The organism is Verrucomicrobiota bacterium (assembly GCA_039192515.1).
In the GTDB taxonomy this organism is placed as follows: Bacteria; Verrucomicrobiota; Verrucomicrobiia; order Methylacidiphilales; family JBCCWR01; genus JBCCWR01.
Window position 1 is genome coordinate 1 of record JBCCXA010000013.1, and the last position, 57,671, is coordinate 57,671.

General features: G+C 42.0%; 54 protein-coding genes (1 of these 54 running past the window's edge). 34 read left to right on the top strand and 20 right to left on the bottom strand.

The window, feature by feature from the left end; genetic code table 11:
- Nucleotides 1-245: TadE family protein (locus AAGA18_07365; GenBank protein MEM9445157.1), on the bottom strand; the 245-nt coding region annotated here is incomplete at its 3' end.
- Nucleotides 246-933: 688 nt separating this feature from the next.
- On the opposite strand from AAGA18_07365, the gene AAGA18_07370 reads away from it, so the two are divergent.
- Nucleotides 934-2,718 carry a SulP family inorganic anion transporter gene (locus AAGA18_07370; GenBank protein ID MEM9445158.1) on the top strand — a complete coding sequence of 595 codons (1,785 nt, stop codon included), beginning with the start codon at nt 934-936 and terminating at the stop codon, nt 2,716-2,718.
- Between the two features lie 17 nt (nt 2,719-2,735).
- On the opposite strand, the gene AAGA18_07375 is transcribed toward AAGA18_07370, so the two are convergent.
- The 3 genes from AAGA18_07375 to AAGA18_07385 form a co-directional block, all read right to left on the bottom strand.
- Entirely contained in the window at nt 2,736-3,398 is a 663-nt protein-coding gene (locus AAGA18_07375) for an ElyC/SanA/YdcF family protein (protein MEM9445159.1), read from the bottom strand.
- Nucleotides 3,399-3,460: 62 nt separating this feature from the next.
- On the bottom strand, nt 3,461-4,258 hold the full coding sequence (locus tag AAGA18_07380) for an NAD-dependent protein deacylase (GenBank protein ID MEM9445160.1): 798 nt from the start codon (nt 4,256-4,258) through the stop codon (nt 3,461-3,463).
- 8 nt (nt 4,259-4,266) lie between these two features.
- Entirely contained in the window at nt 4,267-5,835 is a 1,569-nt protein-coding gene (locus AAGA18_07385; protein ID MEM9445161.1) for an IMP dehydrogenase, read from the bottom strand.
- A 125-nt stretch (nt 5,836-5,960) separates the two neighbouring features.
- On the opposite strand from AAGA18_07385, the gene AAGA18_07390 reads away from it, so the two are divergent.
- The 5 genes from AAGA18_07390 (at nt 5,961) to nusB (ending at nt 12,066) form a co-directional block, all read left to right on the top strand.
- On the top strand, nt 5,961-8,063 hold the full coding sequence (locus AAGA18_07390; GenBank protein ID MEM9445162.1) for an adenylate/guanylate cyclase domain-containing protein: 2,103 nt from the start codon (nt 5,961-5,963) through the stop codon (nt 8,061-8,063).
- 74 nt (nt 8,064-8,137) lie between these two features.
- The gene (pgi, locus tag AAGA18_07395; protein MEM9445163.1) at nt 8,138-9,790 is read left to right on the top strand and encodes a glucose-6-phosphate isomerase; all 1,653 of its coding nucleotides are present in this window, start codon (nt 8,138-8,140) and stop codon (nt 9,788-9,790) included.
- A gap of 139 nt (nt 9,791-9,929) precedes the next feature.
- The gene (locus tag AAGA18_07400) at nt 9,930-11,159 is read left to right on the top strand and encodes a bifunctional 3,4-dihydroxy-2-butanone-4-phosphate synthase/GTP cyclohydrolase II (protein MEM9445164.1); all 1,230 of its coding nucleotides are present in this window, start codon (nt 9,930-9,932) and stop codon (nt 11,157-11,159) included.
- A 16-nt stretch (nt 11,160-11,175) separates the two neighbouring features.
- A complete protein-coding gene (gene ribH, locus AAGA18_07405) occupies nt 11,176-11,643 on the top strand; it encodes a 6,7-dimethyl-8-ribityllumazine synthase (GenBank protein ID MEM9445165.1) in 468 nt (155 codons plus the stop codon).
- 3 nt (nt 11,644-11,646) lie between these two features.
- The gene (gene nusB / locus AAGA18_07410; GenBank protein MEM9445166.1) at nt 11,647-12,066 is read left to right on the top strand and encodes a transcription antitermination factor NusB; all 420 of its coding nucleotides are present in this window, start codon (nt 11,647-11,649) and stop codon (nt 12,064-12,066) included.
- A gap of 1 nt (nt 12,067) precedes the next feature.
- On the opposite strand, the gene AAGA18_07415 is transcribed toward nusB, so the two are convergent.
- Nucleotides 12,068-13,114, bottom strand: a complete 1,047-nt coding sequence (locus AAGA18_07415) for a glycosyltransferase family protein (protein MEM9445167.1) — start codon at nt 13,112-13,114, stop codon at nt 12,068-12,070.
- A gap of 515 nt (nt 13,115-13,629) precedes the next feature.
- On the opposite strand from AAGA18_07415, the gene AAGA18_07420 reads away from it, so the two are divergent.
- Both AAGA18_07420 and AAGA18_07425 read left to right on the top strand, forming a co-directional pair.
- Nucleotides 13,630-14,997: an oligosaccharide flippase family protein gene (locus AAGA18_07420; GenBank protein MEM9445168.1), complete on the top strand. Its 1,368-nt coding sequence runs from the start codon at nt 13,630-13,632 to the stop codon at nt 14,995-14,997.
- Nucleotides 14,998-15,036: 39 nt separating this feature from the next.
- Nucleotides 15,037-15,282 (top strand): hypothetical protein, encoded by a 246-nt coding sequence (locus tag AAGA18_07425; GenBank protein MEM9445169.1) that lies wholly within the window; start codon nt 15,037-15,039, stop codon nt 15,280-15,282.
- On the opposite strand, the gene AAGA18_07430 is transcribed toward AAGA18_07425, so the two are convergent.
- Nucleotides 15,261-16,202, bottom strand: a complete 942-nt coding sequence (locus tag AAGA18_07430) for an alpha/beta fold hydrolase (GenBank protein ID MEM9445170.1) — start codon at nt 16,200-16,202, stop codon at nt 15,261-15,263. The two genes, AAGA18_07425 and AAGA18_07430, sit on opposite strands and share 22 nt — an antisense overlap.
- A 177-nt stretch (nt 16,203-16,379) precedes the next feature.
- On the opposite strand from AAGA18_07430, the gene AAGA18_07435 reads away from it, so the two are divergent.
- Both AAGA18_07435 and AAGA18_07440 read left to right on the top strand, forming a co-directional pair.
- Nucleotides 16,380-17,372: a hypothetical protein gene (locus AAGA18_07435; GenBank protein ID MEM9445171.1), complete on the top strand. Its 993-nt coding sequence runs from the start codon at nt 16,380-16,382 to the stop codon at nt 17,370-17,372.
- 64 nt (nt 17,373-17,436) lie between these two features.
- On the top strand, nt 17,437-18,393 hold the full coding sequence (locus AAGA18_07440) for a DUF6268 family outer membrane beta-barrel protein (GenBank protein ID MEM9445172.1): 957 nt from the start codon (nt 17,437-17,439) through the stop codon (nt 18,391-18,393).
- A gap of 4 nt (nt 18,394-18,397) precedes the next feature.
- Here the strand turns inward: AAGA18_07440 and AAGA18_07445 are convergent, their stop codons facing one another.
- The 4 genes from AAGA18_07445 to AAGA18_07460 all read right to left on the bottom strand — a co-directional run bounded on the left by AAGA18_07445 (nt 18,398) and on the right by AAGA18_07460 (nt 21,972).
- A complete protein-coding gene (locus AAGA18_07445; GenBank protein MEM9445173.1) occupies nt 18,398-19,186 on the bottom strand; it encodes a hypothetical protein in 789 nt (262 codons plus the stop codon).
- Nucleotides 19,187-19,359: 173 nt separating this feature from the next.
- Nucleotides 19,360-20,520, bottom strand: coding sequence for a glycosyltransferase (locus AAGA18_07450; GenBank protein ID MEM9445174.1), 1,161 nt, complete (start codon nt 20,518-20,520; stop codon nt 19,360-19,362).
- A gap of 12 nt (nt 20,521-20,532) precedes the next feature.
- Entirely contained in the window at nt 20,533-21,507 is a 975-nt protein-coding gene (locus tag AAGA18_07455) for a hypothetical protein (GenBank protein ID MEM9445175.1), read from the bottom strand.
- Between the two features lie 6 nt (nt 21,508-21,513).
- Nucleotides 21,514-21,972: a hypothetical protein gene (locus AAGA18_07460; protein ID MEM9445176.1), complete on the bottom strand. Its 459-nt coding sequence runs from the start codon at nt 21,970-21,972 to the stop codon at nt 21,514-21,516.
- Nucleotides 21,973-22,208: 236 nt separating this feature from the next.
- On the opposite strand from AAGA18_07460, the gene AAGA18_07465 reads away from it, so the two are divergent.
- Nucleotides 22,209-22,928: an outer membrane beta-barrel protein gene (locus AAGA18_07465; GenBank protein MEM9445177.1), complete on the top strand. Its 720-nt coding sequence runs from the start codon at nt 22,209-22,211 to the stop codon at nt 22,926-22,928.
- Nucleotides 22,929-23,204: 276 nt separating this feature from the next.
- Nucleotides 23,205-23,684, top strand: coding sequence for a low molecular weight protein-tyrosine-phosphatase (locus tag AAGA18_07470; protein MEM9445178.1), 480 nt, complete (start codon nt 23,205-23,207; stop codon nt 23,682-23,684).
- A gap of 6 nt (nt 23,685-23,690) precedes the next feature.
- Here the strand turns inward: AAGA18_07470 and AAGA18_07475 are convergent, their stop codons facing one another.
- Nucleotides 23,691-25,247 carry an NCS2 family permease gene (locus tag AAGA18_07475; GenBank protein ID MEM9445179.1) on the bottom strand — a complete coding sequence of 519 codons (1,557 nt, stop codon included), beginning with the start codon at nt 25,245-25,247 and terminating at the stop codon, nt 23,691-23,693.
- 84 nt (nt 25,248-25,331) lie between these two features.
- On the opposite strand from AAGA18_07475, the gene AAGA18_07480 reads away from it, so the two are divergent.
- On the top strand, nt 25,332-26,033 hold the full coding sequence (locus tag AAGA18_07480; protein ID MEM9445180.1) for an SDR family NAD(P)-dependent oxidoreductase: 702 nt from the start codon (nt 25,332-25,334) through the stop codon (nt 26,031-26,033).
- Between the two features lie 10 nt (nt 26,034-26,043).
- Here the strand turns inward: AAGA18_07480 and AAGA18_07485 are convergent, their stop codons facing one another.
- Genes AAGA18_07485 through AAGA18_07505 form a run of 5 tightly spaced genes read right to left on the bottom strand, consistent with a single transcriptional unit; the run spans nt 26,044 to nt 30,922 of the window.
- A complete protein-coding gene (locus AAGA18_07485) occupies nt 26,044-27,774 on the bottom strand; it encodes a glycosyltransferase family 39 protein (protein ID MEM9445181.1) in 1,731 nt (576 codons plus the stop codon).
- 20 nt (nt 27,775-27,794) lie between these two features.
- Nucleotides 27,795-28,229, bottom strand: a complete 435-nt coding sequence (locus tag AAGA18_07490; GenBank protein MEM9445182.1) for a DUF420 domain-containing protein — start codon at nt 28,227-28,229, stop codon at nt 27,795-27,797.
- 22 nt (nt 28,230-28,251) lie between these two features.
- Entirely contained in the window at nt 28,252-28,920 is a 669-nt protein-coding gene (locus tag AAGA18_07495; protein MEM9445183.1) for an SCO family protein, read from the bottom strand.
- A gap of 14 nt (nt 28,921-28,934) precedes the next feature.
- Nucleotides 28,935-29,852, bottom strand: coding sequence for a heme o synthase (gene cyoE / locus AAGA18_07500; protein ID MEM9445184.1), 918 nt, complete (start codon nt 29,850-29,852; stop codon nt 28,935-28,937).
- The gene (locus AAGA18_07505; protein MEM9445185.1) at nt 29,852-30,922 is read right to left on the bottom strand and encodes a COX15/CtaA family protein; all 1,071 of its coding nucleotides are present in this window, start codon (nt 30,920-30,922) and stop codon (nt 29,852-29,854) included. Before AAGA18_07505 ends, cyoE begins: the two co-directional genes overlap by 1 nt.
- Nucleotides 30,923-31,388: 466 nt before the next feature.
- Here AAGA18_07505 and AAGA18_07510 point away from each other — a divergent pair, with 466 nt between their 5' ends.
- The 18 genes from AAGA18_07510 to AAGA18_07595 all read left to right on the top strand — a co-directional run bounded on the left by AAGA18_07510 (nt 31,389) and on the right by AAGA18_07595 (nt 49,015).
- Nucleotides 31,389-32,042 (top strand): cytochrome c3 family protein, encoded by a 654-nt coding sequence (locus tag AAGA18_07510; GenBank protein ID MEM9445186.1) that lies wholly within the window; start codon nt 31,389-31,391, stop codon nt 32,040-32,042.
- On the top strand, nt 32,030-35,371 hold the full coding sequence (locus AAGA18_07515; GenBank protein ID MEM9445187.1) for a TAT-variant-translocated molybdopterin oxidoreductase: 3,342 nt from the start codon (nt 32,030-32,032) through the stop codon (nt 35,369-35,371). The genes AAGA18_07510 and AAGA18_07515 overlap by 13 nt, the downstream gene beginning before the upstream one ends.
- On the top strand, nt 35,371-36,840 hold the full coding sequence (gene nrfD, locus AAGA18_07520) for an NrfD/PsrC family molybdoenzyme membrane anchor subunit (protein MEM9445188.1): 1,470 nt from the start codon (nt 35,371-35,373) through the stop codon (nt 36,838-36,840). Before AAGA18_07515 ends, nrfD begins: the two co-directional genes overlap by 1 nt.
- Nucleotides 36,837-37,397 (top strand): DUF3341 domain-containing protein, encoded by a 561-nt coding sequence (locus tag AAGA18_07525; GenBank protein ID MEM9445189.1) that lies wholly within the window; start codon nt 36,837-36,839, stop codon nt 37,395-37,397. Before nrfD ends, AAGA18_07525 begins: the two co-directional genes overlap by 4 nt.
- A complete protein-coding gene (locus AAGA18_07530) occupies nt 37,394-38,152 on the top strand; it encodes a cytochrome c (protein ID MEM9445190.1) in 759 nt (252 codons plus the stop codon). Before AAGA18_07525 ends, AAGA18_07530 begins: the two co-directional genes overlap by 4 nt.
- Before the next feature lie 11 nt (nt 38,153-38,163).
- On the top strand, nt 38,164-39,468 hold the full coding sequence (locus tag AAGA18_07535; GenBank protein ID MEM9445191.1) for a hypothetical protein: 1,305 nt from the start codon (nt 38,164-38,166) through the stop codon (nt 39,466-39,468).
- Nucleotides 39,469-39,478: 10 nt separating this feature from the next.
- On the top strand, nt 39,479-39,811 hold the full coding sequence (locus tag AAGA18_07540) for a hypothetical protein (GenBank protein ID MEM9445192.1): 333 nt from the start codon (nt 39,479-39,481) through the stop codon (nt 39,809-39,811).
- Nucleotides 39,808-40,059: a cbb3-type cytochrome oxidase assembly protein gene (locus AAGA18_07545; protein ID MEM9445193.1), complete on the top strand. Its 252-nt coding sequence runs from the start codon at nt 39,808-39,810 to the stop codon at nt 40,057-40,059. Before AAGA18_07540 ends, AAGA18_07545 begins: the two co-directional genes overlap by 4 nt.
- Nucleotides 40,044-41,522 carry a cbb3-type cytochrome c oxidase subunit I gene (locus tag AAGA18_07550; GenBank protein ID MEM9445194.1) on the top strand — a complete coding sequence of 493 codons (1,479 nt, stop codon included), beginning with the start codon at nt 40,044-40,046 and terminating at the stop codon, nt 41,520-41,522. Before AAGA18_07545 ends, AAGA18_07550 begins: the two co-directional genes overlap by 16 nt.
- An 18-nt stretch (nt 41,523-41,540) precedes the next feature.
- Nucleotides 41,541-42,158, top strand: coding sequence for a cbb3-type cytochrome c oxidase subunit II (locus tag AAGA18_07555; protein MEM9445195.1), 618 nt, complete (start codon nt 41,541-41,543; stop codon nt 42,156-42,158).
- Nucleotides 42,151-42,972, top strand: coding sequence for a cytochrome c (locus AAGA18_07560; GenBank protein ID MEM9445196.1), 822 nt, complete (start codon nt 42,151-42,153; stop codon nt 42,970-42,972). Before AAGA18_07555 ends, AAGA18_07560 begins: the two co-directional genes overlap by 8 nt.
- 116 nt (nt 42,973-43,088) lie before the next feature.
- Nucleotides 43,089-44,921, top strand: a complete 1,833-nt coding sequence (locus AAGA18_07565; protein ID MEM9445197.1) for a cbb3-type cytochrome c oxidase subunit I — start codon at nt 43,089-43,091, stop codon at nt 44,919-44,921.
- Nucleotides 44,922-44,947: 26 nt separating this feature from the next.
- Nucleotides 44,948-46,078, top strand: coding sequence for a cytochrome c oxidase subunit 3 (locus tag AAGA18_07570; GenBank protein ID MEM9445198.1), 1,131 nt, complete (start codon nt 44,948-44,950; stop codon nt 46,076-46,078).
- Nucleotides 46,079-46,087: 9 nt separating this feature from the next.
- A complete protein-coding gene (locus AAGA18_07575; GenBank protein MEM9445199.1) occupies nt 46,088-46,435 on the top strand; it encodes a cytochrome C oxidase subunit IV family protein in 348 nt (115 codons plus the stop codon).
- A 9-nt stretch (nt 46,436-46,444) separates the two neighbouring features.
- The gene (locus AAGA18_07580) at nt 46,445-46,651 is read left to right on the top strand and encodes a hypothetical protein (GenBank protein MEM9445200.1); all 207 of its coding nucleotides are present in this window, start codon (nt 46,445-46,447) and stop codon (nt 46,649-46,651) included.
- 1 nt (nt 46,652) lies between these two features.
- On the top strand, nt 46,653-46,898 hold the full coding sequence (locus AAGA18_07585; GenBank protein MEM9445201.1) for a hypothetical protein: 246 nt from the start codon (nt 46,653-46,655) through the stop codon (nt 46,896-46,898).
- 3 nt (nt 46,899-46,901) lie between these two features.
- Entirely contained in the window at nt 46,902-47,666 is a 765-nt protein-coding gene (locus AAGA18_07590) for a cytochrome c oxidase subunit II (protein MEM9445202.1), read from the top strand.
- A gap of 296 nt (nt 47,667-47,962) precedes the next feature.
- On the top strand, nt 47,963-49,015 hold the full coding sequence (locus AAGA18_07595; protein ID MEM9445203.1) for a glycosyltransferase: 1,053 nt from the start codon (nt 47,963-47,965) through the stop codon (nt 49,013-49,015).
- A gap of 17 nt (nt 49,016-49,032) precedes the next feature.
- Here the strand turns inward: AAGA18_07595 and AAGA18_07600 are convergent, their stop codons facing one another.
- Both AAGA18_07600 and AAGA18_07605 read right to left on the bottom strand, forming a co-directional pair.
- Nucleotides 49,033-49,791: a tetratricopeptide repeat protein gene (locus AAGA18_07600; GenBank protein MEM9445204.1), complete on the bottom strand. Its 759-nt coding sequence runs from the start codon at nt 49,789-49,791 to the stop codon at nt 49,033-49,035.
- A gap of 228 nt (nt 49,792-50,019) precedes the next feature.
- The gene (locus AAGA18_07605; GenBank protein MEM9445205.1) at nt 50,020-52,221 is read right to left on the bottom strand and encodes a serine hydroxymethyltransferase; all 2,202 of its coding nucleotides are present in this window, start codon (nt 52,219-52,221) and stop codon (nt 50,020-50,022) included.
- A 155-nt stretch (nt 52,222-52,376) separates the two neighbouring features.
- Here AAGA18_07605 and AAGA18_07610 point away from each other — a divergent pair, with 155 nt between their 5' ends.
- The 3 genes from AAGA18_07610 to AAGA18_07620 all read left to right on the top strand — a co-directional run bounded on the left by AAGA18_07610 (nt 52,377) and on the right by AAGA18_07620 (nt 55,241).
- Complete coding sequence (locus AAGA18_07610; GenBank protein MEM9445206.1) at nt 52,377-53,006, top strand: peptidoglycan-binding domain-containing protein; 630 nt, start codon at nt 52,377-52,379, stop codon at nt 53,004-53,006.
- Between the two features lie 73 nt (nt 53,007-53,079).
- The gene (locus AAGA18_07615) at nt 53,080-54,153 is read left to right on the top strand and encodes an SDR family oxidoreductase (protein ID MEM9445207.1); all 1,074 of its coding nucleotides are present in this window, start codon (nt 53,080-53,082) and stop codon (nt 54,151-54,153) included.
- A gap of 32 nt (nt 54,154-54,185) precedes the next feature.
- Complete coding sequence (locus tag AAGA18_07620) at nt 54,186-55,241, top strand: hypothetical protein (protein MEM9445208.1); 1,056 nt, start codon at nt 54,186-54,188, stop codon at nt 55,239-55,241.
- A 249-nt stretch (nt 55,242-55,490) separates the two neighbouring features.
- Here the strand turns inward: AAGA18_07620 and AAGA18_07625 are convergent, their stop codons facing one another.
- Together AAGA18_07625 and AAGA18_07630 are read right to left on the bottom strand one after the other, a co-directional pair.
- Entirely contained in the window at nt 55,491-56,792 is a 1,302-nt protein-coding gene (locus tag AAGA18_07625; GenBank protein ID MEM9445209.1) for an ATP-binding protein, read from the bottom strand.
- A 144-nt stretch (nt 56,793-56,936) separates the two neighbouring features.
- Nucleotides 56,937-57,671 carry the 3' portion of an ABC transporter ATP-binding protein gene (locus AAGA18_07630; GenBank protein ID MEM9445210.1) on the bottom strand. Its footprint extends 21 nt past the window's final position, so 735 of the gene's 756 nt are visible here — the last part of the coding sequence; its start codon lies off the right edge, out of view; the stop codon is at nt 56,937-56,939.

Here is a 57,671-nt window from a genome sequence, read left to right on the forward strand (position 1 = left end):
GCGTAGCGAGCCGTAGCACGTAGGATTCGCTGCATAGTTTGCTTTTGAAAGGAATAACGATTGAAATCAATCAGTGCAAAAATTAACATCAGAAACAAAGGAAGACATAGAGCAAATTCAACAATAGTCTGTCCTTTGTAGCCCTTGCTTTTAAAAGCCATACTTACTACCCCAGCAATACATCTACAATTTTTGGCGCCATTTCCAGTGCTTTGTCTGCAGCAATATTCTCTTAAATATTTCACGTGAGCCCTTCCCTGTTACGCATTCGTATCAGAGTTTATAGCTTATAATCTTGCTTTAACTTGTAACCTTAGGAAATATGTTATTTAAGCTTAGTAATACAAAAATGCTATTTAATTCAGTAGTAATAGCAGATATCAAACTTATAAAATTCAGCCAAGAAAAATAACTAATATTATCCTAACCTTGTCGATATATTAATGTTTAATTTAAATTATAAATAAGTCCAGTCAATTTTTATTAAATATATAACAAAGAATTTTTTATTCAATTTTCTATAATTAATAATAATTAAAGCTATTTTAATTAATTGACTATATATCTTTACGTATTTTGCATAAGCACAAAAGTTTTATTTTTATGGGGTAGAGTGATTCGATTATGGTGGAGAGGCGTAAGATGTTTTTAGCCTGCTACATAGATTATCTTATTGAAGAGCTTCTCAAGATCGTCAATCAACTTTTTACCCACTTGTGGGTTTTAAAAGGACATTTTTTTGTTGATTTAACCAAGCTTATTGGGCGTGGCTTATATCTAAAAATAGTAAGGCTTATACATTGAAGCTAGATCTCGTTATTTCGTGCAAAAAGCAGTAGGAGATTCATTTTCTTAGCGAAGATAACTTTTTGATGGAGTTTCTATTGCTAATGGGTACTACTATGGATTGATGGGTTTTGCGGAGCTGACTAAATGAAGGTCTCGTGGCAAAAGTGGTGTTTTCATCTACCACTCGTGCAGCACCTTAAGAGCTACAATCTGAAAGCACTGCGCTCTGATCTCAAAGCCGGTCTGAATGTCTCTTTGTTAGATTTCCCACAGGGAATGGCTTACGCCATGATTGCCGGCTTACCTGTTCAGTTTGGAATTTATGCTTCAGCAATAGGCTCAACTATAGGTCCACTCTTTGCCAGCTCTCGTTATTTGATGTTAGGGCCAACCAATGCTTCAGCTGTCTTATTATTAAGTGCTTTCTTGGTCCTAGATGTTTCAGATGAGCAAAGGCTAGTGGTCCTACCACTGTTAATCATTATGGTAAGTGCATTTCTGTTCCTAGGTGTCTTCTTGCAAGCTCACGTCATACTACAATATGTTTCACGAAGTGTGGTTGTGGGTTATATCACAGCCGCAGCGTGCTTGATTATTGTCAATCAGCTGAGACACGTTTTAGGAATAGAAGTTCCAAGGTCAGGGACCTTTTGGGAAGCCTTAATATTAACGGGAGCTCGATTGTTGGAAGCAAATCAAGAAACTATATTTTTATCATTGTTTACCATAGGTCTCTACTTGTTGTGTAAATTTTTCTTTAAAAAATTGCCGGCTATAGCTGTAGCTTTAGTTTTGGCAGGCGTAGTTTATTATGCACTTAATGCAAAGGGCTTAGAACTACAAACGCTTCCTCCACTACCGTTAGCATCTTGGCCTGTTTCATTGCCTGAAATAGGTTTTTCTCTTATCAGTCAATTGGCGAGTCCAGCATTTGCCATTGCTTTCCTTACTTTATTAGAAAGTTCTTCAATTGCTAAAACATTGGCAGCAAAGTCTGGAGATCGATTAGATGTCAAGCAGCAGATGTTTAGTATGGGGGCTGCTAATTTTTGTAATGCCTTTGCATCAGGTATGCCGGTATCTGGATCTCTTACTCGGTCAATTGTCAATTTCGAGAGTGGAGCTAAAACACCCATAGCCAGTATGATAAGTGGCGGTATTTTGGTGGCAGGGGTCTTAACACTAGGGCCATTGATCGGCTACATACCAAAAGCTGCGCTAGCAACGTTGGTTTTAGTAGTAGGTGTTTCTCTTTTTCAGTATAAGACCATAAAGACGGTTGTCCTGACAACGCGCTCGGACATGGTTACTTTCTTGGTTACTTTTCTAGGTGGCTTATTTTTTCCACTCGACATGGCTATTTACCTAGGGGTTGGAACTTCTCTAATTTTGTTTATCAAGAAGGTTTCGAAGCCCAGCATTGTGGAATATGCTTTTGATGAACAAGGTGCTTTGGGAGAAAGAAATAAAGCCTCAAGTGATCGTCCTGCTATATCAATCGTTCATGTAGAGGGAGACTTGTTTTTTGGTGCGACCGATCTCTTTCTAGAGGAAATGAGACGAATGGTACTCGTTCCTCATTTGAAAGTGATGATTCTTCGTCTGCGCAATGCTAGGAATCTGGATGCTTCAGCTGCATTAGCGATCATAGAATTAGTTCACTTAGCAAAAGAAGAAGGTAGGTCTGTTTTAGTGAGTGGTGTTCACAAAGAAGTTGAACAAGTATTCATTCAATCTGGTTTGATGAAATTGATTGGTAGCGAAAATGTCTTTCATTACACACCTCAGAATCTGACAATGTCTACTCGTAATGCCCTGAAGCGGGCACAAGAAATTATTGGCCGTGATGATGCAGATATTATTTTATTAACACAACGTAAGGATAATAAGCGATCTAGAGTCTCTAAGAGTGATAGGGAAAGTCATTAGCCGGGTAGGTTCCACTTTTAGGGGGAGTGAATAGGAATGGGATCGCCAAGATGTCTGGGAGCTTTTCGAATAATAAATAAATCTAGAACCATTTTGATACGAGCCAACTCTTCCCGAAACATGGTAGGTGTAGCTAAAGATAAGGGCACCTCTTGTGCATTAAAAGCAATAGCTTGGATATTGTGATGATGTGCTATGAAAAGGGCACGTCGATTGTGGAAGTCTTGGGAGATGATAGTGAATTCCTCCAATTGAAACACTTCCTTAGCCCTTATAATAGAATCCAAAGTTCGCAGGCCTGCGTAATCACAGTATATTTTATTTGCAGGCACGCCCATGCTCACTAAAACTTTTTTCATTTCTTTAGGCTCGTCGTAATACTTGCTTGGATTGGCACCACTGACAAGTAGGTAGGAGATTTTACTTGCTTCAAAAAGTTCCTTAGCAGCTTTCATTCTAAAGCTGAAAAAGAGATTCTCTCTGCCGTTCGCTAGATAGCGAGAGGTTCCTAGAACGAGACCTACCTTATTTTTAGGGATGTCTTGGGCGTTTTCATAGACGTAAGATTGGGTTGAGATATAAGTGAGGGCCTTGATAGCTAAACTCAAGAAGACAGGTGAGAAGATAGTAGCTAGAGGAATGATCCAGAACATGATTCGAGAGGACAGCAATTTATTCATCCAATACTATTTCAGGGGAAGTTTTTGAGATGGCAAAGCCTGATTTTAGGTGGAATAGCACTCTAATAGTTGCATAAATTCCAGATTTTTTCTAAAGCATTAGCAGCTTTCTCAGCAATACGGTATTCAACTATCGATGAGAGCTCGGTCTCACAAGGGTTGATTTCAACAGTCGGGATGCCAGCTGCTTGTGCCATGAGTATAGGTTGAGCGATGTAGGGGAAAACGCCTGTTGTTCCAATGGAAAAAATTAAGTCACGTTGATCATGATAGACCAGATAATTGAGTTTTTCTATCGCTTCATCGGGTAAGCTTTCACCAAATAAGACAACTTCTGGTCGAACGACTCCATTGCATTTAGGGCACTTGGGAGGTAAGTCCTTAGGCTCCCCGGAATATCCGTCAATCCATTCTTCTGCACTAGCTCTTGCGCCACATTCCAAGCAAATAAGCTGGGAAGCTTTGCCATGAATTTCAATTATATTTTGTGATCCTGCTAACGAATGAAAGCCATCTATATTTTGTGTAAGAACCCATGTTTCTGGCTTTACATCTTCTATCGAAGCGAGCACCTTGTGACCCCTGTTACACTTTTTGCCGCGGCAAGAGGAAGCGATTTGCCATAAATACTTCCAGCATACTTCTGGTTTTTCGCGGAGCATACGGCCGCTTAGTGCGTCTTCAATAGCATAACCTTCGTCCGTATCATTATGATTATATAATCCTCCGAGGCCGCGATAGGTAGGCAAACCTGAATCTGCAGACATTCCCGCGCCTGTGATAAAAAGTGGGCGCTGACAAGCTCTTAAAGCATCAGCGACCGCTTGATATATTTCACTAACAGGTGCAACTGTTTTCATTGATTTGTTTACTCGACCTCTACAGTTTTGCTAGTTTTTACTTCCACGACATCATGGGGAGCTGACTCTTTCATACCGGCGGTGGAAAGCCGTATGTAGCGAGCTTTTCTTTTTAATTCTTTGAGATTCCTTGCTCCTAGGTATCCCATACCACTTTGAATACCGCCTACCAAATTACGTAAAACAGAGTCTAGTGAGCCAGAAACTTCTTTGAGTGCCTCAATTCCTTCAGCAGCGATTTTCTCCTGTTTATCTTTGTTGTTGTGACCATAGCGGGCTGCTGAGCCCGCTTTCATAGCAGCCAAGCTACCCATACCTCGATATTGCTTATAAACTTTTCCTTCTATGGCGAGGATTTCACCGGGAGCTTCCCGACATCCAGCAAGTAGGCTTCCACACATCACTGCATCAGACAAAGTCAGAGCTTTGACAAGATCTCCAGATTTGGTGATGCCTCCATCAGCAATGATTCGAACACCCTTTTTGGCAAGACTCTTGGAAGCAACGTAGAGTGCAGTGAGCTGAGGAATGCCTACGCCAGCAACAATTCGCGTCGTGCAAATTGAGCCAGGTCCTTGTCCCACCTTGACCGCATTTGCTCCAGCTTTAGCTAAGAATTCGACACCTTCAGCACTTGTGACATTGCCAGCAATGAGTGTGAGCTCTTTGAATGCACTACGCACCAGTTTAACAGTTTCTCCAACACCTTTCGAAAAACCATGAGCAGTGGATACTGCGATGGCATCTACGCCTTCTTCTACTAGGTTGGTCACATGTTCTAGGATACGGTCTTTATCTAATTCACCTGTCGAAGTTCTTGAGGCAGAAATAGCCGCACCACAGACTAGCCGGAATTTTGAATCGCGAGCTGGTTTAAGGCTAGCCCTCTCTTCTTCCCGGATACGCTCCAAGTCAGATAGTGTGAATAGACCACGTAAGACATCCTGTTTGTCTACCACGAGCAGTTTGTGGATACCTACGTGTTCATCAAAAAAATGGTCGGCTGCCTTGATCGGATTTTTCCCTAATTCTTTTTCCCGAATGGTGAAAACATTTTTCCTTGGCGCCATGGCTTCTTTGACCATCTTGGATTGATATCTTGGTCTTACAACTCTTCCCGGTAGTAGGCCTAATAGCCTTCCCTGTTCATCAACAACTGGAAAGGTGCGAAATGAAAATTGTTTGTCTTCGCAAAATTCCAGCACTTCGCCAATAGTCATTTCAGGAGAGACTTTGATAGGTTCTTGAATCAGACCGTGGATATGGTTTTTTACGCGGGCTACTTCCTTAACTTGTTTTTTTTCGGACATGTTATAATGGATAAGCCCCAGGCCTCCGTTATGGGCCATTGAGATCGCCATCTTGGACTCTGTAACGGTGTCCATGTCTGCGGATATGATAGGGATGTGTAGTTGTAACTCGCTTGATAATGCTACATCTAGATTGGTTTCTCTAGGGAGAACTTCTGAATATTGCGTCGCCAGGGTAATATCGTCGTAGGTCAAACCCTCTTCTGAATTATCAGTAAAGAAGCGATCAGAAGCTTTATAGAAGGTATGATCAACTTTGTCGGCCATAAACAGAATTAAAGGCTCTTTATTATAATGACAAGTCAAAACAGTTTTCTTTAGAGATTGAGAAAGCTCGTTAGGGAATGCTGTTTGCCTCCGGACCAACTTTAGGTTAATACATATATATCTCAATGACAGTTCCTCGTTTTGTTAAGCTAAAGGTTATATTAGCGTCAGCATCTCTGGTGATTTTAATCACCACGGCGGGCTTGATCCTCGGGATAGCAATCTATACAACTCGCTCGACCGTTATTAATTTAGCTAACGAATTGATGGAGCAAAAGACTGAAACTGTAAGTGCTCGCATTAAGCAATATTTTAGGCCAGCCATTAGAATTATCAATTATACACATCAGGCTATTATCCGTTCTCCAGATGATTTAGGTAATTGGCAGGATAAAGCATCGGAGCTGATTCCGCTTCTTAAAATACTTCCACAAATGACCTGGATTTATTATGCGGATCAAGAGCAAGGCCGCCTATTAGGGTCCACTTATTTTGAAGAAAGACACCTTTTACATTACAGCGTTGAAGCAGATAATGGAGAGAGGGTTATTCGGGAATTCACTTTAGAAAGCGATGGAAGTCTGACTCCCTATCAAAGAGACCAATTTTCGGATTCTAAAGGTTACGATCCGCGCGAACGTCCTTGGTATCGCTTGGCTGCTGAATCAAAAAGTAAGATACCTATTTGGACTCAGCCCTATAATTTTTTTACTGAGGAAATATCTGGCATTACTGCATGTTGGCCGCATCGAGATCCAGATACACAAGAGTTACTTGGTGTTTATGCAGTGGACATATTGTTAGAGGATCTATGTATGTTTATTGATAGCATTCAAATAGAAGAGGGAGGAGGGGTAAATTTATTAAAGGTCGATGGTTCAAGTTTCTTCCAAGACACTAACCCTGATGCTCGCCATTCTGGCAAAGCATTTGAAAGTTTGATTCTGACTCTGAAAGAAAAGATGGTAGATCTTGATTCCTTGATCGAAAATGAAGGAGAGAATCAAGCCTATCAACTTGATTTTCATTCCCAGGATACTTGGTATTTTGCTAATATCGTAAAATTGTCAGGGGACTTGGTCCCTGATAGCTATCTGGTGGTTATAGTGCCAGCGCTTAATTTTATAAAAGTGGCGCAAGACAATGCTATGTTGACCGTATTGCTGGCAATGGTCGCCCTATTTTTAGCAATAGCCTTGAGTCTAAAGCTAGCTCATCGTATTTCGGCACCATTGACGCGTCTTAGTCATGATATGGCTCGTATTTCTGAGTATGACATTACTTCGGATAACTTGACACCGACTAATATCGAAGAACTGAATGTGGTAAATGGTTCGCTTTCGAAGATGAAGACCAGCCTTCGTAACTTTAGTCGTTATGTTCCCAGTGACTTAGTCCGTGCTGCGCTTTCGAGTGGGCAAGAGGCTGAGGTAGGTGGAAAGGTCAAGGAGCTAACGGTTCTTTTTGCGGATCTCGCGGGTTTTACTTCACTTAGTGAGAATCTGTCACCAGATGAAGTTTTTAAAGAGCTCTCTCAGTGCTTGTTAATCTTGACCTCTCACCCGGAGAAGCTGGGCGGTTCCATGTTGACTTTTTTAGGGGATGGTATTCTAGTCGTATTTAATGCACCACAACCACTAGATGATCATCCTGCTGTAGCCTGTCGAGCAGCTTTAAATATTCATTATGAATTACTTAAACTTAATGCATCACGCGCAAAAGAAAATAAGCCGCCATTTAAGGTTCGTGTTGGTATTAATACAGGGGAAATATTGGTTGGTAATGTAGGGATACCCAATCGATTTTCTTACTCCGTTTTAGGCGATGGAGTGAATTTAGCTAGTCGCTTAGAGGGCTTAAACAAAGTTTATGGGACAAGAACATTAGTGGGCTCTAGAACCCAAGCTTTATCGAAAAATGCTTTTGAATGGCGGCAAATAGATAGTATTTCAGTGGTAGGTAGAAGGACTGCAGAAACTATATATGAGCCTTTGGATCCAGAGCTATGTGGTTGTCCCGAGATCCTTAAAGCCCGCGATCAATATGAAATAGGTTTAAAATCCTACATACAACGTGATTTTGATACTGCAGTTAAGGCTTTTAAATGTTCCCTGGAATTTCGCCCAGATGACCAGGCTGCTAAACATTTGATTGAGCGGTGTGAGATCTTTCAAAAGACTCCTCCTCCTAAGGATTGGAATGGTAGCTATCAGGCACTTAGCAAATAGTGTATCGGCTCTTGATACGGGAGGCTTTTATTTTTTGCCTAGGCAATTTATCTACGATTCTCTAAGACAAGAGCATGACCACACGTAATGAACTTTCTTCCTGGAAGGCTTTAGAGGCCCATTATCAAGAAACAAAGGCTTTGCAAATGAGAGATTTGTTTGCTGAGGACCCAGAGCGCTTTAGTCAGTTTTCAGCCAAATTTCAAGATATACTCTTGGATTACTCGAAAAACCGCATTACTAAAAAAACTAAAGAGCTTCTATTGGATTTAGCAGCAGAGGTTGATTTACAGAATTGGATCAACAAAATGTTTTCAGGAGACAAGATCAACTTCACAGAAGACCGAGCGGTTCTTCATACCGCTCTTCGCAATCGCTCTAATCGTCCAGTTTTGGTTCATGGTGAGGATGTGATGCCAGAGGTAAACAAGGTATTAGCTCATATGCGTGAGTTTACTGAGGCGGTGCGTTCTGGAGAATGGAAAGGCTACACCGGTAAGCCCATTACAAATATTGTAAATATAGGGATTGGGGGCTCTGACCTAGGCCCGGTGATGGTAGCAGAAGCTTTAAATCCTTACGGTAAGGTAGGCATGAATATGTATTTTGTCTCTAACGTAGATGGGACTCATATTGCAGAAACATTGAAATCCACGGATCCTGAGACGACTCTTTTCCTCATTGCATCAAAGACATTTACAACCCAAGAAACCATGACAAATGCTAAAACGGCTCGCACTTGGTTCTTGGGAACAGCTAAAGATGAAGCGCATGTTGCCAAGCATTTTGTGGCTCTTTCTACAAATGGTGAAGCAGTCAAAGCTTTTGGTATTGATACTGCAAATATGTTTGAGTTCTGGGATTGGGTAGGTGGTCGATACTCATTATGGTCCGCGATTGGGTTATCGATAGCTCTTTATATAGGTATGGATAATTTTGAAGAGCTTCTAACGGGTGCTCATGAAATGGATGAGCATTTTAGGACTACGGATTTTGCTGAGAACTTACCTGTGTTACTAGCTCTCATGGGGATTTGGTACAATAATTTTTACGGAGCTGAGACTGAAGCAATCCTACCCTACGACCAATATATGCACCGCTTTTCAGCTTATTTTCAGCAGGGAGATATGGAATCAAACGGTAAATCTATAACGCGCGACGGATTGCCAGCAGAATACTCTACAGGACCTATTATCTGGGGAGAGCCGGGGACAAACGGTCAGCACGCATTTTACCAATTGATACATCAAGGGAAAAAGTTGATTCCCTGCGATTTTTTGGCTCCTATTGAAACACACAATCCAGTGGGAGTTGAGAAGGAGCATCATCCTATTCTATTATCAAACTTTTTTGCGCAAACAGAGGCTTTGATGAAAGGCAAGACCGAAGAGGAGGTGAAAGCTGAGTTTGCCAAATTAGGAAAAGAGGGCTCTGAGATTGAAAAAATTATCCCTCATAAAGTTTTTGAAGGGAATCGTCCAACAAATTCTATTTTATTTCAAAAGCTGACCCCCAGGGTGCTAGGTAGTTTGATTGCCATGTATGAGCATAAGATATTCGTTCAAGGTATTATCTGGAATATCAACTCCTTTGATCAATGGGGCGTTGAGCTTGGTAAGCAACTGGCTAAAGTAATACTCCCAGAATTGCTTGAAGAAGGTGAAATTTGCTCACATGACGCTTCAACAAATGGTCTTATTAATTATTACAAAACCCGCCGAGCCTAAACTATTAGATCATTTTAATGACGTTAAATGAAAACACATTTGCTCTTTCATTTTGCGGGCTTACTTTGAGTATATCTAAATCGCAAGATAAGAGCTAGTTTAGGCCTTAGTGTAACTAACCTTTTAGCGCAGTGCTTTTATGACCGAAACAAAAAAAAAACAGCCTCTATCGGAGGATATCTTTGATTCTATTGAGGATGTTATAGCTGATATTCGTGCTGGCAAGATTGTGATTCTCACTGATGATGCAGATCGTGAGAACGAAGGAGACCTTATTGTAGCAGCCCAGAAAGTGACTCCCAAGGCTATAAACTTCATGGCTAAGCACGGTAGAGGTCTTATTTGCGCTCCTATAACCCAGCAGCGTGCCAAGCAATATGGCTTACAGCGTATGGTTCTAGATAACAGGGAATCCTTCAAAACAGACTTTACGGTCTCTGTGGACGCAGCAAAGGGCGTGACGACCGGAATTAGTGCACAAGACCGGGCGAAGACGATCAAGATTCTTTCCAGTAAAAAAGGTAAACCAATGGACCTTATTCAGCCTGGGCATGTCTTTCCTTTACAAGCCAAGCATGGTGGAGTCTTGCAGAGAGCTGGTCATACAGAGGCTGCGGTTGATTTGGCTAGATTAGCAGGCTTCGATGAATCGGCAGTCATATGTGAGATTCTCAAAGAAGATGGGAGTATGGCGCGTTTGCCAGAGCTTGTTGCCATGAAGCACGAACATGGGCTAAAGCTCTCAACGATACAGCAATTGATCGAGTACCGCAGACAGAAGGAGAAGCTGATTGAATGTGTCCAGAAAATCAAAATGCCTACGGATTATGGGGTTTTTGATTTGTACATGTATCGTTCGGTGCTAGACGGCCAAGAGCACTTAGCTTTGGTTATGGGTAAAATTTTAAAGACAAAACCAACTTTGGTTAGAGTGCATAGTGAGTGTTTGACTGGAGATGTTTTTGGGTCACGTCGATGTGATTGTGGAAACCAGTTACATGATGCCTTAACGATGATTAGTCAGGCTAAGTCTGGTGTCTTAGTTTACATGCGTCAGGAGGGGCGAGGTATAGGTTTGGCGGCTAAACTTCAAGCATACAAGTTACAGGAGCAAGGTTTAGATACGGTTGAGGCGAATATAAAATTGGGTTATCCTGCTGACTTACGTGAATATGGTATGGGAGCACAGATATTGTGTGATTTGGGAGTCCATAAAATGCGGCTCATGACAAATAATCCTAAAAAGGTTGTGGGTTTAGCAGGTTATGGCTTAGATCTTGTGGATCAGCTTCCTATTAAAGTGAAGGCCAATCTTCACAATAGACGCTACCTGCAGACAAAGAAAAAGAAGATGGGTCACATACTTTAGATCAGGCTTTATTTTTATGAAAAGTTCCGGAGTCGTTCAAATTCCACAAGAGGTAGAAGGTAAGGTATCCATTGTTGCAAGCTTATTTAATAAAGAATATGTAGATGCTTTAATAGACTCTGCTACCAAAGTGCTAGGTAATCATAATGTTACTGTGGAACGAGTACCCGGCTCTTTTGAAATTCCTCTGGCAGTAAAGAAGGTTATCAAGAAGCAGTCACCTGCTGTTGTCATCGCGTTTGGGTTGATTTGGGAGGGAAAAACAGTCCACGCGGAATTAGTTGCCAATAGTGTGACAAACGAGCTTATGAGGTTAAGTGTCGATTTTGAAATTCCAATCCTTCACCAAGTACTTCTTGTAAAAGATGAAGAACAAGCTATGGAACGCTGTTTCGGTAATGACTTAAATCGTGGTCGCGAGGCAGCGGAGGCGGCTAAGTATTTGTTAGAATCGGTTCTAGATAAACACTCTAAGGGGTTGTAAGAAATGGGAAAACGTAGGGATGGTCGAAGATTAGTGATCCAGTTTTTGTATCAAAATGATTTTGTGGCTACAGATAATTTAGATCAAACACTTTCTGAATTCGTAGAGCTTACAGAACCATCCAAGAAGTTATGGGAATTTTCAGAGCCTTTGATAAGAGGCGTTTTAGTAAAACGTGATGAGTTAGATAAGCGCATTAAGAAATATTCTGCTAATTGGGATTTTGAGCGTATTGCTTCTGTTGATAAAAATGTTCTGCGTTTGGCTTTGTATGAGATGCATTACAAGGAGGAAGTTCCACCTATAGTGGCCATGAATGAAGCAATTGAGCTCGCCAAGTCGCTCAGCACTGACGAATCTGGGAGGTTTGTCAATGGGATTCTAGATCGTGCTAAAGGCGATTTAAAGCGATCACTTAGGTAGCTTATGTTTCGTATTCCGAAATAATTTCCTTCAGCCGCTTAACAATAAGGGGTGTTCCGTGAACAAAATTTTTGGCGATTGATTCACGATATTCCTCAAGACGTGTCTCGAAATTTTCAAAATGCTCGGGCTTCGGGTTTCTATCGAAGCTGTAATCACCATAGGCTAGCTTTCTTATAAAATGAACATTTATCCACTGCTCTATAAGGCCTGCTAGTGGGAAACACATAATAGGTTTGCCGTAATAAAGGGCTTCTGAGATAAGGTTATGTCCTCCATTGACAACGGCATAACGACAACTTGCGAGGTCTTTGAAAATTTGTCCTTCGTTAAAGTTCCGGTAGGTAATGTTTCTCTCAACACCTTCCTTGCCTGCTCCATAGAAAATAATTTTTCGGTCAAGTTTATGCAATGTTTCAATAAGAGTTGGAAACTTAGGGACGCTTAAATAAACAAAGATATGATCACCCTCTTTGGATCTTACCTTCTCTACCACAGGACGCACCACAGCGGGAAAAATTTCATCGGAGACTCCTGGCTTAGTAGGTGGAGTAAAGAAAGAGACGATCAGATTTCTCTTTGTAAAATCGAATAATAGATAGTCATTTAGCATGGTGAGAAAGTAGATCTTTTTGAGATTGTCTGGCACTTCATATTCACATGCTTTCAATATGTGTGTGTGATCAATAGAGATGCATGGCGTTCCTGATATGAGAGCATAGATTGGGGTAAAGAATTCTCGATCAGAGATAATGAGGTCGGGTTTGAAGTTTTTAGCAAATTTTCTAAGACGGTAGCATATCAGAGGAATTTGCAGAGTGCGTAATAAAATCTGTCCAATAGTTCCTGCAAGGTCTAGTTTTTGGTTTTTGTATTTGGTGCGCAGCACAGGGAGATCCAGCACAGGATATTGTTTTTTAATTGTTTCAAGCACGCGTCCTCCTCCTGCGAAATGAAATTTGTGTTCAGCCAGATGAGGAACAATGGAGAGCGTGCGCATAATGTGTCCATTCGTGTTTCCCATGACGCCGTATAAGATTCTTGCCATATGGGATTCAAAACAAACTTATGCTAAAAGTCAAAATCTAGAGCATTTTTGCATTAAAATTAGATATTCATTTTTGTCATGCCCTGCTTCAGTACCGGGTATCTTTGGGTATCCAAGTGTTCCTATATTTTGCGTGGGATTGATCCCCTGATAATTTAGTGCAGATCCAAGCATCATTCGGCTACGCATAGATCTCTAGAGGCTTCACTGGTCAAGCCAGAGAATGGACAGGCCTAATTAAGCAGGGTTGCCTGTTCATTACAAAATGCACCATTGTCATGATTCAAAACACCAGTGACACGATACGTTGTCTCGGGTTCGGACACTATCTCATCACATACCTAGAACAGGTTTTAGGCCATCTGTAAGTTCAGTCAAAAGATGGGGTGGTCTAAATTATTTTAAAAATAGTCTTAAATAATATAAAATTCTCTTCTAAGATATAATTTATTGCTTTTCACTGTCATCTAGGGAAGTTATGACATTGGTTAATAGAGACTAATGTTCAAATAAATATGACAAAGTTAGCAGGATCGGAGCCTCCTATTGTGAGCAAGGGGGACTGGGGACTATTGAGACAAGTAGGTGCTGTCTTTTATGGTAAGCTTGCTTCAACTGCTCTAAATGCAGGAATCAAGGTATTCATAGCCTCCTTTTTCTTAGTCCAGGGTAATGGTGTTTTTGCCATTCATCTTTCTATAGTCGGAGTAGTGGGTTTGTTAGCGACCATGGGCTTTGGTAATGCAATCTTGAAGCTCAGCGCATCCCATTACAAGGATGAGATTGATATCCTTAAGCAAGATTATGTCACTATGATCACTGCAGCCTTATTGATCCTATTCACTATACCGGTTCCTTTAATTTGGGTTCTCGCAGAGTCTTTAGCAGAACATTTTGGAGGAGATGCAACTTCGGCACTCCTATTCCAAATAAGTGCACTCACTCTTATTCCGCACTGTATGTTGGAGATTAATGTCGAGGTGATACGGGGAATAGGTAAGTCTTATGCTTATGTTGTCTTTAAGGAGGTAGGGATTGCAGGGGTGATGCTTATTTCCATGTTCATGATGATGCAATCAAGCGTAGAAGACATATTAATTCCTGTGAAGTCTCATGCAATAGGAGTTATTGTTTTTTCTTTATTATGCTTCCTTATGGTCATTCGGTCACTTTACTTAGGAAAATCAAAGAAAGTCAGGGGTGGGTCAGGACATAGCTTGTGGTATTTGATGCAAATATCTTTGCCCATGATGTTGTCCAAGGGCCTCGTCTTTATTCTGCCTGGTATTCCTATCTTGGTCTTAGGATTTTTTACAGATAGTAAGGAAGTAGGTATTTACTGGATGGCTTATGCTTTAAGCTTATTTGCCAGAGTGATATCTTACAGCATGAATGTTGTGGTTGCTCCCGCTATAGCTTCTCATTACAAGCTTGGTGAACATGATCAGCTTCTCAATATAGTAAAACGTTCTGTAAGGCTCACTTTTTGGATTTCACTGCCCATATTGCTGGGCATGATGGCTTTGAGCAGCAAGATTATGGGAATTGCAGGAGCTGAATTTATTTCGGGATGGCCAGTGATGTGCGTTTTTCTGGTAGCACATTTAGTTGATATGATTTGTGGTCCGGTTGGCTATTTATTAACTATGACAGGTAAGGAAAGAGTCTTTGCTGTGACGACATCTATTTGCACGTTTACGACGGTTGTCACATTGTTTGTGCTTTGTCCTTTATTTCAAGGTTTAGGGGCAGCGCTTGCCTATTTAGTCTTTTTTGTAATATGGAACTTAAGCTCTATAAGATTTATCGAAAGACACCTAGGTTTTAGTCCGATATATATACCTGGAATCACAAAAGTAAGCTTGAAGAAAAAAGAAGCATAAAAAACTTGAGCCCGCTAATAAGTGGACTAGAAAGGAATAGTGAAATTTCAAGAGATATTAGGTTACATTACGATTGTTAAGGGGGCGGGATTGACAGTTCCTATGTGTATGTTGGAAGGTATTACACATTTCAATTACATTCATTTCAATCTATTTGGTTGGAAAGTGGTTAACCTTGACCTTTCACCATTGTTTTGGGCGGGTATTATCATAGGTCTCTTAATGCTTATTGCAGGTCTGTATGTAGTGGCAATGGCTGAAAATCAAAAGACTTCTTCAGTTTGACATTTCTCCAAGAATAAAAGGATTTGCTCTTCTAACTCGCAAGTAAAGGTTCTCACCTCGTGATTTTGCTTAGGTATGGTCCATAGGTATTTAGGTTCTCTGGCAGCTTGGTAGATTGATTCTACAAGTGCAACCGGCATTCTTACATCGTGCTCAGCAGCTAGCAAAAGGATAGGGCATTCCAGCTTTTTTACTGCCAGCAAAGAATTAACCGCATCAAGGTCAAACTTCATTTTTCTCTCAATTTTAGAATAGGTAACAGTCATAAAGGGGAATTCTGGCAGACCATATAAGAGTTTTCCATGGTGAGCGAGCGTCGCCTTGAGCGTATCAAATGGAGCATCTGCAATGATACCTGAAATCTTGGCATGGGTTTGATCTAGCTGTTTTGCACCAACATGAATGGCTATTACTGCGCCCATAGAGGTGCCCCAGAGAATCGTATTGGTTATGTTGTGGGATCCGAGATAAGCAAGTGCAGATATGATATCCTGCTGTTCATAATAACCAATAGTTGTAAGACTACTTTCGCTCTCTCCATGACCTCTTAAGTCCAGAGCAAGAACGGGGAAACCATTTTTCTGTGCTACTCTAATGTAAGAAAGCATCGATTCCTTTCTAGCTCCTAGTCCGTGGATAATCAAAATAGTCGGTAAATTGGCGGTTCCCTTTGTTAGCCACCAAGCTTTAAGATGCAGGTTATCATTGGTAACAAGTGTAATGTTTTCGTAGTCGAGACCGTATGAGGCGGGTGTTTTGTTGGGGATCTTAAAGCTTGGAACTGTAGTTGCCACATGGGCTAGGTAATGGGAAACGACTTCTATAAGAATATATAGAGTGAAAATAGTGAGAAGTGCATAGGGCCATAGTTTATTTCCCCATTGCTTGATATTGGCTTTTTGGGTTTCAATTCTAGGCATATTAGATATTCCAATACATACAATCTGCAAAGTCCTAGGGCTTGTCTAATAAATAGGACGCAGATAAATGATAGTCAAATTTTTGAATTAGTATCTAGGAAGTAGTCCTTGATTTCCTAAAAGCTTCGATTAAAAAGTTACCAGGGTCTCTTATTTGATACCATAAGGCATAGAGGTATGATGAAATCGTTTTTGGGTCTAATAGTGCTGTTGTTGTTTCATAACGCATCAGCCTTTTCTAATGACCTTAGAGCATTCAAAATAGAGGATGTTAAGACCTTAAAAGCTAACTCAATCTTGGGTAAGAGAGTTCGTATCAATGCAAGATCTTCTGCTATGGCAGTAGAGACTTGCTTTCTCATAAATGGGAAGCCAAAAGATGTAAGGGCTAGCATTATGAAGTGGGACCCTTCCAAACATAAAAACTCAGGAGTTATTTTGCATAGAAGGATTGGAAAAGGCATATCTGAAAAAAGTTTTTCGGACATGCAATTGACGCGGGCTAGGCGCAGGGGTGTATGGATGTTAAATCAAACGGGTGAGCTTAGAGACACTAAGTTTCCTCTAAATCTAAGCAATGTTGAAGCTAACGAACTATTTAAGATATATGAGGGGCATGGTAAAAATTTAGACAAGTCACTAAATGATATAAATAAGGCTTGGCGAACAATAATTGCAAGCAGGTCTTTGGCCTTTAAGAGGGGTGGCTTGAATAAGCTGTCTACCTATGATAATTCCGGGAGGTCGACCAGCATCTCTACGGAACTCAAAAAGGTGATTTCTGGTTTGCCAGCTCTAAAGCAAGATTTTGACCCCATACTAAGAAGGATTCTATCTGGGGGAGGAAATCCAGATTTCTATTTTGAGCACATCTTAATTCAAGGAGATATGGCCTTTCTGGCAGGATGTTATCTGCAATCTGAGTTGCAAAACAAACTATTCCTAAGCGATATGCAATTTTACGTCAGTCACACTATTTATGGGACCTTTGTGCTCTATCAACTCGAGCCATATCCTGAGGATTCTAGCAAAACTTTAGTCTGGAGGTTAGATATTGTTTTAGCGCCACCAATCATAGGAGGCGGCGGTATGGAACGAATGGCTTCAGCAAATGTTCTGCTCCAAGAGGTAAAAAAAGTTGTTAAATTATTACATATCGACTTAAATTAAGCCTCGTTAGAGGAACATTAGAATATTAAGAAAAAAATAATGCGAATTAGTAGGAGAGGTATAAGTGTTAGACATCATATGTAACTGTCATTGGAAAAAGATATCTGTTGTCTTTTTGGTAATCTCGTTGAGCTTCCTATCATACTCTGAAGGGGGTATTTATGATTATGAAGCTGATGCTGATCTTCGAGTAGAAGAGGAGGAAGGTATCCCCGTATCTTATGAGTTTTCAGCAGACTATTCTCACGTATTTGATGGTGATTTGAAGCAGGGTAATCGCGATCTCGGTTCAATTTCTGAGGACACCTACGACGCTGAATTAGTCGCCTCAATTCCTCTCACCTATGGCACTTATTTGCGCCTCGGAGCAGGTTCAGAGGGTTTCTTATTCTCCGATGTTGGGAGAGCACCCATTTCGGAGCGCCTTATTTCTACGTATGCAGTACTGGGTTTTGATTATGAATTATCAGATCAGTGGCTACTTCGTCTAGAGGCGCGTCCCGGTTTATATAGTGATTTTGAAGATATCACTTTTAGTGATGTGAATGTTCCTCTCATTCTAGGAGGTACTTATCTAATAGATTCCAACTTGCAGTGGATAGTTGGTATGCTTGTTGATCCTTGGTCCGATATAGCCGTGATACCCGCTGTTGGAGTGAGATGGCAGTTTGCAGATGCTTGGATTCTTAACTTCATTCTTCCTAAACCTAAGCTTGAATACGAGGTGAATGGGTCTCTTACTCTATTTATTGGTGGAGAATTCAAAGCTGGTAGCTTTCGTGTAGGTGAAGATCTAGGAACTGATTCAGGAATGCCTCGTATTAATGATTCTATCGTTTCGTATATGGAAGCACGTGTCGGGGGAGGTTTGAATTATTCTATTACAGAGTGGCTTTCTGCAGAAATAGATGGTGGTATTGTTCCTTATCGTAGATGGGATTATATAGAGGATAGTTTGCAGATTAAGAATGACTCAGCTCTTAATCCCTATATTCAGATCGGTATCAAAGGCGCTTTTTGAGCTCTCAAGATATGTAGATTCCTATACGCTCCATAATTAAGCTAACGGCTTCACCTAATGGGATATTACCCTGCAAGTTGACTTCGCATCCTGAAGCAGCGGCTAGTGTGTCCATTTCGTTGCGTATCGACAGTAGAGCAGTTTCGAGATTCCTGAAAATAAGGACAAAATCAGCTGTTTGAGGTGCTATTCCAACTCCACAATGAATAGTTTGGGTGCCAATATGAATCCAACTTTGAATGGGTTCTGTGGGCTCAGGGGTATTAACAACCAATTGAACCATTCCTTTTTTAAGTCCTAATATTTGTTGGGATTCTGCTTCATGAAGGGCGAGCTCAGTAACCGCGCAAGGGATTAGCTTTTGTATAAGCAAACGCACATAGCAATAGAGAAGCTCAGAATCCTTCTCTAGTGATTCTACTGGAGCTTTAAGAATCTCTTCAAGGCGATCAGTCAGTTTGGAAAAAGAAGTGACAGTGGGTAGATGTCTAAAACCCCATACGGGTATAGGAATGGCTAGGCCGCTTTTGAGGAAGAGATTATTTACCTGCTTGTCTGACAAAAAGAGAAGTTTTAATCCGCTAATTGAGTCAGCGGCAGAGGAAGCAACTACGGCCCCTTTTTGAAAGCCTAGCGAACTCTTTATGCCACTACAGGAACTAAAGCACACATTAAAATTCCAATCAGAGCAGATTTTTTGAGCCGTTTCATCAATGGCCACTAACTCAACAAGTGTGGGGATAACAGCTCGTAAATGAAGCCTTGCTTGGATGTGTTCTGATGACATGTTCATTTAAACTGGATGATGCAAAAAAGACTAGATAACCTTAGCAAGATCTTGACCCTAAGAAACATAAAACACTCATTGTAGTATCACTTTTGGATACATTTTCATCGAATCTCCTTTCTTTGAGGCTCGTCTTCTCTGTCTCCAATGATTTCGATAAATTTATGGCATATTAATTACTAAAGGCACCCTTTTGACAAAGTGATTTCTTGTCCCACGGCTTTGGCAAGGATCTGGCTTGGATGGGCATTAGGTTTTTGGTGTTTAAGATTGTTGATGATGCTTTGGTAATCACTTGGTCGACGCTCCCAATTGTCCAGTATTTTACATAAATCACGCGGCTTTCTAATCACACGTATAAGACCGTGCTTAGTGCCATATTTAATATTGAGCCATTCTTGAGGCATGATGCCCCCTATGCCATTCATAATCAGTGGACATTCTGTAAGAATAGCTTCGCTTAATGTTCCCGCACCTGGGCGCGTAACTGTTGCGGAGACAGATTGCAATAATAAGGGCATATCTTCCCAATACCCCAAAGCTTTTACCTTAAGCTTACCCGGGCGATCAGACCAACGTTCTACGCGATTGAGCCTCGCTTCATCTCTCCCACATAATACGATGACTTGGAGAGGTTTATCTCTTTGGCGTAATGCTCTAAGAATAGGAATATGATTATTGGCCCCCACAGCTCCAGTAGATAAAAGTAAAGTAAAGGAAGAGGGACTAAGATCCATTTGACCGAGAAACTCTTCTTTTTTAGCCAAGGTGCATGCTTTATCAAAAAACTTGGGGCGTAGCAGAAATCCTCCACAGAATATTTTTTCTGGCTGCATGCCTAGTTTGATGGCCGCTTTGCAAGTCTCAGCTACACCTCCTATAAAAAGATCTGCCTTTGGGTTGACCCAGTGCTTACTAAAGCCATAGCCTCCAAAAAATTCTGTGCTGATGGTAACACACCTAAGGTGGGCTGGCCCGCCCAAAGTCTCTACAGCGTATTCGAAAAAACCGTGATTGAGGTGGGCGTGCGTGCTAACCAGAACTTCCGGTTTAAAATCTAAGAGCAATTTCTTAAATTTTTCAGCTCCGATAAGCTGGCTGGCTTGGCGGTGGATACCCATGATTTCTAGATAATTAAAATAGAGATGATGAAGCCTAGGGAAAAAGCGTTGTATCCAGTTGTAAATTTCAACACCAAGAGCATAGATGAAGTGAGTAGATTCTAGTGCTTGGTGGACACGAACCTCCCAGTCAGTGAGTTTGTTGGCCCAAGCTTTAAAAGATTGGGCTCGCATGTCATGTCCGCCGCCTGTGCTGGATGTGATAACCAAAATACGCATTTTTAAATGAGACTACTTCTTACCGAGAAACTTAAATAATCCTATTCCAGGTAAACAAAGCAATCTTTCTTTTATCGTATAACAGTCCTGTCCAAATGGGCCCGCGAACATGAATAAGGCAAGGATGAGGCATGCGGGGAAGAAAGAAATCTTGAAAGTAAACCAAACAGAAAGGTGAAAGAGCACTAGACCAAGACCCCATGCTTTCAATAAACAGGGGCGAAAGGCAATCACTAAAGATACAAACTGTAGATAGGTCGCACTAATAAGCAAAGGCCAGCTCCAAGGACCGATTTCTATCAAGAAAGCACCAAGCTGTGTCTCGGTGTTTGTTTCCAAGAGTCGAGTGGCGACATGTATAGACATGGAGAGTGGGTGAAAGGCAGATACTTCTCCTAAGGCCAACTGATAGAGAGCACAAACGATTTTGCCCAATCCAGACATCGAGTAAGTCATCAAAATAAAAGCAAGAGTATACCATATGGTCTGTAAGGTTTGAAGTTTAGTCATGCGAGAGACCCCAGAGGCAATAGCATTCCAACCATGTGGAAGAAAAATGAGCAGGAAGGCACTTAGGTGCCACAAGTGGTAGGAATGACTTATTTTTCCGTAGGAATTTTGTAGGGCCTGTGCCAGAAAAATTCCTAGGAACGCTACGAGTCTGGCCCATCGATAGCCAGGTGAGATTGCCCCAAGCATGGTGCCGAAAAGAAAGAGAAAGAGGATACCTCCAACAGCTATTCTTACAGACCCTTCCGGAAGCCAGTTGAGCCAATATACTGGCCAGAGCGTATCAAATGCGGTTGTCTCAAGTAAATCTGGCCAACGGCGTAAATAGGGAACTGCCATGAAAAAGAGACCACAGTAGTAGCAGCGAATAAAAGTCTGACCACTGATAAATCGCTGAGTTAGTTTCTCCCAAACTTTCACCATCTCGGAACTAGAAATAGAGGTAGTATGTGCGCTAAACTTCTTTCTAAAGGACATGGATACTCAGGGAATAGTGATTGTTTGGACTGGAGTGACTTTGACTTCACCTGTTTTCCAGCGTTCAAGTGGGTCGTAGTTAATTTCAATCAGTTGGTAAATGGATTTTTGGTTATCTAAGTAGTTGCTTTCAAAAACTCTTTTGGCTGTGTGGTATTCGTCGGTCTGATTTTCTTCTAAGGCTTTGGCCATCGTTGTAGCGAGTCTCGGAACTTTAATAGAATTTGGGCTAGGCACAATGCCTTTGGCTTCATTGTAAATAATTGGAGGTGAGAAAGTCTGTTCTCCATAGGTGATGATTTGAAAGTTATACTCTGCTGAAGGGTTAGGCGTTAGGGCAAATAAAAACCATGAAAAGAAGGGAAAGATCTCCATTTTGGGAGTTCCTAGAAAGATTAGTCCAAGTAAGCAGTAGCCGCTTAAAAATGTTGTAAAAAGCTTATGGCGTAGGCGATAGTGCTGCATAGTTTCTTTCAATTCCCAAAAACAATGAAAAGGGTGCTTGAGGATCCATATGGTTTCAAGTTTGAAGTGTGGTTCGGCTCAGACTGATATTCAAGGAAATGCATATTTTTCTAAAGTATGTTTACGAGCAAGCCGAGGTATTTTGTGATTAGATATGCAAATAAAGTTCTTTAAAGGTGTTTAACTACTTATTTGTCATTGATCTGTGAGTAATAATAGATATACCGGAATTAGTTATGAATAAATTAAGCGTGTTCTTGTTGATGTTTTCCCTTGGAATAAATGTCCAAGCAGGTGTTTCTACCCCTAGTGTGGATCCTGTTGACCCAGGAGTTGAAGTGATGGAGCAGCCATCGAGTGAGCCTAAAGCTTGGTATTTCCAATTAGATGCTCGTCCAACATTTGTTGAATCTTTGGAAATCGATTCCATTAAGCGTGGACTTGCTACGGGGCCTGGTGAGATTGATTTTGATCCTGGAGTTGCTATGGGTTTCACCCTAGGTGCAAACCCTCTTAAATATCTGGCGGTAGAATTACAACTTTCGGGCTCATATAATGACATTGATGGATTAGGTGATGGTTATCTCGTGCAAGCACCTATTACGGGTAACTTAAGGTTTGAATACCCCTTCACCATCTTTGATCAGCACGAAATCGTGCCCTTTGCTGGGGGAGGCTTTGGCGGTACTTTCATTACCTTACAAGATATCTTCTTTGTCAATGATCAAGGTGGTGAAGTGGATGGCGATGGCTACAAAGTCGTTCCCCTTTGGCAAGTAACAGCTGGGGTAACATACCGTTTTAGTGAGAGATGGTATGCTAAAGTCGCTTATCTTTATCAAGAGACATTTGATCTTGACGTTTTATGGGGGGGATTAGGTGCGCAATCTAGTAGATTAGAAGTGGGCGAACTCGGCACCCACTCAGTCAATGTATCATTCGGCTTTAACTTTTAGAGTTTTGATCATCTTTATCGAGAAGTCTCAACATTTAATATTGAGACTTCTAGTTTTAACTCCGAATGATGCAGTAGGGACTTAAAGATCTGTGCAAGATCTTGTTCTCTGGAGACATAGAGACTCCTAGTGGGATTACCTTTTTGACACATCTTCGTCGACTCACTTTTGCTAGGGGCTCAAGCTTTTATGCATCTCGTTCAACTTCTATTGCATCATCGAGCTTAAAATCTTGCTTACAAAGCATCGCGCTTTATCTATATTCCACATAAGGCTATGTCTAAATTTCGAGTGTTATTTGTTTGTATGGGGAATATTTGTCGTTCCCCTGCTGCTGAAGGGGTATTCACATCCTTAGTTGCAGAAGAGGAGTTGGAGGACAGGATTGAAATTGATTCAGCAGGGACCATTAGTTTTCACGAAGGCAACCCCGCTGATCCGAGGATGTCTGCTGCAGCTGCTGATCGTGGATATAAATTAACAAGTCGAGCTCGTCAAATCAAACAGAAGGACTTAAGTGCTTTTGACTTAGTCATCACGATGGATGATGACAACTATGATAATGTTTTGGCACTTTCCGAAGATAAACAAGAGCGCGAAAAGGTGAAAAGCTTTTGTGATTATTGCAAGGAGCATAGCGACCAAACAGTGCCCGACCCATACTATGGAGGTGCGGATGGTTTTGAGCATGTCTTGGATCTTTTAGAAGATGGTTGCTCGAATCTTCTTATGGATATCAAAAAACAATTAAGCTAAGCGTGCTTAATTAGCGTCTTTTCTACTGGCTATCTTACCTAGAGCAAAAATCAAACATCCTGTTATCAGATAAGCAATTATAAATTGTGGGGCCTCATAAAAACCCAGACTTATTTGAATAATACCTTGGTTAATGGTGTATGCATGGATAATTCCTAACATGGATAAAACTGCTCCTATACAGCACCAAAGAAAAGCAGCCCTAAACCTATGCTCAATTAGGCAAACAGTTAGTGAGGCTAAAATCATGCTAGTTATAAGGAAACCCTGATTGAGAGCGATCATTCCTTCAATATGAATATCTTGTATAATAAAGTTATTTAGAGCGTCATCGAGTGAAGTTCCTGTAACTCGTAAAGTGCCTTCAATAAGGAGAAGCGCCCAGCCGGCAAAAGCCGGAATTAAGCCTAAAGAAACAGCTAAAGCATGGTGTTTGGGGGTTTCATGAAAAGATTGGGCCATCATGATGATGCCAATCCAGAGCAATATCCCCAGTGTAGCTTCCATGGGAACAACTTTTAGAACAACGGTTACGGCACCCAACAGGCAGAGGATCGAGATAATGATGGCATTTAAGGCCGAATAGCCAATACGCGCACCCATCGTTTTCCAGCCTGGATGTCCTATGTAGATCGTGGTTGGAAATGGGCTTCCCATGAAAGCAGCAGAGAGAGTTCCAAAGCCGTTCATGAGAAGGGAAGAACGTGTATGAAAAGAGTCACCAGCAGCCTCAGCACTCTCAAGGTTTTGTAACGAACCTATTACGCTAAATAGCGCCATGGGTATAATCACAGACAAGTATTTCCAGCCCTCTTCTAGGAGAATAAACGGTACGAGTTTATGGATAAAAATGCTTGGTAAATAAAGACCCAGTGCAACATTTGCTGCGGGTGGTTCGCGAAACTCAAAGTGACCAAGTGACTTTAAAATCCAAGCTAGAGCAGTTCCTACAAAGACAGCTACAAGCCCTCCTGGGAGATTCAACGGGAGTTTCATGTTGGAGGCATAAAAGAGTATGATCAGTAAGGCGGGAACTAATGCGACAATAGGAGAAGCAAAAATTTGAAAGACAAACCCCATTGCTATAAAAGTGATAGCAATTCCAGCTAAAGCGGAGAGTAACGCTGCTCTAGGCGTATGTCTTCTTATATAATCACCACAAAAGGCACCTATGGTTTCTAATAAGCCGCTTACCAAACAGGCAAAAAGCCCAATCATCCAAGTAAGCTCAACATCTTTGGTTTGTTGGTAGACAGGAGCCATCACTAAAGATATGAATGCAATCAAGCTGACGGTATTGATACCGTAAGGCAATGCCGTGATGTCATTTCGACCTGTTTTCTTTGCCAAGCGGTACGCTTGCCATGAATAAAATACGTTTCCCACAAAAATGGAAAAAGCTGCACCTGGAAGAATGCGAGTGATGATTAACTCAGGTGGAAGGCCGCATAACAATGGGCACAGTATCGAGATTAACATGAGTTGTAAGAGGTTGTCTATAAATAGGCCGATAAAACCATCTAGATCACCACGTACAAATATCTTGGGAGTGTTATGACTCATGTTTAAACTGAACTCTTAAGTTGGATATCTTAGTAAAAGATTACAAGAAGAAGACTGAAGAAAAGCAAATCATTAAGACATATCATGAAAGTATTTATAACAGGAGTAAGCTCAGGAATTGGGCTTGGTTTAGTAGAGTATAACCTAAAGCAGGGAGCTGAAGTTTATGGAGTGAGTCGACGTCCTTGTCCAATAGATGAAGCAACATTTTGCGCTTTAGATATCACGGATTCGAAAGCTGTTCAGAAAAATCTCGAGCTTTTACTCAAAGATGTAGAAAGCTTAGATTTAGTAGTATTAAATGCTGGTATTTTAGGAGAAATCAAGGATTTAAAAGATACCTCACTTCATGATCTTAGAGAAATGATGGAGGTAAATCTGTGGGCAAATAAAACGCTCTTGGATGCATTATTTCATATCGTTTCGGAAATCAAACAAGTGGTTGCCATTTCATCTGGTGCGGCTGTTAATGGAAATCGAGGTTGGGGAGGATATGCTCTTTCAAAAGCAGCATTGAATATGTTGATTCAGCTTTATGCTAGAGAACAGGAGCAAACACACTTTATTGCTTTGGCTCCTGGGTTAGTAGACACAGCTATGCAAGATTACTTATGTGGAGGCAAGGTCGATCTGAGCCAATTTTCTTCTCTACAAAAACTCATGAATGCGCGTGGCACTGATGCGATGCCTAATCCTCAAGAAGCAGCTGCGAAACTAATGAAGGTAATGCCAAGTTTAATACTTAAGCCATCTGGTGAATTTGTAGACATAAGAAAGCTAAAATAGCTCCTAGATATTATTCTCGCCAAAGGATATGAAGTTTGACCCAGCTAGTGCGGCCCAGGTTGAGGCCTTCAATGGTCTTTTGTTGGTAACCATTGGAGGTGAGTTGATCAATGGCTTCCCCAAGGCTTTGATGGTGTTGTAATTCTGCTGGCTTAGGGAAAATATCTTGGCCGGTTAGATGTTTCCAGAAGTCGCCAAGATTCCATTCTCTTTCACGTAAAACAAAAAAGGTTGGACCGCGTTGTGAAAAGGCAAGTGCGGTAATCGCATCCAGACTCTGGGGCTCATTCCAAAGTCTATTACTGTAAAAAATCAGACTGGGTTCGAAATAACGATAGCCAAAGAAACGTGTATTCTCTGGCATGCTTCGCATATGCTCCTTAAGCTGGAGTGCGGGAACGGTAGGTTTAATAGAGGCTACTCCAAAAGCAAAGCCCAGGCTACTTAGGGTGCAGGCACCCAATATGAGCCAGTAAGTTCTCATGTTTGCTTGAAAAGTTAGAGCAATGATGCCTAAGAGCCCTACGGAAAAGCCTAGCAAGCATTTTTGCAATGGTATCCATTTTTCTGGAAAAGGTAGAAAAAGGCAGAAGGATAGAAAGGTTATAGGGATAAGACTGATTAGTCCAACCAAGAGCCAAGTGCTAAAAGATGAAATGCTTTTTACCCTAGCTGAAAGTGTTTTTCCAGATTCTATGTAAGCTCCAAAAAGTAAGCAGAGTGCTGGAAAACCTGGTAAAATATAGTGGGGGAGCTGGGTAGCATAGAAAGTGAAAATCAAAAGAGGGCTTATAAACCAGGCCAAAAGGAAAGCGTGTCTGACATCATAGTGATAGCGAAGGTTTGCTATCATTGGAATAAACTTAGTAGACCAAGGAAAGAAGCTAATCCAGAAAGTGATGAGGTAGAATACAAAAAGAAAGGTTCGGCCATTAAACGCTTCTGTCCCGCGTTTGACAATATGTTCGTTAATTCCTTCGGCCCAGAAGCCTCCTTTGGTTATAATTAGAGCTGGTATGCCCCATGCTGCCACTATAAGCGTTGCTATACTTAGCCCTAAAATAGGTTTTAGAGTCAGCCAGGTTTTTTCTATAGGCTTTCGCCGAAAAACGAATCGATAGAGCAAAAGGGTGAGAATAGGGACAAAGACAATGATAGGGCCTTTTGCAAGAAATCCGAAAGCCATTCCACCGTATAATAGACCAAACCATTTCCATGGATAAACTTCAGAGGTTCGCTTCTTGATAATGAGCTCATAGAGTGCTATATGGACGAGAACTACTCCTAGTATCATCGGGGCATCCGCAACCGCTAATCTTCCATGAAGTAGGACTTGCAGGGTAGTCAAGTAACTAAGGCCGGCAAGCAGGCCCACACGTTTATTACCAAACCAACGGAACCCTATCCAATAGAGTACAAGCGCGGTAAGTAGAGTAGATACTATGGTGTGCAAGCGTGCGGCGAATTCATTAATTCCTAAAGCCATGTAAGAAAAACGCATCATCCAGTAAGTCAAAATAGGCTTATCAAAGCGAAATTGTTGATTGAATGTGGGAATGATCCAATCATGCCGGTCCATCATTTCCACAGTCGCTTGTGAGAAGCGTGGTTCATCGCGGTCAATGAGAGGTGCATACATTGCTGCCGGAACAAGCAGGATCAGACCTAAGATGAGAAGAAAACTAAGGTTCGTGGCGTGGGAATGTGCGAGTGGGGTGGTTGATCCCTTTTCTTGTTTCATGATGTGTGGGTCATTGGCTTCTAGCCTTTAATAGGAGGAAACCATTGATACAGCATCATATAGACTAAAACACCGCTAACAGAAACATAAATCCATATTCCCCAAGTCCAACGGGCAATCCGTTTGTGCTTTTCAAAATTGCCCTGTATAGCATGTTTTAAAGTGATGATGATCATAGGTAAATTCACTACTGCCAGTATGACATGAGGCCAAAGGATGATGTAAAAATAGATAAATCTTACAGAGCCTTCGTGAGTAAATTTTGTGGATCCATGTATAGCGTGGTAGGTCAAGTAGCTAATAAGGAAGAGGCCTGAGACTGTAGTCGCTGCAATCATTGTATTTCGATGAGCAATTTTTTTATCACGTTTAATAAAGATAAGTCCTATGACAAGGAGTAGGGCTGAAAGAGCATTAAGCGTACTGTTGAGAAGCGGGAAATCAAAGTTTTCCATGAGAGAAATAAAGTCCTTAAGGCTAGTAGAGTGTCCTTAGGCCCTGTGCGTCGCGCAGGATGTCTTGAATGAATGCCTTCGCCTGGCTGTCATAATAGCCTCTGACGAAACCTTCCTTGTCAACCAGGGCGAACTTGCTGCTATGCGCATAGCGTCCAATATTATTTCTGTCTTCCTCTGGGTTTTCGACAAAGCCCAGAGCGAAACCGTATCTTGCAATATTAAAGATGGTGTCAGGATGACCTGTTAAAAACCACCAGCGTTTCGGATCAGCACCGTGCAGGTTAGCATACTTTTGTAATTCCTGAGGAGTATCTGTCTCAGGGTCGATGGAAAAGGAAACCAGCTGTAGCTCTACGTCCTGCTTAAGAACTTCGTCCTGCAGAGCTTTCATTCGGCGTGTCATGATAGGGCAAACCGTAGGACATGTGGTGAATATAAAATTAGCGACCCAAACTTTGTTTTTGAGTGATTCTCTTGTGACTTCCGTGGAGGAACGTTCAGTAAGTGAGAACTCAGGAACCTGGCGCTTGGGTATTTCTATGGTGTGTTGATTCGCTAATTTTTGACGCGCTTGGAAATGTTGAAAGACCACGATGGCCAAGAGTCCTGTAATAATAACAGCAACAAAGCGCAAGACCAAGCTAAAGCCGTAAGTGTGTATGAAGGATCGAGAGGGTGTTTCACTCATATGAGGATAATTGATTATGCTTGGTCAAGGGTCATTAAAGCGAGTAAACAAGGAAGGTAAAGAACTGAAGCCAAGAACAAAGCTCTAGCTCTCGGGTAAGTGCGTTCGTTCATGAACCGGAAGCAAAAGGCTAGGAAAGTAGCTCCAAGAATAAACGCTCCTGAAAAATAAATGAGGTTTGTCATACCTGTAAAGAGGGGTAATAAGGATACGGCAACAAGTGCAATACAGTAAAAGATAGCGTGACGAGCAGTGGTCTCTCCCGTGTTGTCGTCGTTAGACAACATGCGGAACCCCGCATTCACATAGTCCTCACGATAAATCCAACTGATAGATAAAAAGTGCGGTATCTGCCAGAAAAAGAGCACGCCAAATAGTATCCATGCACCGGTGTCCCAAGTGCCCTTAGCGGCTACCCAACCGATAACAGGCGGAAGCGCTCCGGGAATAGCGCCTAAGAGTGTATTGAAGGCGGTATATCTTTTAAGAGGAGTGTAGAGCAAGATATAAGATAGAAGCGTTGCTAAACCAATGACAGCGGAGAGCACGTTTACAGCTGCTAATAAGTAGAAGGTACCTATGACTGAGCTAACTACGCCAAAGGCAAGCGCCTCGCCAGGACGAATATGCTTGGCAGGTAGTGGTCTTTGACAAGTGCGTTTCATCAATGCATCCCACTTGCGCTCCATCCATTGGTTCAAGGCAGATGCTCCGGCAGCGAGCAGCCCAGTTCCAAACAAGGTGTGAAGTAAGTGGACATAGTTAACATTTTCATTAGATGCCAGTAGGAAACCTGCAAGAGTTGTGAGCAAGACAAGAACGGTTAATCGAGCCTTAGTAAGTTCAGAATAAATAGCAAACCTGCTTGGTGTTTCGGTTTCCACACCATTAGACGTATCTAGTTCTTCTAGTGTTACTTGCTTTGTATCCATTACACCACTGATTCAACCATTTTTTTAGATCTTTTGATATCCGGGCCTTGAGCCCTGATGCTTTCTGAAAGCTTGTGATGCTGCCAGATAATGAGATTTATCACAACCCCGAAAGCTAGGATTGTTGCCCCATTGGCCACATGCAAAGTAGCTACTTCTGCAGCTTTTAAAGTCAGGACCGTCGCAATGCCCAAAGCTGCTTGAAAAAAAATCAATCCTCCCCATATGGTAATGGGTTTGCGAAAGGGTCTAAAGCTGGAAGCATGCCTGGTTGCTAGCCATATGTAGCTGCCTATAAATAGGGCAATAATACTATAGGCGACTAGGCGGTGTATGAAATGTAGAAAAATCTGAGCAGTAGAAGTTGGTGGCATATGTAAAATTTCGTTACGAAAATCATTTAGTGTCTCAAGATACCCTGGATCTAGGGGAGGAATCACTTTGCCATAATGAAGAGGAAAATCCGGAATAGAGAGACCTGCGTGCTCATGGCGTAATACGGCGCCTATCATCAGCTGAAGGAAAATGACCAGGGTTAGCCCTAAAGTGAATTTGCTTATATTAAAAGGTAGTGGCTGGATATCCTGCCTCTGTGACTTATTAATCCAATAGCGCGATGTCATGACGGCAATACAAGTAACTAAGCAAAAGAAGCTCTGAGCTAATGCTGCATGAAAAATACCTATTTCTGGCAATACAAGAACCACTCGAAGCCCCCCTAGTAACCCTTGAATAATTACGCTAACTACTGCAATGCAAACCATGATTTTGAGAGACTTCCTCCTTTCTTTAATCATCACCCAATACGCTAGAATAAGTGTGAAGAGGCCAACTGCTGATGCAACAAGTCGGTGAGAATGCTCCCAGAAAACACCTCCAACCATTTTACTGAGTGGGTAAAGAAACATGCTTTCTCCAAAAGTTGTCGGCCAATCCGGGACTGCCATGCCTGCTTCCTTGCTAGTGACTTGTCCCCCCAGACATATAAGAAATAGGGTGGAAATGGCCGTAAAGATGGAGAAGTAATGTAGCCCAGGTCGATACTGTATTTGTGCAATTCTATTATTCATGCCAAATTTATTTATAAGTTTAGAATTACCGAAGTCGGAAGAAATTCAAATGATAGTTCAAACTGTTGCATAAGTTATAAGTGCTGCTTTTGTCTTCAAGTTAAAAATTAATAGATGTTTCGGATTCTTTTGATGTATTTCATTTTGAAAAAGTGTATATCGATTTATCTCAATATTCATCAGGCTTTCAGGATATTTTTAAGTTTTTGCTTTGTCCATGATTAAACTTTAAATGGTATTAAAATCTAATTAGATTTAACTTCATAAAAATAAGTATTACTTATAATATTAAATACGTAAAATCATTCTCTTGCATGAAGTGCAAGCCTTGTTTAGAAATGCCCCATGCTTTGGTGCGATGGTTATCGACCTAAAGTTAGTTTAGTAAAGGTCCGATATTCTCTATGGTTCGAGTTAGATGCCGATAGGTGTATTGAGGGTCTTAATCAAAATTAGAAATATATAGATGGCAAACATATTTCCGCGTTGGACAAATTGGTTAGCTATAAAGGTTGTGATAGCGGTCGTTTGTATCAAGACCACTGTGGTCTTGGGCATAACTTATTACTGTACTCCAAAGTATACGCGTGTTGGTTATATGCCTAATCAGCCCATTCCCTATGATCACTCGCTCCACGTTGGTCAGCTAGGCTTAGATTGCCGTTACTGTCATTTTGGCGTTGAACAGGTTGCGCACTCAAATGTTCCAACCACGCAAACATGCATGAATTGCCACAGCCAAGTAAAGATGAACAGCCCGAAGTTGGCCGCTTTGAGAGAAAGTTGGGAAACGGGGACTCCGGTTGAATGGGTTAAGATTCACAAATCCCCAGATTATGTTTATTTCAACCACGCCGTGCATGTTAATCGAGGAGTCAGTTGTTATAGCTGTCATGGTAAGGTCAATGAGATGCGGGTGGTCTGGCATGAACACTCACAGAGTATGGGATGGTGCTTGGATTGTCACCGTGCTCCGGAAAAGAACCTTCGGCCACTGAATGAGATTTATAACTTAGATTGGCAAGCGGACTCCCAGGAATCGCAAATCGAGCAAGGCTTAAAATATGTTGAAGCTTGGAATGTTAATCCTCCAGTAAGTTGTGCAGGATGTCACAGGTAATGAACGAAGCAAATAGCAGTAACGAGATGACGAAGGCGACAGGTAAGCGTTATTGGCGCGGCCTAGAGGAGTACGCAGAGTCGCCAGAGTTTCATTCATGGTTAGAAAGAGAATTTCCTGCTGGCGCTAATGAATTCTGGGGAGGAGACACATCCCGCCGCAGTTTCTTGAAGCTAATGGGAGCGTCGATGGCGCTAGCAGGCTTGGGTTTATCCGGATGTCGTCGTCCTGAAGCTCATATTGTTCCTTTTACGGAGACACCTGAGTGGATGGTGCCTGGGAAAACCGTTCGTTATGCTACGGCATATCCAGGAAGAAGGGGCGCTTTGCCATTGTTGGTAAGTAGCTATGAAGGTCGTCCTATCAAAATAGATGGGAATCATCTTTACAAACCTACGACAGGTGGAACAACTGGTTTTGCCCAAGCATCTATTCTTGACCTTTACGATCCACACCGGTCTAAAATTTGGAAAAAAGATGGAAAGAAAGTTTCTGCTGAAGACAGGAACCAGATGTGGGATGAGCTGAAAGGCGCCCTAGATAAGCAAGGTGGCAAAGGTGTGGCATTTCTGGTGGACAAAGTGATGTCTCCTACTAGGGATCGATTGAGAGACCAGCTACTGCAGCTCTATCCTCAATTGACCTGGACGGAATACGACCCATTACTCGGCAGAGATGAAGAAAAAGCTAAAAGCTTAGCTTTTGGAGAAAATATTGAGATTCTACCTCATTATGACAAGGCTGATCTTGTTTATTCTTTGGATTGCGACTTCTTGGGAACGGATGAAGGTGGTGTCAGTGCGGTCAAAGCTTTTTCTAAAAAGCGCAAGGTAAGGAAGCCCACAGATAAGATGAGCCGTCTTTACGTTGCTGAGAATCGCTTTACCATGACAGGTGGCGTGGCAGATCACCGACTATGTCTACAAAGGAGCCATATCCCAGGGCTCGTTGTTGAAATAGCGAAAGTCTGTGTCAAGGAGGGCAAGACCTCACCTGCTTTAGAATCGGCGATTGCTTCATCAAAGGCTAAATTACCCGATCATATTGATAAAAAATGGGTAGAGGAATCGGCCAAGGATTTAGTAGCTCACGCTGGAAAAAGTATAGTCAATATTGGCAGCACGCATGCAGCACCGGTTCAGCTATTAGTTTACAGCCTGAATGAAGCACTAGGCAACTTGGGCAAAACAATGACAGTTCGTTTTGCACCAGAGAAGCAAGAGCATACTCAATTTGCTTCGATTGCTGAGATGGCAAAGCAAGTAGATAGTGGAGCGGTAGAGACAGTGGTTATTCTTGGCGGAAACCCTGTATATGACTTGCCTAAAGTGGGGGCGTACAAAGAGCTTTGGAAAAAGGTTAAGAAAATAGTTCGTTGGGGGCTTTTCGATGATGAGACAAGTGCTATTGCCCATTGGCAAATTCCGGCGGCTCATTATCTAGAAAGTTGGGGAGACACTTTGTCACTTGATGGGACTTATCTCTCAATCCAGCCATTGATTTTACCCCTCTATGGGGGAATCTCCCAAATCGAATTTCTGAGTAAACTAATGGGGGTGGTTGAATTACCTATGGAGCTAGTGAAGGAAACATTCCGCAATCGCTTATCCTCGGAGCCAGCAGACGAATATGACTTCAAAGCCCTATGGGAAAGGTTTGTTCATGGAGGGTTTCTTGAAGAGCAGACTCCAAAGAAAGTCATACCTTCTTTACGAATGGGTCGAGTGGCAAAGTATCTATCGCGCAACGGCATCCAACCCGGTGTTGACAAAGATGAACTAGAGTTAGTCTTTGTGCCAAGCTATAGCATGGATGATGGGCGTTACATTGATAATGCCTGGATGCAAGAGGCAGCAGATCCTATTACAAAGTTGACTTGGGATAACGCCATCTTGATCAATCCTAAGACTGCGGATGAATTAGGGCTTGAAAGCAAGATGGTGAGAGGAATACAAACCTCAGATATCGTCAGAGTAAAGGTGGGTGATAAGGTTGTAGAAGGTCCTATTCTCAAGAATCCAGGTCACGCAAGAAATTCAATTACCGTTTCTTTCGGCTACGGTAGAACAAGTACCGGGTTTGTTGGTGAAGATTGTGGCTATGACGCCTACAAGTTATTAGATTATGATTTTCATGGTTTCGCATCGGAAGGTGTCTCCATAGAAAAAGTAGATAAAAAGGAGCAGAAGCTAGCTGTTACCCAAGAACATCACAGCATGGAGGGACGTGCTATTGTTCGTGAAGCTCCGCTCGATTACTATAAAAAGTATCCTGACTTTACAAGTTACCTGGGTGTGGAAGGCCACTCACCAGTTCCGATTGAATCTTTCTATGAGCCACCTCCTCTTACCGATGAACATCAATGGGCAATGGTTATCGATTTAACCAGTTGCACAGGCTGTAATGCCTGTATTGTCGCTTGTCAAAGTGAGAACAACATTCCGGTTGTAGGGCGTGATCAGGTTATGAAGGGTCGGGAGATGCATTGGGTTCGAGTGGATCGTTACTTCAGTGGTTCTGATGAAGATGCTCACGCGATGTTAAATCAGCCTGTGAGTTGCATGCACTGTGAGAATGCTCCTTGTGAAACGGTTTGCCCTGTTAACGCGACAGTTCATAGTGAAGACGGTTTAAATGTCATGGTTTACAACCGTTGTATAGGAACCCGCTATTGCGCAAATAACTGTCCTTACAAAGTCAGGCGCTTCAACTACTTTGACTATAACCAACGCGAGTTAGACAAAATTTATAATCCTCCATTCTCTGAGGTGTGGGGGGCACCATCACCCAAGGGCTCACCGGAGACTGTTAAGATGTCTAAGAATCCTAATGTGACTGTTCGTATGCGAGGCGTGATGGAGAAGTGCACTTACTGTGTGCAACGCTTACAAGAGGCTAAGATAAATGCCAAGGTCAAAGCTCGTGATTCTAAAAATACCAGAATCAAGCGAGATTCTGTTCTGGTGGCCTGCCAACAAGCTTGTCCGGCAGATTGTATTGTCTTTGGTGATAAGAGTGATCCTGGCAGTGCAGTTAGTCAGCATATCAAGTTGGACCATAATTATAGTGTGCTGGGCTATTTGAACGTGAAGCCGAGAACAACCTATCTTGCTCGTTTGAGAAATCCCAACCCGCGTATGCCAGATGCGCATCTTGTTGCTGATGAGTTCCAATATGAGCTTGAAAAGCACGAAAAGCATAAAAAGGCTAAAAAGAAAAAGTACGGGAAATCTCATGACAAAGGTCATGGGTCAGATGACGAACATGCCTATGGTAATTCGCACAAAAAGGATGAAAAACATTCAATTAAGGCAGGAGAATACCATTAATGAATGAGTTAGCTTTTGGGCCTGCAAAAGGCAATATGATGGAGAAACGCTCCTTGGTTGATAACAACCGGAGTTTTCATTGGATCACAGAGCGTGTGTCCGGTATTTGCGAAGCCAAAGCGCCATTGTGGTGGTGGATTTCAATCGTGCCTTGTGGATTAATCGCCACACTTGTGCCTGCCATGTTGATTTACTTGGTGGCGACTGGAGTGGGTATTTGGGGTTTGAATCAGCCGGTGAGTTGGGCCTGGGATATTACTAACTTCGTTTTCTGGATCGGTATCGGTCACGCGGGAACGTTGATTTCTGCGATTCTTTTTTTGACCCGCCAAAAGTGGAGAACTGCTGTGAACCGATCAGCAGAGGCAATGACCATTTTTGCAGTAATCTGTGCAGGTATCTTTCCCGCTTTCCACGTGGGACGTTTCTGGTTGGTTTGGTTCTTGGCTCCTGTTCCTAATGCCAATGCCATTTGGCCAAACTTTAAAAGTCCGCTTCTATGGGATGTCTTTGCGGTTTCAACCTATTTCACCGTTTCATTGATCTTCTGGTATGTAGGATTGATCCCAGATTTAGCAACCTTCCGAGATCGGGCGATTAAGATGGGAAATAAAATCAAGGCTTGGGCTTATGGTTTTTTCTCACTTGGTTGGTGTGGATCTAACCGCCAGTGGAGGCATTATGAAAAAGCTTATCTTATCTTGGCGGGTATCTCGACGCCACTGGTTCTTTCAGTTCATAGTATCGTATCTTTCGACTTTGCTACCTCAGTGATTCCTGGTTGGCATACGACAATTTTCCCGCCTTACTTTGTCGCGGGAGCTATCTTTGGCGGTTTTGCTATGGTGCTAACGCTTTTGATTCCTTTCCGGGCGATATTCAAGTTGCACGATATCATTACCATCAAGCACATCGACAATATGTCCAAGATTGTCGTGCTTACTGGAACGATTGTTGGTTATGCCTATCTCAGTGAGCTATTCATTGCCTGGTATGGGGCAAATCCTTATGAGTGGTGGGCCTTTTTAAATAACAGAGTGGCAGATCCCTATATTTTCGGACCTCTAGCGGGCGTGGATCCAGCACCTTACTGGTGGTCGTATTGGTTGATGATGATTTGTAACGTGATTGCTCCGCAGTTTTTCTGGTTTAAGTATTTCCGCAAGAATGTGTATTGGTGCTGGGCCATTGTATTTTTGGGGCCAAACGTGGGGATGTGGTTTGAACGTTTTGTGATTATTGTTACTTCTATTCACCGAGACTTTTTGCCTGGTGCCTGGGGATACTTCTCACCAAGTTGGGTGGATATTACTTTGTTTGTTGGAACCATAGGATTATTCATGTTCCTCTTTCTCCTCTTTGTTCGTTTTCTACCGATGATCACGATGTTTGAAGTCAAGGCAGTTATGCCCCAGGCTGATCCACATAATGATGTACCTGATGGTGATGGAAAAGGGGATGAGAAATGAAGCGTCGAGCAAAAAATACAGAAATAGTCTATGGCATGGGTGCGCGATTTGCTAGCCCGAAGGCACTTATGGAAGCTGCTGAGAAGGCTCGTGACAAAGGGTTTAGACGTTGGGATGTTCACTCGCCATTTCCCATTCATGGCATGGATGCCGCCATGGGCTTAGGTAATTCAAGAGTTTCCGCTGTGTCTTTGGCAGGGGGTGTTACAGGATTTTTAACAGCTCTGATACTGATATTTTATAGCTCGGGTATCGATTATCCACTTATTGTTCAAGGTAAGCCTTACTTCGCTTTTGAACCTACTTTTCCTATTTTCTTTGAGCTCACTATTCTGCTAACCGCGTTTGGAACTATTGGTGGGATGTTGGTCTTTAACCGTTTACCAGCTTGGTACCACCCAGCTTTCAATTGGGATTTGTTTTCAGAGAGAGTAAACGACGACGGGTTTTTTATTATCATTCAATCTAGGGATCCTTTGTTTGCCGAAAAGGAGACCAAGGAATTTTTAGAGTCTTTAGGGGGGACTGATGTCACTTTGATTAAGGAAGAAGCATGAGATTTTTTTTCGCAGCTTTTATCATTTTAATTTTGTCTGTTGTCATCTTTTTTGGCTTCAGAAGAGATACCTATGAGATTTTTGGACTGGCAACTGAAAGTAAGCCGGGACGCTTTTTCCTAGAACCACCAATTGAGATATTTCCTGATATGGATCATCAGCCTAAGTATAAAGCGCAAACATCCACGGACTTCTTTGCAGATGGCAGAAGTAACCGCAAACCTATTCAAGGCACTCTGTCGTTCGACCAGCCAATTGGCGACGAATATCTTTTAACTGGTCAGATGAAAGGTGACTGGGGAAACGGCTTACCCGTGGAAGTAACCGCAGAGCTACTCGAAAGAGGAAAAGAGCGCTATGTGATTAATTGCCAGGTCTGTCACGGTGCAACCGGCATAGGCAATGGCATTGTCTCACAGTATGGGCTAGGTGGTATTGCAAGTTTGGTCGACGAACGAATTCAACAACAACCAGATGGCCAGATATATTATACAATCGTTAAAGGCAAAGGTCAGATGGGGCCATATTCACATATTGAAGTGAAGGATAGGTGGGCGATCGTAGCTTATATTCGTGCCCTGCAGATTAAAGAAGGTGCCACTGCTGCTTCTATGATGCCCCCCCAGCCAGATTTAGAAGAAGAGAGCATGGAAGAGGAGGCTAGCTCAACACTTGAAGAAGCAGACGCAGTTGATGATATCGCGAAAGTTAAGACTGCATCTAAACAATCAACAACGGAAAGTCTATCACAATAGGAGTTTGATTTATGGGCCATGCAACACATACAGCGCCTGGTGAAGAGAAATTTGATCTGGGAAGGTTTCGCTTACTTCAGTTGGCTTTTGCAACAGGGGCTGGTATTGGCCTCCTAGGAATTTTAATTACTTTGCTGGTCTCGGTATTTATTGCAGATCCTCAAAGGGTATTCCGCCACTTTGCGCATTCTTACTTATTCGCTTACATGGTGGGTTTTACCATTGTATCAGGGAGTCTATTCTGGGTCCTACTTCATCATGCAGTAGATGCCGCTTGGTCGGTTGTGGTGCGTAGAATCCTAGAGCATATGGCCTTACTGTCAGTAGTTCTTTTGTTCCTATTTCTACCGTTGGCCTGGTTTATTTGGGTTCAGCCTTTGTTTTTTGATTGGAGCCTTTTGGAATGGTGGACACTAAAGAAGTACGAAGATCTCATTTATGACTGGAAAGCGGGCTTTTTGGAACATTGGTTTTTCTCTATTAGAGTGGTGTTGTATTTTGCAACCCTTATCGGTTTGGCCTATGTCTTAAGGCATTATTCGATGAAACAAGATAAGGTTGGGGATGAGGACATCAAGTTTGGCGTAGTTAATCAGCATACAAACTTGATCATGCGTAAGATCGCCTATCCTGGCATTGTCTTTTTTGCCTTGGCCTTGACCTTTGCAGCCATCGACTGGCTTATGGCACTAAATCATCACTGGTTCTCAACGATGTGGGGGGTCTATATCTTTGCCGGTTGTGCTCAAAGTTCTATGGCACTTCTCATTATTGTTAGTAACTGTCTTAGGAATGCCGGATATCTAAATGAAGTGTTTACGGTAGAACATAACCACATCATGGGTAAGCTACTCTTCGCTTTCACTGTTTTCTGGGCCTATGTTTCCTTCAGCCAGTACATGCTGATCTACTATGCCAATATTCCTGAAGAGACTATTTTTTATTCGGTTCGTAACTTCGGTAGTTGGAACTATTACAGTGTTTGCCTCGTAATATTCCATTTCATACTACCCTTTCTAGCTCTATTGACGCAACCTGCGAAATGGGATCAACGACGTCTTATGATCATTGCTGGCTTTATCTTATTGATGCATATTCTAGATATTTATTGGGTAGTGCTGCCTCATTTTGATTTTAGAGAAGCACATCATGATGTTAGCCATATGCATGGTTTTGCTCCTCACTTCTTTGATATCTTTAGTTTGTTTGTCATTGTAGGAGTGCTTGGCTTTTTCTTCATGAAGTTTTTAACCAAAGGAGCATTGTTTCCACATAAAGATCCTAGATTATTTGAGTCGGTAACCCTGACAAATTAGAAATGATTAGATGATGACGAAAGATAAGAAATTTCCTGTTCTCGGTGTAGCGGTGCTGGCCAGCTCTGGTTTTGTTTTTATAACGGTGCTTACCCTTGTGGTTATCGATTACCGAAACACAAAAAATCCTAATGTGGAAGATGTTCAAGCGGAAACCCGTTATGAGAATATAGCAAAGTTACAAGAGGAGGATGCTAAAGCAATGGAAGGTATTGATGAGGCTATGATGAAAGCTATCAAAATATTGAAAAATAAGGACGTTGAAGCTGTTCCTATGACGGCTCCTCCAATCCCAACGGCTATTAAATCGCCAGCTTTTAAACAGGAGGGGTCTGGCTTATGATAATCGCATTTTATATTATTTTAATTGGGTCAATGATCTGCTTTGGAGGAAGTGCTATATGCGCATTATATTGGGCAGCCTCTACCGGGCAATTTCGGGACATGACAAAAGGCTCAGAGACAATTTTTGGAGAAGATGAACCAATTGGGGAAATTACGGATTCATTTCCTGGGATAAATGTTCAAGAGGAAATTGCCAGAAAGAAAGAAAAGAAGAATAAAAGATTCTTACCATGGCGAAAGTTATAGATAAAGATTCAAAGGTATCAGAGCCTAATAAAGGGAAGCCTGTAATGACGGATGCTGAGCGCAGAGCAGCGATCGACAAGTCCTGTCGAACACCGGTTCTCCTCTTCATGGGTAGTGCTATCTTTTGGCTATTAGCTGGAACTACATTTGGGTTGTTGGCTTCCTTCAAACTGCATGATCCACAGTTTTTCAACGGCATGTTTGGAGTTGATTTTGGATTTCTAAATTTTGGTCGAGTTAGACCTGCACACTTAAATGCGGTTGCTTATGGCTGGGCTTCTGCAGCAGCCTTAGGGGTGGCTATATGGCTGATGGCTAGACTATGCCACACTCCTTTACGTCTCGGTGGTTTAGTATGCGCAGCAGGTGTCTTTTGGAATATAGGAATGGTAGTTGGAATTGTATCCATTTTAGCAGGTTATAGTACTTCTATTGAATGGTTAGAGTTTCCTGCTTACGCAACACTATTTCTGTTCATTTCATACGCCTTGGTTGCTATCTGGGCGGTAGATATGTTCTTAAGGCGTAAGCCGGGGCATGTTTATGTCTCTCAGTGGTATATTATAGCAGCGCTCTTTTGGTTTCCCTGGTTGTATGGCACAGCAAATATTGCTTTCTTAATTACGCCTGTTGCAGGATCCGCGCAGGGTATCATTAATTGGTGGTATGGACATAACGCTCTAGGCCTTTGGTTCACTCCCATAGGCTTGGCTGCCGCCTATTACTTTATTCCTAAAGTGATAGGTCGCCCTGTCCATAGTTATTATCTCTCAGCAGTTGGTTTTTGGGCCTTAGCCTTATTTTACAGTTGGAATGGCGGACATCATTTGATTGGCGGGCCATTGCCAGCGTGGGTCATTACTGCAAGTATTGTGGCAAGTGTCATGATGGTAATTCCAGTAGTTGTGACTGCAGTAAATCATCATATGACTGTTAAAGGTAATTTTCATATTTTATCATTTAGCCCTACCCTAAGGTTTATTGTTTTCGGAGCGATGTCTTACACTATTGCGAGCTTGCAAGGCAGTTCCATGGCGATTCGTTCTTTAAATGAGATTACTCACTTTACCGATTACACCATAGGCCACGCACACCTTGGGCTCTATGCCTTCTTCACCATGATTATGTTTGGCTCTTTTTATTACATTGTTCCTCGACTGGTTGATTGCGAATGGCGATCGGCAGCATTAATTAAGATTCATTTCTGGTGTTGTGCCTACGGTATTATTTTCATGGTAGGGACCTTAACAATAGGGGGCTTGGTACAAGGTTTTTTACTGGCAGATGCTAATGTCATTTTTGAACGTGTAGTTGACCAGGCATTACCTTATCGAATTGGTCGTTCTCTATCGGGCTTAGCACTTGCTGTAGGGCATATTGCTTTTGCCATTCATTTTGTGCTTATGCTTTTGAATTTGGGACGGAAAACAGGAGGCCCAACCTATTTTAGAAGTAAGTGGTAGTACATTTTTATCAGAAATATGAATCATTTAAGGACATTATTTATTGGATTCTTTTTAACCTTTATCACGAGTTGGGTAGGACTTGTTATCATGCCTTATATTCAGTTGGGACATCTTCCCCCATTTGAAGATGAAGATGAGGGTACAAGTAATCCTCCAGCATTAACGGGTTTAGAAATAACAGGGATGAAAGCTTATGCTGCCAATGGTTGCATTTATTGCCATACTCAGCAAGTGCGTCCATCACATCAAGGTTCCGATATTGCCAGAGGTTGGGGTGGTCGTCGCACAGTGGCTAGGGATTATATCAATCAAAAACCAGTTTTTTTGGGAACCATGCGTACGGGTCCAGATCTTACCAATGTTGGAGTTCGTTTACGTGACAAGCGTTGGCATCATGAACATTTGTATAATCCTCAGAGTAAGGTCAGCTGGTCAACAATGTCGCCTTATAAGTATTTGTATCGAAAACAGAAGATAGAAGGAGATCCTTCTCCAGATGCCTTACTTGAGGTTGGCGAGAAAATTGAGGAAGGGTTCGAAATAATTCCAACTGAGGAGGCGAAAGCCTTAGTGGCCTATCTTCTGTCTTTAAACCGTTCTTATCCACTACCGGAGGCTCCTTTTGATGAGTGATAGAATTAATACACCTTCAAATAAACCTAAAAGCAATGCTCAGAATGGTGCTAAAAAGGATGAGCAGGCATTAGACTATCGTGAAGATCATGGCGTAAAGAGTATCCATGAACCCATTTTGCGTGAAAAGAGAGAACCCGAGGATGGTAATGAACCAATTTCGCTTTGGATTATTACGCTCATAGGAGGATTGCTGTTTTTTGGTGGTCTTTACATGGGGATGTATGGTGGTGGGTTCAATCCTGAGGAGTATGACGAACGGGCTGGTGGGGCTTTTGCTTTCGGTGGCGGGGACGATGCCACCTCTGCAAAGAAGGTGGGATCTGCTACAGGTGCTGGAGACGACCCGATTGCTAAACTGATGAAGAGAGGTAAAAGAATTTATTCTTCGAACTGTGCATCTTGTCACCAGTCTTCGGGATTGGGACAAGCAGGTATCTATCCACCTTTGACCGCTTCTGACTGGGTTATTGGAGACAAAAATCAAAGACTTGTCGGAGTGCTGCTTAAAGGACTTGAAGGACCAATTCATATCAATGGCACCAAACAGTCCTACAGTGGGGTCATGCAGGCTTGGGAGAAAATGTTGAGCGATAGAGATATAGCAGCTGTTCTCACTTTTATTCGAGGCAATTCAGATTGGGAGCATTCGGCAGGCCCAATTTTGCCTGAGGAGGTGGCTAAGATGAGAGAGGAGATGGCTAGCAGAACAAAACCATGGACAGAAGCAGAACTGGAGTCATTGCCAGCTGGGCCCATTATCAATGCGGCCGATGCTGCTGGTGCAGAAGCTGCAAACACTCCTAATGAATAGCTAAAAATTATTATCTAAGAGTTGCTAACTGTTGCTTAACTGACTAAGGTTCAAGAAATTAAAAGGATCGGTTTTAGACTCATAAAAAATATATAAGTGATTGGAGATAGGAACAAATGGGCGTCGTAGCAAAAGCAGAAAAAGATAGTCATGCAGATACGCATCATCATGACTTACCCTTTTGGCAAAAGTATATTTTTTCTACTGATCATAAAACGATTGGCATTCAATACAGTATAACATCACTTCTCTTTTTACTCGTCGGTTTTATCTTAATTGGTCTTATGCGCTGGCAGATTGCCTATCCAGGTGAAGCTATTCCCATTGTTGGAGATTTATTAGAACGCTTTGCGGGCAGAGGAATGGCGCCTGATGGAAAAATGTCACCGGATCTCTACAACGCCTTCGGGGCTATGCATGGTACCATCATGGTCTTTTTAGCTATAGTCCCCTTAGCTTTTGGTGGCTTTGGAAATTACATGGTTCCATTACAAATCGGTGCTCCTGATATGTGCTTCCCTAGACTTAACATGGCAAGCTTTTGGATTCAAGCAGTTGGGGGTGCTGTCATGCTGGCAAGTTTTTTTGTTCCGGGAGGTGCAGCAAAGTCAGGTTGGACCTCGTATTCACCTCTGGCAAATTTAGCCGATAGAACCTATCTAGATATTTGGAATGGCCAGACTATGTGGTTGCTTGGCATGGTCTTTTTAATCACGGCTTCTCTTTTAGGTTCTGTCAATTTTATAGCTACCATTATTCAACTGCGTTGCAAAGGCATGACCTGGATGCGCTTACCGTTCTTCTGCTGGGCGCAATTTATCACAGCCTTTTTGCTGCTTCTGGCTTTTCCTCCATTAGAAGCCGCTGGAATCATGCAGCTGGTGGATCGCGTGTTTGATACCAGCTTCTTTTTGCCTAGCGGCTTGTACGTAGGCGGCGAAGTGCTTGAGATAAGCGGTGGCGGAAGCCCTCTGTTATGGCAACACCTGTTTTGGTTTTTAGCTCATCCTGAAGTTTATGTTTTAATTCTGCCGGCTCTCGGAATCATTGCTGAGATTCTAACTACCAATGCACGCAAGCCAATTTATGGTTACAGATTGATGGTGGTCTCTATCTTTGTCTTGGGCTTCCTATCTTTTATCGTCTGGGCCCACCACATGTATCTCACAGGCATGGGTTCTGCCATTAGTATGTGGTTTCAGACCACTACCATCATTATTTCCATTCCCTCAGTAATTTTAATCAGTTGTTTATTTATTACGCTCTGGGGTGGCTCTATTCGTTTTAATACCGCCATGTGCTTTGCCACTGCCTTCCTGCCAATGTTTGGCATAGGCGGGTTGACGGGAATACCTTTGGCATTCAGCACAATTGATTTATATCTGCATGACACTTATTATGTGATTGGTCACTTCCATTATATTATTGCACCGGGCACTATTTTCGCCTTATTAGCTGGTATATATCATTGGTATCCCAAAGTTACCGGAAGACACATGAACGAGTTCTGGGGTAAAGTGCACTTTTGGCCCTCATTATTGTTTATGAACGGAATCTTTCTGCCTATGTTCTTGCAAGGCATGGCAGGGTTTCACCGTCGTTGGTATGACGGTGGTCAATCTTATGAATTAACCCAACGCGTGATCGAGTGGACTCAAATTTTTGGCTTCAAAGGAATCACCTATATTCAGCTCAATGAAATCATGACTTGGTCAGCGATCGGTCTGTTTATTGCACAGATCCCATTCATCATTAACTTTTTCGCGAGTATCAAAACGGGTAAAAAAGCTGTCGATAATCCTTGGCAATCTACGACGGTTGAGTGGCTTGCCCCTACGCCTCCTGGCCACGGAAACTTTACTTCGGAGCCCATTGTGGATAAAGGCCCTTATGAATATAATGTTCCTGACTCTGAGGAGGAGTTCTCACCACAAGGAAAACTCAGTTAGTGTTTAGCTAAAGGCAGAAAAAATAGATGGACGTTATTCCTTACACAGTTAAGCCAAGACCTGAAACAGGCCTATACAACGCAAAGCTTGGTATTTGGTTGTTCCTGGCTTCGGAGGTGATGCTTTTCGGGGGACTTTTCAGTGCTTATCTATTTTTAAGACTTGGTGCACCGGATGGCACCTGGCCCCACGGGCTTCTGAAAGTTGAGCCAGGTTTGGTTAATACAACCATCTTAATCTTATCTAGTGTAACCGTGGTCATGGCGTGGCTCAGTGTGAAGCTCAACGATTTCGGTAAATTTCGCTTGTATATGGGATTAACCCTGGTGTGTTCATTACTTTTTGTTTGCATCAAATCCTACGAATATAATGGCAAGTTCAATCACTTTGGTCTTTTCCTTAAAGAAGATAAAATCGAAATCACGGGTCACCTCAAGAACAAGAAGGAATATAAAAGCTACCTAAGTGAAAAGAAAACTTTAGACAAAGAAAGCCGACTCCTCAAAATTGAGATTTCCTCGCTTAGTGATAAAAGAGCCTGGGCTGAAAGAAGTGGTTCGTCCAATTTACCTACTTATGATAAAAAGCTAGAAGACCTCAACAAAAAGCTTACTGAAGTTGATGGTAAGCTTGCTTCTTTAAAGATGCCAGATCTGATACTTGCTCCAGACAGGCATCAGCCCTGGCATAAATATATCAATGCGGATGAAAAGTATGCCAAGTACGGGGAAAAATTAAATACTTTCGATTTTGAGGGAATTAAAAAATATCAAGATTATGAGCCTCACCCCGACATGAAAACGGAATTTACGGCTTGGGTTAAAGATAAATTAGGTGTGCTTGAAGAATACCCTCCTCATTCTAAACAACTTATTAAAGTAGATAGCGATGCAGTGTTTCGTTGCTCGATGTTCTATCCGAAATATAATGGTTACTTTGCCATTTATTTTACTATGACTGGGTTGCACGCAATTCATGTCATAGGTGGAGCCATTGTCATGGCATATTTTTGGCTGCCTATGCCAGGGGGTAGGGGCTCGAGACTCTTTTTCAAAGATAGACAACATTTTGCAAACCGTATAGAGGTTGCAGGATTATTTTGGCACTTTGTAGATCTTGTTTGGATATTTCTATTCCCTATCATGTATTTATTCTAGGAGTATTGTATGGCAGAAAAAGGCACAGTAGCAGAACATAATGAAGCTCATGAGAGAGAGCATCTTCTCCATCACATGAAGATTTATAGAAATGTTCTTTATGGTTTATTGGTTGGAACATTTTTAACAGTTGCTGCTTATTGGTGGCTTGATATTGGTGGAAAAGGTATAGGGGCCTGGGATATCGCATTGGGTTTGCTCATTGCTTCGGCCAAAGCGTCTTTAGTTTTATTGTTCTTTATGCATTTAAATAACGAGAAACGACTTGTCTATATCGTGCTCGTTTTCGCTGTCATTTTCGTTATCGGCCTGTTTGTCCTCTCATTAGGAGCTTATTATAATAAAATAGAGTATTAGTAATTCGATATGTCGTTAAAATGGTTTCATATAGTTTTTGTTACAATAACAACTCTTGCCTCCTTATTGCTAAGCGCTTGGAGTGGCAGTGTTTATAATTCTACAGGCGAGCAAGTTTATTTAATAGGGGCGGCAGCTGGCGTAATATTTGCCCTGGTATGTGTGGTGTATGGTTTTGCTTTTTACAAAAAAATTGAAAAGGTTAATATAGATTAAGATGACTATCTCTTCAAAGATCCCAGCACTTGTTTTATTGCTGATGCTTTCATTTGGTGCTGCTAATAAGCTACAAGCTTGTACTGTGTGCTTTGGAGACAAAAATGATCATATTGTTCAATCAATCAGCTTAGCGATTTTTTTGATGGTGTGCATTATTGGTTTTGTTTTGGGGGCTTTAACTATTGGCGGAATTATTTTGGCTAAACGCGAGCAAAAGTTTACTCAGGAAGCATTAGGAGATTGAGTCATGTTAGCAATCATTAATAAGTTTTTAGGGATGCCGGAAAATGCTGCAGCACATGGGTTCCAAGTTGACCATATGCTGGAGTTTTGCCATTGGTTCATGTTGTTGTTGTTTCTTGGATGGAGTGCTTTTTTCGTTGTAACATTGTTTAAGTTTAATAGGTGGAAGAACCCTAAGGCCTCTTATCACGGAGTGAAGAATAAGGTTTCAACTCACTTAGAAATTTCAGTTGTATTAATTGAGGCGGTGTTGCTGTTGGGTTTTGCATTGCCCTTATGGGCCGATCGAGTGGACGAGTTTCCTGACGAAAAAGAAGCCATAGTTGTTCATGCTATAGGAGAACAGTTTGGATGGAATTATGTTTACCCGGGTCAAGATGGTATTTTTGGAAAACGGGACGAAGCGTTGATCTCATCTGACAATCCAGTAGGGCTCGATAGAAATGATGAGTTTGCAAAAGATGATATTTTAGCCAAAACGGAAATGCATTTACCTGTGAATCAGAAAGCAATCATTCGTATTTCATCTAAGGATGTCATTCATAATTTTGCGGTTAAAGCGATGCGCAGCGCCCAAGATGCTATTCCCGGTATAGAAGTTCCTATGTGGTTTACACCGATTCGAACAGGAGAATTCGAAATTGTATGCGGTCAGTTGTGTGGTACCGGTCACTACAGTATGAAAGGCTGGTTGATGGTGGAAGAGTCTGAGGACTATCAATCATGGCTCAAGGAAACAGCTCTTCGTTCTGGTGCGGTTTGGGAATAATCCTTAGCATAAAAATTCAACCTCGCTTGGCTGAAAATACTTAATCTCTCTAGATGAGGTTACTTGAAATCTTTATATCTACTTTATTGCCACCAGTGGCAGTTGCTATCAGAGGAGTCGACTCTGACTTATTGATTATCTATGGAGCTTTGGCCCCTGGTAGTTAACGGTATTTGTGCTCAGGTTCGACCAACATCTAACCTGAGTTTGATACTTATGACTTGAGATTACTTTCTTGATTGAGCACTCTGGATGATTCAATGGGTAAACGTGTGCTATATGTTTATTATGGTAAAATGAACCATAATGGTCTGGATTTAGAGGTTGATCATGAGTTATTTGCTCTTGTTAAAGCGGGTTACGAAGTGGATTTATTTACTCGCGGCAAAGTGGATATGGAGGGTGTTAAATCTTCGAGACCGCTTATTAATTGGTCACGCCTATATAGTAATTTTTCTTCTAAGCTCTATTACAATAAGATACAGCATTTTTTTGATTGGGCAGCTAGCCGGAGGCTTAAGCCTGGTCTGTATGATGTAGTTGTCGGCTGGAGTGGATGTGCCAAAAAAACTTTTACTCAAGCTAAATCTTTAGGAATTCCTACAGTCTTGAATGCCGAAATTCATCATGTCGACCATAATCGCGTTTTACATGATATGGGCTTAGATTGTAGACGGAGACGAGAAGAATACGGTGTAGCCGATAGAATCGTGGTGCATTCAGCTTTTTGCAAAAAAACCTTTACTGATAAGGGAGTCGAAGATGAAAGTATTTATGTTGCACACCGCGGAGTAGATCTGGAAAAATTTTCTTGCTTATCAAGGGAGAATAATCAGGTATTTCGAGTTGTTTTCTTTGGTCGTTTATGCGAACGCAAAGGTATACGGCAGGCAATTAGTGCTTGGAAATTGGCAAACTTGGACCATGCAGAATTTTGGATGATCGGTGCGATTGATAGTTCAGTTAAGGAGGATGTGGAAAGTGAGCTTTCTGATCGTGTTAAATATATTCCATTTACATCAACTCCAGAGCAGTATTTAGTGCAATGCGACATTAATCTCATGCCTACGGAGTCTGAGGGTTTGGCCAAGAGCTTGGTAGAGGCTGCCGCCTGTGGACTGGTTACTATTACAACTGAGGAGAGTGGTTTTGATCTTGGTGAAGAGAATGGTGTTTTTCATGTAGAGCGTGACAACATCCACAGAACAGCGGAGTTGATGAAACATTTTTACCAAGAGCGCTCTCTCTGCAAGAGTTTAGGTCTATGCGCTCGGAATAGTGTAGAGAAGAGTTTTACTTGGGAGCAGTTTCACCAGCGCTTTGCTCAGATAGTTGAAGAATCTTTCTAGAAGTGCGCTCAAAAAATTTATTGGTTGTTGTCTTCTTGTTTCTCTTTGTCTTCGTCCTCTTCCTCATCTAGAGGTAGTAAATCTTCAAGCTTAGTAAGAACTGGAGCCTCAATGGGTTCTGCATGAAAGGATTGGCTGCTCATTGATTTAAGCTTGTCACCGGAAATAATTGGTTTAGCAACATTTTGATCTGTTTTGACCCAGCCTAACTCAAGGAAAGAATCTACAAAGGTCAGGATTTGATCATTTGGATAGATGTTATTTGCAGTGCTGATCAATTCATTAGCTTTATCAGGATTTTCCTTATTAAAAGCGATCGCAGCATGGGCAAAGTAGTACAAGGGACTTACCGGGCTTGGTTGCAGAGTGCTAAGGGCCTGATCTACTTCTTGCTGTTGCTCAGACAAAATATTACACAGAAAAATCTTAAAGAGAGCTAGCTCATTGTTGGGCTCTTTTTTCATGAAATTTCTAAAATGCTTGATAGCGTTGCTATAATATTTGTCTAAAAAGTAAGTTTCCCCGATATTAAAATGAGTAAATGCGTCATCGGGATCAAGTTCGCCTGCTTGACTAAAATCTTTTCGAGCTTCAGCAAATTTGTCTAAGTCAACATAAATAGCGGCGCGAAGTTTATAGCTAAAAGCGTCTGAGGGTTTTAGGGTAATCAGTTCATTTGCAGAACGCAGAGCTTCTGTAAATTTAGCTTTAGTGTAGAGCTGAATCGTTTTCTGTCTGATTTCCTGGAAAGCTTCATCTTGCGCGTATAGAGACAAGACGCATATTATCAAAAAGTTTATAACAAATAACGAAACCCTACCTATCATATCAAGACCACTACAAGTTATAAAAGTGAGTGGAACTTTGCAAGTCCTTCGTAGAGCAGAAGCTTACAGTATATATCAGCGGCTTAATAGCATCATTCCGTTCTAACCTATGACAACGTGAGGTATTCCAAGTGTCTAAAAAGGCTACTAATTAATACGATGAAGTAAGCTAGTTCATTAATAAGGCAGAGGATATTTGCTGGTAAATTCGATGACTTCCTGTTGAATGTCCGCAAGTTTGTTGGGGTCATTGCGGTTTTCGATACCAGAATGAATCCAGTTTGCGATATCAAACATCTCATCTTCTTTCATGCCACGTGTGGTGACAGCAGGTGTGCCAAGTCTTATACCACCAGATTTGAAAGGGGATTGAGTATCAAATGGAATAGCGTTTTTGTTTACTGTGATACCTGCTAGATCAAGAGCTTCTTGGACTTCTTTACCTGTCAGACCTTTTTCTTGTAAATCGATGAGCATCACGTGATTCTCTGTCGTGTCAGAGACGATTCGGTAGCCATTTTTTTTCATGCCCTCAGAGAGTGCTTTTGCATTGCGAACGACTTGCTTTTGGTAGCTTTTGAACTGAGGTTGAAGAGCCTCAAGGTAGCAGACTGCTTTGGCTGCTATCACATGCATAAGTGGACCTCCTTGCGATCCCGGAAATATCAAAGAATCAATGGCCTTTGCATGGTCTGCCTTGCACATGATCATTCCACCTCTGGGTCCTCTAAGAGTTTTGTGTGTTGTGGTTGTGACGAAATCTGCTAAGCCTACTGGCGAAGGGTGAACACCTGCTGCAACAAGACCAGAAATATGAGCAATATCCGCAAAAAGGTAAGCTCCTATGCTTTTTGCAATCTCTGCCATTTTATCAAAATGTATAGTGCGAGAATAAGCAGATGCTCCAACAGTGATCATCTTAGGTTGAAATTCTTTAGCTGTGATAGCCAACTGCTCGTAGTCGATACACTCGTTTTTTTGCGAGACTCCGTAATGGAGCACATCATACAGCTTACCGGAAAAATTCATCTTGTGGCCATGTGTGAGGTGACCACCGTGAGCCAAATCCATGGTCAAGATCTTATCCCCAGGCTCAAGTACTGAGAAATAGACTGCCATATTTGCTTGGGAGCCGGAGTGGGGCTGCACATTTACATGATCTGCCGCAAACAGTTCTTTGGCCCGTTCTATGGCAATTTCCTCTACCTTATCGACTTCTTCGCATCCGCCATACCAGCGTTTGCCGGGATACCCTTCAGCATATTTATTGGTCAGGCAAGAACCTTGTGCCTCCATGACGGCGCGTGATGTAAAGTTTTCAGAGGCGATGAGCTCGATGTTTGAAAATTGACGCTTCTTTTCTTTTTCGATAACGCTGAAGATGTCATAATCTGTCTCACTAAGTGAGGCAGTTGTTGAGGATGGCATGATCGTCTTGGGTGTTTCCATTATGGTTTGGTCCTTATCTAAGTCTTTGTGTTCAATCCAGTTACTTAAAATCTTTTTAGCTTGTTCAGGGCTTATTTTATCTGCCACTAAACATAGAATATTCGCATCATTATGCTTCGGGCTCAAGTGGACTGTTGAAAAATCTTCAGGTTTTTCAATCGTCAGGGTCCGAATGTGAGGATGAGTTGCTTGACAGGGAGAGATCTGGTTTTGCGAGCTAATGAGAATGCCTAGATCCGCTTTGCCCTCTTGGATATACTGCGCCACCTTATTGGCTTGTGGAGTCATGTCAAAGCTAGGTTCAGTGCTTCCACTCTCCTCTGCATGCGGCCCGAAATCTATAAGATCATATTGGTCTGCTTCTAAAAACGTGCAGATCAAATCCTTAAAGGGTTGGACAGTTCTCGCTGAGGCCAAAGCAATTCTTTTGGAGGATTTCTGCTCAGTTGATGGAATTCCCTCCACGGGAGTTGTAGTGACGTCTTGGATAGTTATTAGAAAGTGTTTAAGGGCTTCAAAAATTTGATTTCTACAAATGCGGTAAACAGCTTCTGGACCTCCTATGGGATCTGAGACTTCACGTTGCTCAGGTGCGAGGTTAGGAGTAAACTCTCGAATTAAAAAAGTCTTCTCAGTCGCTTGAGGATAATACATGAGTAATGTATCGAGGTGTCCGTAGGTCATGACGAGAATATAGTCAGAGGATGCTATCAGTTCGTCAGAAATGGGCTGGCTACGTTGCTCAGAGATATCAATATCCATCTCATTCATGACCACTTGGGCATTGCGACTGGGCATTTGTCCAGCCATCGCTCCCATACCGGCAGAGTCAATTTGGATATGAGGCGTATACCGGGTCATTTCCCGGAACAACCCCTCCGCCATAGGGCTACGACAAACATTTCCAGTACATACAAAAAGAATACGCATTGATTAGTGAAGTTTAGTGAGTTTTAATATAACATACTTACGACGGTTCCTAGCAAAACTAATTAATTAGAGAACTTTGGCGTTTTTGCAATGACACTATTTGAATATTCTAGATGGGAATGCGTCAATAAGAAAGCAATAGGAGAAAAATACTTATGATCAACAAGGGTGTATTGGCTTTTATCATAGTGATAGCTAGTGCTTTGGTAAATGAGGCGGTGGCTGGTATCTCATTTAGCTTTAGTAGCCGCAGCTACTGTGGCAAAGGCTATTCCTACCGTAGCTGTCCTCATAGCAAGTTCTATTATAATTATAGTAGTAATTATCGATGCTACCCTAAACACTATGGCTATTATTACTCATACCCGCCTGTCACTGTTCGAAAATACTATGTTTATCCTGAAGCAGAAACAATCTACAGCGATCATTTTTATCCAGGAGGCAATGGCTATCCTTCGGCTCAACTCAAATACCAGCAAGGCTACAGCCCTCAACAGAACAACAACCATACAGAGCCTAAAGAGAAAAAGACTGAACTAGAAACCGATAAGGATGATGCCAAACAAAGTGTTTCAAAATCCTTTGCTATGGGGATTCAGAAAAAGTTAAAGGATAAGGGCTTTTATCTAGGCGAAATCAATGGACGGCTCGATCAGAAAACGCAGGAGGCTATTAGGTCGTTCCAGCAAGCAAGAGGATTGAAAGAGACTGGGCAGATCGACGAGGCACTTTTGTTAAATCTGGGTTATTTGACCGCTAGCAAGACCCAGGATAAGTATTTATAAGTACTTGAGGTCTATGCTTGTATTTTTTCCATTTTAGATCTTTCCTAGTATTGTACAAAGACAGCTAGGTAGGATGATGGCTTTAAATACTAAGGTAACTTTAGTTACAGGTGGTAATGGTTTTATCGGTAGGCACCTAGTCCGCTTGTTAAGGGATCGAGAAGAAAGGCTCAGAGTTCTAGATATTCTGGATAGTCCGGATTGCCATTTGGAGGGAGTAGAATATCTCAGGGGCTCTGTTGAAGACAAAGCTTTTGTTAAAACTTCGATGCAAGATGTATCCAAGGTTTACCATTTGGCAGCAAATCCAAAACTTTGGCACTCAGATAAGGGAACCTTTGAAAGAACTAATCTTTTCGGTACAAAGAATGTCTTAAAAGCAGCTGAAGCTGCTGGAGTGGAGCGACTTGTTTATACTTCCACAGAGTCTATCCTCAAGAGTTACCGACGTGATCAAAGAGGGCTGATCGACGAAAGGATTCATCTAGAACTCTGCGATATGCCCGGCTCTTACTGTCGCTCTAAGTTTTTGGCAGAGCAGGCTGCTCTGCAAGCGTCAAAGAACGGTCTAGATGTGGTTATTGTAAATCCCACCCTGCCAGTTGGCCCAGGCGACTATCTACTAACTCCTCCAACCAAGATGATGCTAGACTTTGTAAATCAGAAGCTTCCCCAAGCTTATCTTGAATGCCAACTAAATATGATTGATGTCAGAGATGTGGCTTTTGGTCACATACAGGCTATGGACAAAGGAGGGAAAGGGGAGAGATATATTTTAGGTCACCAAAATTTATCTCTAAGTCGACTACTTAAGATTTTAGAATCATTCACCGGTCTTACCATGCCTACTACAAGGATCCCCTATCCCGTTGCGTGGTGTGCTGCAGTATTTTCTGAATTGATCGCTGATTATATTACCAAAAGGCCTCCTATGGCACCTCTGACAGGTGTTCGTTTAGCAAGAACCCCAATGGTATTCGATAACACCAAGGCTGTTTCAGAGTTGGGGCTCCCTCTTAGGCCCATAGAGGATTCACTAAGGGACATGCTTATATGGTTTCAAGACGTCGGATTATTTAAAGGTAAGAAAGTTTTCTCACTAGAAAAAGATAAGTTTCAATCAGTAGATTCGATCTCTGTTAAATAATAGAAAGACTTAAAACTGCAGTGAGGACAGCTATGATTAGAGTAATATTTTGCTTGTTAGCTTTGAAGCTGCTGCTGGCTCAGGCTCTATTAGGCAATAATGTCATTGAAGAACTGAGTTCTTTCTCAAAAATTAAGAAATTAGATCTGCCAAGAGTATTGGATGGGAAGATTGAAGGCACTAAAATGACTCTTCCCAATCATGAATTGGGAATAGGTACGGAGGCCTTATTTGTTGTTCCAGCTTCTCCTGATCAAATCCTTGATCACATCGCTAATTTTGACGCCTCCACAAAAACGGAAGCAGGTAACAAGTTTGATTTAGAGGCTCACTACAGCATAAGCGTTCCTCCTAGGCTGCAAGACTTCTCTGGCTTTAAGCTGGATAGCAGAAACAAAGCTTCAAAATGGTTAATGATTCAGTCCAGCCGTGAGGCAAGAAAATCAGATTTAAATTTGAGCAATAAAGAATTTAAATCCCTCTATGAATTGACGGAGTCACTCAAAGAAACTCATGGGAAAAGCTGGATGATTCATGGCGAAGACGCTTTGGCTCTAAAATGGCAGGAGATCTTTTATAACCGAGCTTTGCAATACCAGAATGGAGCATTAGCAGGTAGCCAACCCTATTATAAAGTGTCCCAAGAGTTCGAAATTGATCTCGAGATGGCAACCATGTTAGGCGGTAACCCCCAAGTGCAAGAGCACTTTAAAAGGCTTATCCATAAAGCATTCTTAGGGGACCAAGATGCGAAATACTATTGGGAACAAGCAAAAGTTAATGGTCGCCAAACAGTCAATCTTGGAGTTTTTTTAAAAGATGTTAGTAAAGGGAACTATAAAGCTCTTGAGGCGCAATACTATGTGACATCTACTTACTTCAACTCGATGACGCTTTATCAGATGTGGCCCTTAGAAAATGAAGAGACGCTCGTGTGGCGAGGCGATTATGTCATCAGTTCAGCGTTTCGTATTTTAAAAGGCATCCAAAGAATAGCTGCTAGAAATGTGATGCTACTTGAGGTAAAAAAATCTGTTAAAGCTTTTGTGAAAGATTTTCAAAAGAACGAATTAGCAGCCTCTGATTAAAAGAAACTAATCCTAGGTAAACTAAATTAATACCTGATTCTCGAACTGCGATTTATGCTTCTGTTTTTGCTTCGAATACGAGCCTGAACCAGCTTTTTATGATTGGAAGCAGAATAAATGATTTGAAGTGCAATAAAGCAGAGTAACGAAAATGTTACGGTAATTAAAACGATGCTACTGTAAATCATCACTTATTATGCTAAGACATGAAGAGTGCTTTGTCAAGGCATGCGGACTAGTCGCGTTACTTTACTTCGGGGTGCTCTCGAAATCGACAAAGTAGGCATTTGCAGCAAAATCTATGAGATCAGGTGATATGGTCGGCTGGGTCTGATGATAACGGCACTGATCCAAGACTAGTGCCAAAATGTCACGTGGCAGGCAACCACGCAAGTTACGGCCTGTTGGCTGGATGTGCTTACGTATAAAATAATCTACGACCTCATCGCTAAAGGGGATACCTTTGATTCCACTTTCGAGTTGCCAGATTTTCTTGAAGTTTTCAGGAGAAGGATTCGTAATGGGGATCTTATAGCGAAGCCTTCTTAAGAAGGCCTCATCAACAAGGTCCTTTGGATCGAGATTAGTGGAGATAACCAAGAGAGTATCGAAAAGCATGGCTACTTTAATGCCGGTATGGAGGGTGAGGAAGTCTACTTTTTTTTCTAAAGGAACAATCCAGCGGTTTAATAACTCCCTGGGATCCATTCGCTGGCGTCCGAAGTCATCGATCATGAAGCATCCACCGTTGGCTTTCATTTGGAAAGGAGCCTCATAAAAGCGTGAAGAATCGCTCCAAATCAGGTCTAAAGACTCCATTGTCAGTTCACCCCCCACAATGATAACTGGGCGCTGGATCAGTCGCCAACGTTTGTCATAGCGCTGTGTCAGTCGAATGTCCTCTTCTTCGGTAAGTGGGAGGTGGTTATATTCGTCAAAAAGTCTGATGATAGCACCGTTAACTTCAATAGCGTGAGGGATGAAAATTCCTCCTCCAAAGGCCTCTACAATTCTTTCAGCGACACTTGTCTTACCATTTCCCGGAGGGCCATAGAGGAACATGGATTGGCCTGAGTTGGTAGCGGGGCCAATTTGTTTGAGGATTTCTTCCTCAAGTATCAATCCCTCGAAAGCACTACTTAAGCGACGGCGGTTGATTTGTATGCTGCGAATCGTCTGGCTACGGACTGACTCCGCATAAACGTCAATGGAAACAGGGGCTGGTCCTATGTAAGCCGATTGGTCGTAGAAGGCGGAAGCTTTATCTCGACCGAGGTCAGTAATCGCCAGTAAGTATGAGTGGGCCTGAAGACCTCCACGCATGACATCAAGCATTTTGGCCTCTCTGAGTTGTTCGATAACTGGCTCGACTACATTGAAGTAGGGCAAGTCAATAAAGTCTGCAAGGTCTCCTGCGGTCATGGTGCTGCGGGCAGCAACTGTCTTAAGGATCAGAGCCTCTATCATAGACTTTGAGATATCTAGATCATCAAGAGACTGAGGTTCCTCGGGAAGGAAGAGAGAAGCATTCGCAAAAATGTCTTGTGACATGATTTATTAATTTTCCATAAATTTTGAATAAGCCAAGCAAAACGTTTTGCTTTATCAATCAGCAGGTCACATAAATCAGCGCTTAGAAGGTTCGCATTTAAGCTGGATGATGGATTTCGTTCAACCTTTGTTGCACATTGGTGATTAATGTGTCACTGGGTGAGGGAGTTTTGATATGAACTTTCCGTCGGCCATTTCTAGAACGTAATCAGATGCGTCGGCGATTTGTGGGTTATGAGTCACGGTTAGCAGTGTGAGTTTTTCTTCGTGAACAATAGATCTCATCAACTCAAATACCCGGTCTGAATTTTTGGTATCAAGATTTCCTGTAGGCTCGTCAGCAAGAATAACTTTGGGGCTATTTGCTAAGGCTCTGGCAATAGCTACGCGTTGTTGTTCACCTCCGGATAGGTGATTGGTTCGACGCATAGCTTTTTCTACCAGTCCCACTCCATCAAGCAGATGAAGCGCGCGCTCTTTCATTTCATTTAGCTTGAGTTTCCCCAATTTTTTCATGGGCAACATAACATTCTCCAGTGCGGTGAACTCTTTGATCAGAAAGTGGAATTGGAAAACAAATCCCAGCCGCTCGTTTCGCATATCCGTTGCTTGGGTCTCTGTAAGCTGAAATGCATCTACTCCAGTAATCTTTATTTCTCCGCTGTCGGGTTTATCTAAAAGACCCAGGAGATAAAGTAGCGTGCTCTTGCCGCAGCCAGAAGGGCCTACGATTGAATAGACATTACCTTCTCTTAATGAAAGGTTGACTGAATGCAGTACATGTACTCTGGATTCATCCTTCCCTAGAAAGCGAACGAGATTTTTACAAGATAATGTCGTAGTCTCTCTGCTCGATTCAACTACTGCAGTTTCTTCGAT

Coding starts and splice junctions, on each gene's coding strand:
- AAGA18_07370 (MEM9445158.1), top strand. CDS start 934: ATGAAGGTCTCGTGGCAAAAGTGGTGTTTTCATCTACCACTCGTGCAG.
- AAGA18_07375 (MEM9445159.1), bottom strand. CDS start 3,398: ATGAATAAATTGCTGTCCTCTCGAATCATGTTCTGGATCATTCCTCTA.
- AAGA18_07380 (MEM9445160.1), bottom strand. CDS start 4,258: ATGAAAACAGTTGCACCTGTTAGTGAAATATATCAAGCGGTCGCTGAT.
- AAGA18_07385 (MEM9445161.1), bottom strand. CDS start 5,835: ATGGCCGACAAAGTTGATCATACCTTCTATAAAGCTTCTGATCGCTTC.
- AAGA18_07390 (MEM9445162.1), top strand. CDS start 5,961: ATGACAGTTCCTCGTTTTGTTAAGCTAAAGGTTATATTAGCGTCAGCA.
- pgi (MEM9445163.1), top strand. CDS start 8,138: ATGACCACACGTAATGAACTTTCTTCCTGGAAGGCTTTAGAGGCCCAT.
- AAGA18_07400 (MEM9445164.1), top strand. CDS start 9,930: ATGACCGAAACAAAAAAAAAACAGCCTCTATCGGAGGATATCTTTGAT.
- ribH (MEM9445165.1), top strand. CDS start 11,176: ATGAAAAGTTCCGGAGTCGTTCAAATTCCACAAGAGGTAGAAGGTAAG.
- nusB (MEM9445166.1), top strand. CDS start 11,647: ATGGGAAAACGTAGGGATGGTCGAAGATTAGTGATCCAGTTTTTGTAT.
- AAGA18_07415 (MEM9445167.1), bottom strand. CDS start 13,114: ATGGCAAGAATCTTATACGGCGTCATGGGAAACACGAATGGACACATT.
- AAGA18_07420 (MEM9445168.1), top strand. CDS start 13,630: ATGACAAAGTTAGCAGGATCGGAGCCTCCTATTGTGAGCAAGGGGGAC.
- AAGA18_07430 (MEM9445170.1), bottom strand. CDS start 16,202: ATGCCTAGAATTGAAACCCAAAAAGCCAATATCAAGCAATGGGGAAAT.
- AAGA18_07435 (MEM9445171.1), top strand. CDS start 16,380: ATGATGAAATCGTTTTTGGGTCTAATAGTGCTGTTGTTGTTTCATAAC.
- AAGA18_07445 (MEM9445173.1), bottom strand. CDS start 19,186: ATGAACATGTCATCAGAACACATCCAAGCAAGGCTTCATTTACGAGCT.
- AAGA18_07450 (MEM9445174.1), bottom strand. CDS start 20,520: ATGCGTATTTTGGTTATCACATCCAGCACAGGCGGCGGACATGACATG.
- AAGA18_07455 (MEM9445175.1), bottom strand. CDS start 21,507: ATGTCCTTTAGAAAGAAGTTTAGCGCACATACTACCTCTATTTCTAGT.
- AAGA18_07460 (MEM9445176.1), bottom strand. CDS start 21,972: ATGCAGCACTATCGCCTACGCCATAAGCTTTTTACAACATTTTTAAGC.
- AAGA18_07465 (MEM9445177.1), top strand. CDS start 22,209: ATGAATAAATTAAGCGTGTTCTTGTTGATGTTTTCCCTTGGAATAAAT.
- AAGA18_07470 (MEM9445178.1), top strand. CDS start 23,205: ATGTCTAAATTTCGAGTGTTATTTGTTTGTATGGGGAATATTTGTCGT.
- AAGA18_07475 (MEM9445179.1), bottom strand. CDS start 25,247: ATGAGTCATAACACTCCCAAGATATTTGTACGTGGTGATCTAGATGGT.
- AAGA18_07480 (MEM9445180.1), top strand. CDS start 25,332: ATGAAAGTATTTATAACAGGAGTAAGCTCAGGAATTGGGCTTGGTTTA.
- AAGA18_07485 (MEM9445181.1), bottom strand. CDS start 27,774: ATGAAACAAGAAAAGGGATCAACCACCCCACTCGCACATTCCCACGCC.
- AAGA18_07490 (MEM9445182.1), bottom strand. CDS start 28,229: ATGGAAAACTTTGATTTCCCGCTTCTCAACAGTACGCTTAATGCTCTT.
- AAGA18_07495 (MEM9445183.1), bottom strand. CDS start 28,920: ATGAGTGAAACACCCTCTCGATCCTTCATACACACTTACGGCTTTAGC.
- cyoE (MEM9445184.1), bottom strand. CDS start 29,852: ATGGATACAAAGCAAGTAACACTAGAAGAACTAGATACGTCTAATGGT.
- AAGA18_07505 (MEM9445185.1), bottom strand. CDS start 30,922: ATGAATAATAGAATTGCACAAATACAGTATCGACCTGGGCTACATTAC.
- AAGA18_07510 (MEM9445186.1), top strand. CDS start 31,389: ATGGCAAACATATTTCCGCGTTGGACAAATTGGTTAGCTATAAAGGTT.
- AAGA18_07515 (MEM9445187.1), top strand. CDS start 32,030: ATGTCACAGGTAATGAACGAAGCAAATAGCAGTAACGAGATGACGAAG.
- nrfD (MEM9445188.1), top strand. CDS start 35,371: ATGAATGAGTTAGCTTTTGGGCCTGCAAAAGGCAATATGATGGAGAAA.
- AAGA18_07525 (MEM9445189.1), top strand. CDS start 36,837: ATGAAGCGTCGAGCAAAAAATACAGAAATAGTCTATGGCATGGGTGCG.
- AAGA18_07530 (MEM9445190.1), top strand. CDS start 37,394: ATGAGATTTTTTTTCGCAGCTTTTATCATTTTAATTTTGTCTGTTGTC.
- AAGA18_07535 (MEM9445191.1), top strand. CDS start 38,164: ATGGGCCATGCAACACATACAGCGCCTGGTGAAGAGAAATTTGATCTG.
- AAGA18_07540 (MEM9445192.1), top strand. CDS start 39,479: ATGATGACGAAAGATAAGAAATTTCCTGTTCTCGGTGTAGCGGTGCTG.
- AAGA18_07545 (MEM9445193.1), top strand. CDS start 39,808: ATGATAATCGCATTTTATATTATTTTAATTGGGTCAATGATCTGCTTT.
- AAGA18_07550 (MEM9445194.1), top strand. CDS start 40,044: ATGGCGAAAGTTATAGATAAAGATTCAAAGGTATCAGAGCCTAATAAA.
- AAGA18_07555 (MEM9445195.1), top strand. CDS start 41,541: ATGAATCATTTAAGGACATTATTTATTGGATTCTTTTTAACCTTTATC.
- AAGA18_07560 (MEM9445196.1), top strand. CDS start 42,151: ATGAGTGATAGAATTAATACACCTTCAAATAAACCTAAAAGCAATGCT.
- AAGA18_07565 (MEM9445197.1), top strand. CDS start 43,089: ATGGGCGTCGTAGCAAAAGCAGAAAAAGATAGTCATGCAGATACGCAT.
- AAGA18_07570 (MEM9445198.1), top strand. CDS start 44,948: ATGGACGTTATTCCTTACACAGTTAAGCCAAGACCTGAAACAGGCCTA.
- AAGA18_07575 (MEM9445199.1), top strand. CDS start 46,088: ATGGCAGAAAAAGGCACAGTAGCAGAACATAATGAAGCTCATGAGAGA.
- AAGA18_07580 (MEM9445200.1), top strand. CDS start 46,445: ATGTCGTTAAAATGGTTTCATATAGTTTTTGTTACAATAACAACTCTT.
- AAGA18_07585 (MEM9445201.1), top strand. CDS start 46,653: ATGACTATCTCTTCAAAGATCCCAGCACTTGTTTTATTGCTGATGCTT.
- AAGA18_07590 (MEM9445202.1), top strand. CDS start 46,902: ATGTTAGCAATCATTAATAAGTTTTTAGGGATGCCGGAAAATGCTGCA.
- AAGA18_07595 (MEM9445203.1), top strand. CDS start 47,963: ATGAACCATAATGGTCTGGATTTAGAGGTTGATCATGAGTTATTTGCT.
- AAGA18_07605 (MEM9445205.1), bottom strand. CDS start 52,221: ATGCGTATTCTTTTTGTATGTACTGGAAATGTTTGTCGTAGCCCTATG.
- AAGA18_07610 (MEM9445206.1), top strand. CDS start 52,377: ATGATCAACAAGGGTGTATTGGCTTTTATCATAGTGATAGCTAGTGCT.
- AAGA18_07615 (MEM9445207.1), top strand. CDS start 53,080: ATGATGGCTTTAAATACTAAGGTAACTTTAGTTACAGGTGGTAATGGT.
- AAGA18_07620 (MEM9445208.1), top strand. CDS start 54,186: ATGATTAGAGTAATATTTTGCTTGTTAGCTTTGAAGCTGCTGCTGGCT.
- AAGA18_07625 (MEM9445209.1), bottom strand. CDS start 56,792: ATGTCACAAGACATTTTTGCGAATGCTTCTCTCTTCCTTCCCGAGGAA.